Annotated in this window: 50 protein-coding genes and 1 pseudogene (1 of these 51 running past the window's edge); 21 read left to right on the top strand and 30 right to left on the bottom strand. The window is 55.0% G+C overall.

Translation table 11 applies throughout. The features are described 5' to 3' along the window. A protein-coding gene (ilvB, locus tag NZ823_12715; GenBank protein ID MCS6805985.1) for a biosynthetic-type acetolactate synthase large subunit crosses the window boundary here: on the bottom strand, positions 1-564 show its 5' end (the start). It extends 1161 nt beyond the left edge of the window; 564 of the gene's 1725 nt are visible here — the first part of the coding sequence; it begins with the start codon at positions 562-564; its stop codon lies beyond the left edge, outside the window. Positions 565-708: 144 nt separating this feature from the next. On the opposite strand from ilvB, the gene NZ823_12710 reads away from it, so the two are divergent. Together NZ823_12710 and NZ823_12705 are read left to right on the top strand one after the other, a co-directional pair. Further along, positions 709-909: a hypothetical protein gene (locus NZ823_12710; GenBank protein ID MCS6805984.1), complete on the top strand. Its 201-nt coding sequence runs from the start codon at positions 709-711 to the stop codon at positions 907-909. Between the two features lie 317 nt (positions 910-1226). Beyond that, complete coding sequence (locus NZ823_12705; protein MCS6805983.1) at positions 1227-1541, top strand: hypothetical protein; 315 nt, start codon at positions 1227-1229, stop codon at positions 1539-1541. On the opposite strand, the gene NZ823_12700 is transcribed toward NZ823_12705, so the two are convergent. From NZ823_12700 to NZ823_12685, 4 genes are all read right to left on the bottom strand, one after another. Then, positions 1529-2356, bottom strand: coding sequence for a DUF4058 family protein (locus NZ823_12700; GenBank protein MCS6805982.1), 828 nt, complete (start codon positions 2354-2356; stop codon positions 1529-1531). The genes NZ823_12705 and NZ823_12700 overlap by 13 nt on opposite strands. 182 nt (positions 2357-2538) lie before the next feature. Continuing rightward, a complete protein-coding gene (locus NZ823_12695; GenBank protein MCS6805981.1) occupies positions 2539-2697 on the bottom strand; it encodes a hypothetical protein in 159 nt (52 codons plus the stop codon). 378 nt (positions 2698-3075) lie between these two features. After that, on the bottom strand, positions 3076-5478 hold the full coding sequence (lon, locus tag NZ823_12690; GenBank protein MCS6805980.1) for an endopeptidase La: 2403 nt from the start codon (positions 5476-5478) through the stop codon (positions 3076-3078). A gap of 318 nt (positions 5479-5796) precedes the next feature. Further along, positions 5797-6270, bottom strand: a complete 474-nt coding sequence (locus NZ823_12685) for an Hsp20/alpha crystallin family protein (GenBank protein MCS6805979.1) — start codon at positions 6268-6270, stop codon at positions 5797-5799. Between the two features lie 379 nt (positions 6271-6649). Here NZ823_12685 and htpX point away from each other — a divergent pair, with 379 nt between their 5' ends. From htpX to murA, 11 genes are all read left to right on the top strand, one after another. Beyond that, positions 6650-7513 carry a zinc metalloprotease HtpX gene (gene htpX, locus NZ823_12680; GenBank protein MCS6805978.1) on the top strand — a complete coding sequence of 288 codons (864 nt, stop codon included), beginning with the start codon at positions 6650-6652 and terminating at the stop codon, positions 7511-7513. A gap of 342 nt (positions 7514-7855) precedes the next feature. Further along, positions 7856-8110: a zf-TFIIB domain-containing protein gene (locus NZ823_12675; protein ID MCS6805977.1), complete on the top strand. Its 255-nt coding sequence runs from the start codon at positions 7856-7858 to the stop codon at positions 8108-8110. Positions 8111-8157: 47 nt separating this feature from the next. Then, positions 8158-9213, top strand: coding sequence for a TerC family protein (locus tag NZ823_12670; GenBank protein ID MCS6805976.1), 1056 nt, complete (start codon positions 8158-8160; stop codon positions 9211-9213). 335 nt (positions 9214-9548) lie between these two features. Further along, complete coding sequence (locus tag NZ823_12665; protein ID MCS6805975.1) at positions 9549-11399, top strand: hypothetical protein; 1851 nt, start codon at positions 9549-9551, stop codon at positions 11397-11399. Positions 11400-11402: 3 nt separating this feature from the next. Continuing rightward, entirely contained in the window at positions 11403-12398 is a 996-nt protein-coding gene (locus NZ823_12660) for a M20/M25/M40 family metallo-hydrolase (GenBank protein MCS6805974.1), read from the top strand. A 212-nt stretch (positions 12399-12610) separates the two neighbouring features. Then, positions 12611-13972, top strand: coding sequence for an aspartate kinase (locus NZ823_12655; GenBank protein ID MCS6805973.1), 1362 nt, complete (start codon positions 12611-12613; stop codon positions 13970-13972). Between the two features lie 28 nt (positions 13973-14000). Next, a complete protein-coding gene (locus tag NZ823_12650; GenBank protein MCS6805972.1) occupies positions 14001-14696 on the top strand; it encodes a dihydrodipicolinate reductase in 696 nt (231 codons plus the stop codon). Positions 14697-14740: 44 nt separating this feature from the next. Further along, positions 14741-15661, top strand: a complete 921-nt coding sequence (gene dapA / locus NZ823_12645; protein MCS6805971.1) for a 4-hydroxy-tetrahydrodipicolinate synthase — start codon at positions 14741-14743, stop codon at positions 15659-15661. 4 nt (positions 15662-15665) lie between these two features. After that, the gene (locus tag NZ823_12640) at positions 15666-16499 is read left to right on the top strand and encodes a 2,3,4,5-tetrahydropyridine-2,6-dicarboxylate N-succinyltransferase (protein MCS6805970.1); all 834 of its coding nucleotides are present in this window, start codon (positions 15666-15668) and stop codon (positions 16497-16499) included. Then, the gene (gene murB / locus NZ823_12635; GenBank protein ID MCS6805969.1) at positions 16496-17410 is read left to right on the top strand and encodes a UDP-N-acetylmuramate dehydrogenase; all 915 of its coding nucleotides are present in this window, start codon (positions 16496-16498) and stop codon (positions 17408-17410) included. The genes NZ823_12640 and murB overlap by 4 nt, the downstream gene beginning before the upstream one ends. Continuing rightward, positions 17407-18732 carry a UDP-N-acetylglucosamine 1-carboxyvinyltransferase gene (murA, locus tag NZ823_12630; protein MCS6805968.1) on the top strand — a complete coding sequence of 442 codons (1326 nt, stop codon included), beginning with the start codon at positions 17407-17409 and terminating at the stop codon, positions 18730-18732. The genes murB and murA overlap by 4 nt, the downstream gene beginning before the upstream one ends. Positions 18733-19377: 645 nt before the next feature. On the opposite strand, the gene NZ823_12625 is transcribed toward murA, so the two are convergent. The 7 genes from NZ823_12625 to NZ823_12595 all read right to left on the bottom strand — a co-directional run bounded on the left by NZ823_12625 (position 19378) and on the right by NZ823_12595 (position 29262). Next, a complete protein-coding gene (locus tag NZ823_12625) occupies positions 19378-22176 on the bottom strand; it encodes a vitamin B12-dependent ribonucleotide reductase (protein MCS6805967.1) in 2799 nt (932 codons plus the stop codon). Between the two features lie 623 nt (positions 22177-22799). Further along, entirely contained in the window at positions 22800-23261 is a 462-nt protein-coding gene (locus NZ823_12620) for a reverse transcriptase-like protein (GenBank protein ID MCS6805966.1), read from the bottom strand. 203 nt (positions 23262-23464) lie between these two features. Beyond that, positions 23465-25804 carry a M14 family zinc carboxypeptidase gene (locus tag NZ823_12615; GenBank protein ID MCS6805965.1) on the bottom strand — a complete coding sequence of 780 codons (2340 nt, stop codon included), beginning with the start codon at positions 25802-25804 and terminating at the stop codon, positions 23465-23467. Between the two features lie 309 nt (positions 25805-26113). Continuing rightward, positions 26114-26923 (bottom strand): UDP-2,3-diacylglucosamine diphosphatase LpxI, encoded by an 810-nt coding sequence (gene lpxI, locus NZ823_12610; protein MCS6805964.1) that lies wholly within the window; start codon positions 26921-26923, stop codon positions 26114-26116. A gap of 198 nt (positions 26924-27121) precedes the next feature. Further along, positions 27122-27898: an acyl-ACP--UDP-N-acetylglucosamine O-acyltransferase gene (gene lpxA / locus NZ823_12605; GenBank protein MCS6805963.1), complete on the bottom strand. Its 777-nt coding sequence runs from the start codon at positions 27896-27898 to the stop codon at positions 27122-27124. Beyond that, positions 27895-28398, bottom strand: coding sequence for a 3-hydroxyacyl-ACP dehydratase FabZ (gene fabZ, locus NZ823_12600; GenBank protein ID MCS6805962.1), 504 nt, complete (start codon positions 28396-28398; stop codon positions 27895-27897). Before fabZ ends, lpxA begins: the two co-directional genes overlap by 4 nt. Before the next feature lie 231 nt (positions 28399-28629). After that, positions 28630-29262: an OmpH family outer membrane protein gene (locus NZ823_12595; GenBank protein MCS6805961.1), complete on the bottom strand. Its 633-nt coding sequence runs from the start codon at positions 29260-29262 to the stop codon at positions 28630-28632. Between the two features lie 163 nt (positions 29263-29425). Between NZ823_12595 and ffh the strand changes: the two genes are divergently transcribed. The 7 genes and pseudogenes from ffh to NZ823_12560 all read left to right on the top strand — a co-directional run bounded on the left by ffh (position 29426) and on the right by NZ823_12560 (position 33901). Further along, a complete protein-coding gene (ffh, locus tag NZ823_12590) occupies positions 29426-30817 on the top strand; it encodes a signal recognition particle protein (GenBank protein MCS6805960.1) in 1392 nt (463 codons plus the stop codon). Positions 30818-30880: 63 nt separating this feature from the next. Next, a complete protein-coding gene (gene rpsP / locus NZ823_12585; protein ID MCS6805959.1) occupies positions 30881-31126 on the top strand; it encodes a 30S ribosomal protein S16 in 246 nt (81 codons plus the stop codon). A gap of 148 nt (positions 31127-31274) precedes the next feature. Continuing rightward, positions 31275-31505, top strand: coding sequence for a KH domain-containing protein (locus tag NZ823_12580; protein MCS6805958.1), 231 nt, complete (start codon positions 31275-31277; stop codon positions 31503-31505). A 6-nt stretch (positions 31506-31511) separates the two neighbouring features. Beyond that, positions 31512-32081 (top strand): ribosome maturation factor RimM, encoded by a 570-nt coding sequence (gene rimM, locus NZ823_12575; GenBank protein ID MCS6805957.1) that lies wholly within the window; start codon positions 31512-31514, stop codon positions 32079-32081. A gap of 130 nt (positions 32082-32211) precedes the next feature. Then, positions 32212-32946 (top strand): annotated as a pseudogene (gene trmD, locus NZ823_12570) (tRNA (guanosine(37)-N1)-methyltransferase TrmD). A 284-nt stretch (positions 32947-33230) separates the two neighbouring features. Next, positions 33231-33419: a hypothetical protein gene (locus NZ823_12565; GenBank protein ID MCS6805956.1), complete on the top strand. Its 189-nt coding sequence runs from the start codon at positions 33231-33233 to the stop codon at positions 33417-33419. Positions 33420-33433: 14 nt separating this feature from the next. After that, positions 33434-33901: a DUF4440 domain-containing protein gene (locus NZ823_12560; protein MCS6805955.1), complete on the top strand. Its 468-nt coding sequence runs from the start codon at positions 33434-33436 to the stop codon at positions 33899-33901. On the opposite strand, the gene NZ823_12555 is transcribed toward NZ823_12560, so the two are convergent. Genes NZ823_12555 through NZ823_12545 form a run of 3 tightly spaced genes read right to left on the bottom strand, consistent with a single transcriptional unit; the run spans position 33873 to position 35874 of the window. Continuing rightward, positions 33873-34421 (bottom strand): peptidylprolyl isomerase, encoded by a 549-nt coding sequence (locus NZ823_12555; protein ID MCS6805954.1) that lies wholly within the window; start codon positions 34419-34421, stop codon positions 33873-33875. The two genes, NZ823_12560 and NZ823_12555, sit on opposite strands and share 29 nt — an antisense overlap. 14 nt (positions 34422-34435) lie before the next feature. Next, complete coding sequence (locus NZ823_12550; protein ID MCS6805953.1) at positions 34436-35116, bottom strand: peptidylprolyl isomerase; 681 nt, start codon at positions 35114-35116, stop codon at positions 34436-34438. Continuing rightward, positions 35113-35874, bottom strand: a complete 762-nt coding sequence (locus NZ823_12545; GenBank protein MCS6805952.1) for a peptidylprolyl isomerase — start codon at positions 35872-35874, stop codon at positions 35113-35115. The genes NZ823_12550 and NZ823_12545 overlap by 4 nt, the downstream gene beginning before the upstream one ends. Positions 35875-36063: 189 nt before the next feature. On the opposite strand from NZ823_12545, the gene NZ823_12540 reads away from it, so the two are divergent. Next, positions 36064-37320 (top strand): sigma-54 dependent transcriptional regulator, encoded by a 1257-nt coding sequence (locus NZ823_12540; GenBank protein MCS6805951.1) that lies wholly within the window; start codon positions 36064-36066, stop codon positions 37318-37320. 219 nt (positions 37321-37539) lie between these two features. Here NZ823_12540 and NZ823_12535 read toward each other — a convergent pair whose 3' ends face one another. From NZ823_12535 to NZ823_12465, 15 genes are all read right to left on the bottom strand, one after another. Beyond that, positions 37540-38001, bottom strand: coding sequence for a hypothetical protein (locus NZ823_12535; protein ID MCS6805950.1), 462 nt, complete (start codon positions 37999-38001; stop codon positions 37540-37542). A 3-nt stretch (positions 38002-38004) separates the two neighbouring features. Beyond that, positions 38005-39345 carry a DUF3696 domain-containing protein gene (locus tag NZ823_12530; protein ID MCS6805949.1) on the bottom strand — a complete coding sequence of 447 codons (1341 nt, stop codon included), beginning with the start codon at positions 39343-39345 and terminating at the stop codon, positions 38005-38007. A 543-nt stretch (positions 39346-39888) separates the two neighbouring features. Continuing rightward, entirely contained in the window at positions 39889-40188 is a 300-nt protein-coding gene (locus NZ823_12525; protein ID MCS6805948.1) for a hypothetical protein, read from the bottom strand. Between the two features lie 284 nt (positions 40189-40472). Then, complete coding sequence (locus NZ823_12520; GenBank protein MCS6805947.1) at positions 40473-42524, bottom strand: DUF87 domain-containing protein; 2052 nt, start codon at positions 42522-42524, stop codon at positions 40473-40475. After that, positions 42525-43688: a hypothetical protein gene (locus NZ823_12515; protein MCS6805946.1), complete on the bottom strand. Its 1164-nt coding sequence runs from the start codon at positions 43686-43688 to the stop codon at positions 42525-42527. It lies immediately after the preceding gene. A 1-nt stretch (position 43689) separates the two neighbouring features. After that, complete coding sequence (locus NZ823_12510) at positions 43690-44913, bottom strand: DUF4338 domain-containing protein (GenBank protein MCS6805945.1); 1224 nt, start codon at positions 44911-44913, stop codon at positions 43690-43692. Between the two features lie 409 nt (positions 44914-45322). Then, the gene (locus NZ823_12505; GenBank protein ID MCS6805944.1) at positions 45323-45586 is read right to left on the bottom strand and encodes a hypothetical protein; all 264 of its coding nucleotides are present in this window, start codon (positions 45584-45586) and stop codon (positions 45323-45325) included. Positions 45587-45813: 227 nt separating this feature from the next. Beyond that, positions 45814-47370, bottom strand: coding sequence for a hypothetical protein (locus NZ823_12500; GenBank protein MCS6805943.1), 1557 nt, complete (start codon positions 47368-47370; stop codon positions 45814-45816). Positions 47371-47391: 21 nt separating this feature from the next. Then, on the bottom strand, positions 47392-48081 hold the full coding sequence (locus NZ823_12495) for an alpha/beta fold hydrolase (protein ID MCS6805942.1): 690 nt from the start codon (positions 48079-48081) through the stop codon (positions 47392-47394). Continuing rightward, positions 48078-49649, bottom strand: a complete 1572-nt coding sequence (locus NZ823_12490) for an Hsp70 family protein (GenBank protein MCS6805941.1) — start codon at positions 49647-49649, stop codon at positions 48078-48080. The genes NZ823_12495 and NZ823_12490 overlap by 4 nt, the downstream gene beginning before the upstream one ends. 110 nt (positions 49650-49759) lie before the next feature. Further along, complete coding sequence (gene trxA / locus NZ823_12485) at positions 49760-50623, bottom strand: thioredoxin (GenBank protein MCS6805940.1); 864 nt, start codon at positions 50621-50623, stop codon at positions 49760-49762. Positions 50624-51272: 649 nt separating this feature from the next. Beyond that, a complete protein-coding gene (locus NZ823_12480) occupies positions 51273-52427 on the bottom strand; it encodes a DNA topoisomerase IV subunit A (GenBank protein MCS6805939.1) in 1155 nt (384 codons plus the stop codon). Further along, the gene (locus NZ823_12475; GenBank protein ID MCS6805938.1) at positions 52424-54148 is read right to left on the bottom strand and encodes a DNA topoisomerase VI subunit B; all 1725 of its coding nucleotides are present in this window, start codon (positions 54146-54148) and stop codon (positions 52424-52426) included. Before NZ823_12475 ends, NZ823_12480 begins: the two co-directional genes overlap by 4 nt. Positions 54149-56024: 1876 nt before the next feature. Continuing rightward, positions 56025-56927 carry a tetratricopeptide repeat protein gene (locus tag NZ823_12470; GenBank protein MCS6805937.1) on the bottom strand — a complete coding sequence of 301 codons (903 nt, stop codon included), beginning with the start codon at positions 56925-56927 and terminating at the stop codon, positions 56025-56027. Positions 56928-56986: 59 nt separating this feature from the next. After that, on the bottom strand, positions 56987-57671 hold a 685-nt coding region (locus NZ823_12465; GenBank protein MCS6805936.1), incomplete at its 5' end, for a hypothetical protein.

Genomic DNA, 57671 nt, shown 5'->3' with positions numbered 1-57671 from the left:
CGCCCAGTCGCCTTCCGATGGCGGATGATAGCCGCGCAGATTGACTGTCTTGGGATAGTCAAACTCGGTCTCGGCCAGCAACACATCTTTCGGCATGTCCACGAGCACCGGACCAGGACGGCCCGTGGCGGCCACATAGAAGGCCTCTTTAATCGTGCGCGCCAGGTCTTCAACGCGACGCACCAAATAACTATGCTTGGTGCATGGCCGCGTGATACCGACGATGTCCGCTTCCTGAAACGCATCGCTGCCGATCAGGTGGGTCGGCACATTCCCAGTGAATACAACAATCGGAATCGAATCCATCTGCGCCGTCGCGATGCCTGTGACTAAATTGGTCGCCCCAGGACCCGACGTCCCGATGCAGACACCGACTTTGCCCGACGCGCGCGCATAGCCATCAGCCGCATGCGCAGCGGCTTGCTCATGCCGCATCAAGATATGCCGAATCGGAGCATCGTAGAGGCAATCATAAATCGAAAGCACAACGCCACCCGGATGACCAAAGATGACCTCGACGTTCTCCTGCAATAAACATTGGACAAATATCTCAGCTCCTTTCATAACCTGTTCTCATCTCCGTTCAACATCTATGACCCATCGCGTGTTTCCTTTGGCTCCATTCAATAAAAAAGGCCATCATCCACTTTGTTCGGATCATGGCCTCCTGTCAGATACTGATCCAGGATGCGCCATCATCCGCTGTTGATGAGGCCTACAATAATTACGGCTAGCCCGTTAATCTTCATCGAGCATGCGCTAGCAATCCACCACCAGATTGATCGGAGCGGCTGGTTCGATCTTGGACGACAGACGTGCCAACTGCGTGTCACCGACGGCTCCGTCTTGTTCAATCGCTTGCACATTTCGCTAGCAGTGTACCAAGAACGCATGAGTTTGTACAATTGATTGTTTTTTGCCTCCAATTAGTTCCGTTTATTATCGAGGATGCCGACCGCCTGAGCGAAAGAGCGTCAACTCTCAGCCAAGGCCGCCTCTGGCCGATGACTCGTCCGTCCCGCAGTTGCCCTATTCAAAACAAGGCTGCCCTATTAAGATGGCCGACCGTTCATTCGCATTTGATCTGCTAAGTAGGTTGACAAAAGTTCCGGGACATTTTGAGGGGACGGGTTGGGGGGACGGGACGTTTTGGAGTGCGGTGACGTGTCACCGCTTTCCGGCCAAACCTGCGACAAGTCGCAACACTCCAAAAACGCCACGAACTTTTGTCACGTTACATTGGAGGCAAGGCGGGCGAACCAGCCGGCAGCCCCTCCAATCCGCGCGGATTGCCCGCTGGTGAGAATCTGGCGGAGATTGCCTTTGATGTTTACCGCATGCTAGAAACGCAAAAGGACGCGCCGCAAGAGTCGCCTGTGTATGTCAAGCTCTTTCAGGAAGCGTTCCCGGAAGAAGCCGCACGATTCGCTCGGTCGGGCAATCTTGATGATCTGATCAACGACGACACGATTGGGCGCGCGGCGGCCACATTCTTACGGACGGTGGTGACCCACAACACGCTCTGTGGTTACGAGGTCTGACGTTCGGCAGGGCGCTGGGGCGACCTGAAGGCGCGAACCCGCTCGGCTACCCACGCGGCCTCTTCATCACTAAGCGGCGGGGGTGGAGGCGGAGCCGAGTAATCCAACAGGCGTTCGTACCCGACCAGATCGAAACAGGCCGTGACCGCCTGTTGCAAATCCAGTGGAACGTCCGGATCGGGCGGCAACAGCGGAACAGGCACAGCGGGCAACGGCTCACGCAGCGACAGCGGCCAGACCTGCGTCCAAGGCCGACGCTGCCATCGAGTCAGAAAAACGTAATACGGGGCCGGCGGCAACTGGCCCAACAAGGGCAACCGCTGGCCCTGCCGCAGCAAATCTATTTCCAGCAGGTGCGTCTTCGTTTGCAGCACTTCCGTGCGCCGATCCACATACTCGCGCCAGCCCTCCCCGCGCTTGTTCACCGGCGAGAGGATTTCGATGAGCGTGACTAACCGACGCTGGGCGACGTCGCGAATCTCGATGCTCAGCAAGGGGACTTCTTCCATCATGGGACTGGCCAATTCCACGGCCGGCTCAGCTACCGCCACACCCGCGCGGCTCGCCAGTGGCATCGTGGCTGTGCTCGGCGGTGCAGCCACATGAACATCGGGATAAATCACGCGCTCCGGCGGTAATCCAACAATACCGATGTCGGCTCGGTCCAGCACAAAACGTTTGGCCAGCAGAGCCACATACTTGGGCGTCAAGAGCGGTAGCAGTTGAGCGCGAATGGCACCGGCTAGCGTTTCATGAAATTCCTGCCACATCTCGCCTTCAAGATAAGGGTCCATGCCGGGAAACGGTGATGGCATCGTCTCCTCCTTTCACACCGAATTGTTCCGCAACTCGCTTCATGGCTTGATACTACTATGCTCGGTAGGTTGGGGCAAGAGCGAACCGGAATGATGAACGATGAATGATGAATGCGGAACAATAGATGCAAAGGTCCACAGTGTCGTGACCAGTTCATCATTCATCATTCTACCTTCATCGTTCACTTCATCGGCGCCCGCAGCGTCACGCTCGTCCCCTGGCCATCAGGTGAGCGGATGTCCAACCCGCCGCCGAGTTTCTTGGCCCGTTGGCGCATGCTGAGTAGACCTTGACGCTCACACTCGTGGGTCAGGTCAAGCCCCTTCCCATTGTCACTCATCTTCAACACCAACCGGTCACTCTCGATCCGAAACTCAATCTCGGCCTCCTACCAATTAGCCCGCGAAAGGGCGCACTTCACGAAGGACAGAAAACGGTAGGACATGAACTTACCGGGGCCATCCGCGGTTTCCAATCCGCAATTGGTATAACATGAATAAAACCGCCAAGAATGCCACGATCAATGACACTCGTGGTCATTCTTGGTCGGCTGAGGATTTGTCAGCAATGGCATTAAGTTGTGGGGTTGGATGGAACGCCGATGAGACGGATGCGGCCGATTTTTTTCACGGATTAATCCGTGTTGATCAGCCGAATCCGTGTCATCCGCGTTCCATGAGCTTCTTAATTAAATGCCATTGTGATTTGTGGGGGGCCGTTACGCCAGCGGTCTGGTGTGCGACGTGTCCGGCCCTTCGGGAAGATGGGTCAACGGGCGTCGTTCCAATCCTGGAATCGCGACTGCCAGGACGTCTTCGATTCGTTCAACAAAAATGAATTCCATCTCTTGACGCACTTCATCGGGCAAGTCGCGCATGTCTTTCTCATTTTCTTTCGGCAGGATGACGCGGCTGATGCCGGCACGCCGGGCAGCTAAGACTTTCTCTTTCACGCCGCCAACCGGCAACACCAAGCCGGTGAGCGTGATTTCGCCGGTCATCGCAATATCACTCCGCGCCGGGCACTTCGTATAAAGCGAGGCCAACGCCGTCGCCATCGTGATGCCGGCTGATGGCCCATCCTTGGGGATAGCGCCTGCTGGAACGTGAATATGGACGCCCGACTTCCGGAAGACCTGACGGTCAATGCCAAATTCGTCAGCGTGCGACCAGATGTAACTTTGCGCTGCCTGAGCCGATTCCTTCATCACATCGCCAAGTTGTCCCGTCAGCGTCAAGCCGCGACCATCGGGCAGTTGCGTCGCCTCAACGTACAATACATCACCGCCTGTTTCCGTCCAAGCTAAGCCCGTAGCAACGCCGGGCGGCAACTGCTTGCGCATCTGTTCAGGCGAAAATCGCGCCGGGCCCAGCATCTCGGCCAAATCAGAGACGTGAACGACAACCGGCTCCGTTGCGCCCTCGGCAAAACGCAACGCTACTTTGCGCATCAATCGGCCAATCATACGCTCCAGTTGTCGCACGCCCGCTTCGCGCGTGTAACGCGAAATCACATAGCGTAACGCATCACGCTCGATTGAACATTGCTGATCGCTTAATCCGGCTTGCTTCAATTGTCGAGGAATCAAGTACCGTGTGGCAATTTCGATCTTCTCTTCCTCGCTATAGCCCGATAACTGGATGATCTCCATTCGATCGAGCAACGGTTGAGGAATCGTGCTGAGCGTGTTCGCCGTCGTGATGAAAAACACCTTGGATAAATCAAACGGGAGGTCCAGATAATTGTCGCGAAATTCCTTGTTCTGTTCAGGGTCTAGAATCTCCAACAGCGCTGCCGCCGGATCGCCGCGGAAATCGCGACCGATTTTATCAACCTCGTCGAGCATGAGCACCGGATTGTTGACACCGGCGCGACGCAACGCTTGAATTAACCGTCCGGGCATAGCGCCAATGTAGGTGCGACGATGCCCGCGCAGCTCCGCCTCATCGTGCATGCCACCCAGACTTGATCGTTCAAACTTGCGTCCGAGCGCCCGCGCGATGGATTGACCAAGCGATGTCTTTCCTACACCGGGCGGCCCAACGAAACAGAGAATGGGGGCTTTGGCATCGGGATTGAGCTTGAGCACGCCCAGATGTTCCAGAATCCGCTCCTTGACCTCTTTCAATCCGAAATGGTCTTCGTCTAACACCTGTCGCGCGCGCGCAATGTCAATCAGCTCATCCGTCCCCCTGCGCCAGGGAAGCTCCACCACCAAGTCTAAATAGGTGCGAATCACACTGTATTCGGGGGAGGCCATCGGCAATTTTTCCAGCCGCTTCAGCTCCCGCTCAGCCTCCTTGCGAACTTCGTCAGGAAGATCGGTCTCCGCGATGCGCTGGCGCAGCATTTCGATCTCTGCCTGTTCGGAATCTTTCTCGCCCAATTCTTCCTGAATAGCGCGCAGTTGTTGGCGAAGCATGTACTCGCGCTGTTGTTTGCTGATTTCGCTCTGCGCTTGATTGGTAATTTGCTGGCGCAGTTCGAGTACCTGCACCTCATGAGCGAGGTAAGAATGCACCAGACGCAGCGCCTCGGCTCGTGTTGGGGCTTCCAGGATGCGTTGCTCCTTATCCAAATCCAGATTCAGAATCGAGCCGATGAAATAAACAAGTTGCAATGGGTCCTTTGTCGTGGCCAGCACCTGAGCCAGATCAAACGGTACCTGCGGCTGGATCAACCCCAAAGCTTGATTGACCAAATCAAGAACGGCACGATAAAGCGCCTCTACCTCTGGGCTGCTGTCTGTTGGTAACGGCAGTGGTTGAATACGCGCCTGCAAATAAGGTTCGGTTTGGACAACTCGTAAGACGACCACTCGTTCGATTCCCTGGGCAATCACTTGCACAAGGTTCTCTGCTGAGCGAGAGAACCGTTTGATGATCGCCTTTGTGCCAATTGTGTAGAGGTCGTCCTGCGTCGGCGTTTCGATGGATGCATCACGCTGCGCCACCACGACGATTTCTTTCTCTTCACTTTGTAGCGCCGCTTCGACCGCCGCCAGCGAGGCCGGCCGACCCACAGCAAGCGGAAGGCCTAAATACGGGAAAAGCACCGTATTTTTCACCGGCAGCACAGGCAGAACTTCTAGTTGCTCTTGCAGAGATTCCGAATCGTTCATGATCTCTCCTTGGACACGAATGAACGAAGAACGAGATTGACCGTGGGCATGGCCTGATCCGTTGAGCGAACTTGTCCGTGTCCATCCATGTCCATTATTGGCTTGCCCATCTGTTCACAAACAACTAGTGCGTCAAACCGATTGCTGAGTACTCGATACGGATGCGGAATGGGGAACAACTGCTGAGTCAAACCGCATGCCAGCCAGCAGCTCTCCCCTCGATTAACCATTCAACCTCATCTATTATCCTGGGCGAGCACAGCGCCAACCACCACGACGGCACGAGGGTCGCTGTGCTCGCTTCCAGGCCGCTGTGTTTCAACCGACCTTGACTTCGATCTCTCGCGGTTTGGCCTCTTCCCGCTTGGGCAACACAATGTGTAGGACGCCATCCTTGAACTCAGCATTGATCTTTTCTGTGTCAACATTGGTGGGAAGCGTGAAGCTGCGCACAAATGAGCCATACGCCCGCTCAATACGATGATAGTTCTCACGCTTGTCTTCGTGAGCCAGCTTCCGCTCACCTTGGATTGTCAGCGTATTATTCTCCAGCTTCACCGAGACATCCTGCTTGCTCAGGCCGGGAAGCTCCGCTTCAATGACCAACGCTTCCGGCTGCTCATAAATATCAACCGACGGCGACCATGTGTGCATCTTCAATCCAGACGGTTCAGCCGACGGGAAGATTTCATCAAACATGCGATTGATCCTCTGTTGCAACGTGACCAAATCGCGAAATGGATCGAATGTGGTCAGTTCTCGAATCGGATCATATCGTCGTGCCAGAATCATTGTCTTATCCTCCTACATTACTAGATTTCTGACCCGACCGAGTTGTTCCTCTATCGAGTCAGGCAATTTTTTATTGCGACAATATAATAAAATCTTAGTATGAGTTTGTCAAGTTTTCTTCAAAAATTTTTTCATAAATAAAAATCCACCCGTATAAACTGTTGACACCAGCCAACTACATTCATAAAATGACTGTTCTTAAAAACGCAGAAAAGGGGAGTAGATCACCCCGAGGGGTTTGGTTAGATCGTCAACACGGTTGCTTGACATAGGGCAACCCGGTCAACCAACCAAGCTCGAATGAGCTAAGGGATCAAGACCTTTTGTGGCAGAAGCTACAAAAGGTCTTTTTTATGGCTATCAATGAAGGAGCTTGACTATGAACAGATTCAAAACTGTAGCTTTGCTAGCGACCCTCACAGCCTTGTTGTTGTGGGGTGGTCAGGCGTTGGGTGGACAAAGCGGGCTGATGATTGCCCTGGGGCTGGCACTGGTCATGAACTTCAGCGCCTACTGGTTTTCCGATAAGATTGTGCTACGCATGTACGGCGCGCAGCCGGTCACCGAAGCAGACGCACCAGAGTTATACGCGATCGTGCGGGAGCTTGCCATTCGTGGCGGGCTGCCTATGCCAAAGGTTTATATCATCCCAGAAGCCACGCCCAATGCATTTGCTACGGGACGCAACCCACAGCACGCAGCGGTGGCTGTCACAGAAGGGCTGTTGCAGTTGCTCAATCGGGATGAGTTAGCTGGCGTCCTTGCTCACGAATTGGGACATGTTAAAAACCGCGATACACTGGTGATGACGGTTGCTGCCACCATTGCGGGCGCGTTGAGCATGCTGGCGGAGATGGCTATGTGGCGCTCTCTTTTGGGTGGCTCATCCAGCGACGAAGAGGAGAGCCATCCGGCAGCCGGCTTGTTAGGCGTGATCGTAGCGCCGATCGCAGCAGTACTGATTCAGGCAGCCATCTCTCGTTCACGCGAGTTTATGGCAGATGAAGCGGGCGCCCGGCTGACAGGTCGTCCTCTGGCGCTGGCTAGTGCCTTACGCAAGATTGAAGCATGGAGCCGACAAGTGCCCATGACCAGCGGCACGCCAGCCACTGCGCACATGTTCATCATCAATCCGTTTTCTGGTGGAGGCATGCTGCGGCTGTTCAGCACGCATCCGGCCACCGAGGAACGGATCAGACGATTGGAAGCCATGGCTCGCACAGGGATGGCGGCCAGCTTCTGAAGCAAGACGATGTGACGAAGTAAGACGATGTGATGGTTGAGCGAGATTCGCCAACGAGGAGTTTTTCGCTTTGAAAACGATGCACCACCTCGGAGGCGACCGGACCGGCTGCGAGGATTCATCAATGAGTTTTTGGGTCTAATGGCGACGGAGGTGACTGGCGCTTTGATGCGGCCTCAAAGAACGCTACTGGCTGTGAGGACCATAAGGCCAGTGTGAGCCGATCACCCAGTCCCTCCCGTTCGTTATGCGTGGCGATGTCGCGGGGCGTGATCGGTAGCTAGCATCGTGGATGCTGATGAGTCAATAGCGGCCGGGTCTAACTAATATGGAGGTGAGCTGATGAATTGTCCGGTATGTCAACATGTAGAACTGAGAATGTCCGAACGGCAGGGCGTAGAGATTGACTACTGTCCTCAATGTCGCGGTGTGTGGTTGGACCGCGGTGAACTGGATAAGATTCTGGAGCGCGCAGCAGCCGAACAACAGGCGCTGGTGGAGCGGTGGTCAGCGCCGTCAAACTACGAGCCACCGCGCGGGTATGAGCCCTACAAGTACAAACGCCGCAAATCATTCCTCGAAGAGCTGTTCGACTGAGAGGTCATCACACTAGCCTGCACCATCGCTTTCAAAGCATGCCCGGCATGGCGACCATTTACCTTTTTCCATTTGCAGAGTATTGGTGGTTTTATGCTGCCTTCACTGGCTTCGTATTATTTCTATTGGCGCTTGACCTAGGTGTCTTTCATCGTCATGCACATGTTGTCTCGTTCCGTGAGGCTGCCGCATGGAGCGCCGTCTGGGTAACGCTGGCGCTCGTCTTTAATTACGCGCTCTATCGCTTCGCGCTCTGGAAGTTCCCTCGTGATCCGCGCCTGAGCGCGATTGCCGGGTTTGATCCAGCAGCAGCAGCTCAACAGGTTGGATTAGAGTTCTTAGCAGGCTACCTCGTCGAGAAATCACTGGCTGTTGACAACATTTTCGTCTTTGTAGTGGTCTTCAACTATTTTGCCGTTCCAGCGATCTATCAACATCGCGTTTTGTACTACGGCATCCTAGGTGCGCTCGTCTTCCGAGCTATTTTCATCACCATGGGTGCAGCGTTGATGCGGTACCATTGGGTGTTGCTCTTCTTCGGCGCATTTTTGATATTCACTGGCATTAAGATGATCTTTGCGCCAGAAACGAAAGTGGAACCGGAGAAGAACAGCTTGATTCGATTATTCCGGCGCTATGTGCCGGTCACACCTCAATTGCACGGCCAACGATTCTTTGTCCGCGTCAATGGTCTGTGGCAGGCGACGCCGTTGTTGGTAGCACTGTTGTTCATCGAGATGTCGGACATTGCTTTTGCGATTGATTCCGTGCCGGCCATCTTTGCGTTGACTCATGAGCCAATGATTGTTTTCACCTCAAACATTCTTGCCATTCTTGGTCTGCGTGCTATGTACTTTATGCTGGCGGGCGCGGTGGACAAGTTTCACATGCTCAAGTACGGATTGGCGCTCGTGTTAATATTCGTCGGATTAAAGATGGTATGGCTCAACGATCTATACGGCGGCAAGTTTCCTATTGGGCTATCACTCGGCATTATTGCGACTGTGATTACTGTTTCGATCACTCTCTCGTTGGTATTTCCTAAGAAACGACCATCAACTGAGTCTCCACATGCAGCGACTCATCCGGCTGATGTTCCATAAGCTTCTCTGTGGGCAGTGCACTCTGCTCGTATCAACGTGGGGGCGGGCGTGGATGGTGACGCGAAGTCCTCTAGCGCGGATCACCGAGCTGCGGCGCGATAAAACCCGATAGCATCCGGCCACAAACGGGCATCTATCCAAGCGCACGTGGCGCGATCAATCCGGGCGGCAACGTGGGCGCTATGCTGCCAGCAAGCAGACAAAGAAGCGCCGTTGCGCGCCATCCGCGCGAGGACATTTTTCTTCCGCTTTTTACATCTTTCCTACGGATGTTTTACATGCACGAGTGGCTAGGCTAATATCTATGCCCCAGGTTTGCCGGAGGTGATGATGTCATGAGGAGTTTAGTATGTCGTCTGGTTCACATAGGAATTTTCTTGCTCGCATGGGCCTTAGGTGTGGCGGCTCTGGGCGCTGCCTCATTCCACGCGCAGATTAAGGTTGAAGAGTATCGCTATCAGCGTCGGCTCACTTCGGATGAACAGCAATGGATTGACGAGCGCTTCAAGAAGATGCGCTTGGAAGAAAAAGTCGGGCAGATGTTCATGATCAGCGTGCCGACGAGTTTTTTGAACATAGAGAGTGAGGGGTTCAAAGAGCTGCGCCAGCGCGTGCTAGAGCAGCGCGTTGGCGGGATTATCTTGCAGCCTGGCGAAGTGTACGAAGCGGCGGTGTTGGTGGACCGCCTGCAAGAGTTGTCCCGCTATCCGCTGTTTGTGGCCGCCGAAGTTGAAGCGGGAACGGGCATGGTGCTGCGTGGTGCAACGAACTTTCCTTGGAACATGGCCGTTGGCGCGACAGGAGACCCAATACTGGCTCAACAGCAAGCGGAAGCCGTGGCGCAGGAAGCGCGCGTGCTGGGCGTCAACATGTTGCTGGCTCCGGTGGCCGAGGCCGTCCACTATGAGCCTACTGACTCCATCAATGTGCGTTCGTATGGCGACGATCCGGCGCAGGTCGCTCAGTATGTTGCCGCTTTCGTTCGTGGCGCACAGAGGTATGGCGTGATGGCAGTGGCCAAATTCTTTCCCGGTTATGCGCGTGCGAGCGTGCCGACCAGCGGCGGATTCATGACGTTGGGAGCGGCCCGCGATCAACTGGAGGCGGCCGAATTTGTGCCGTTTCGTTCTGCCATTGCTGAAGGCGTTGGTGGCGTCATGGTGGGTCATATTGCTGTTCCTAGCGTTGACCCGACGCCGTTGTCAGCAGGCTCGACTGCCGGTTCATTGCCGGCTTCGCTCTCCGCCGTTGTGGTGTCGGATGTGTTGCGCCGCGGCATGAAGTTTGATGGATTGCTCCTGACCGATTCACTTCAGCATGGCAGCCTCGCTTCTTTCAAAGGAGCGAGCGCGGTCATTCAAGCGATCAAGGCTGGCGTTGATGTGATTGTAATGCCGGTCAACACGGATGAGGCCATCCGCGCTGTTATGGATGCCGTTCGTCAGGGTGAAATCAAACAGGAACAGATTGACCAATCGGTGCGCCGGATTCTGACAGCCAAAATGCGTTTGGGATTACCCTATCAGCGATTCGCTGGCATTGACATATTGGACAGTTTCATTGCCCGCAGTGAATTGCAGCAAATCGCTCACACTATCGCCCGCAAATCCATTACACTGGTGCGCAACGATCGCGGCTTAGTCCCGCTGCAAGCGGCGACACTACGTTCTATTTTTCACATCGTGGTCACAAACACGGACACCAACGCGTCAGAGCGCCAGAGCATTGGACGCATGCTCACTGCCGAATTACAGAGGAAGATCAGGCAGGTGGATCGCATTGTGCTGGACACCACGACACCCGTCGAGCGTGTGCCGACGATTGTCAATGTTGCGCGCGGGGCTGAGCTGGTGATTGTCTCGCTCTTCATTCGTCCGCAACTGGATGGGGCGACGGCGACGTTGCCGGCGGTCGGCGCCACGCTGTTGCGCCAGCTTGCAGAGAGCGAACGCCCCCTGATTGTCATTTCGTTTGGCAGTCCTTATCTCTTGCTCGATGCTCCCACCATTCCTACTTACTTGTGTGCGTTTGGCGACGCGAGAGAGTCTATTTACTCACAGGTGGCTGTCGCGCGAGCCTTATTCAGAGAAATTCCGATTAGCGGTAAGTTGCCAGTGGCTCTGCCCGGCCTCTATCCGCGCGGCCACGGCCTGGTCATTGAATTTCAAGGAACGCGGAAAGACTGACCGATGCGTATGGACCTGTTTCATTTGACGCGACACTTGATTGACATTGAATCTGTAACAGGCCATGAGCTGGCCATCGGCGTATTTTTGGAAGCCTATCTGGCGGAACATGGCTACCGCGTGAGGCGGCAAGAAGTCCAACTTGACCGGTTCAATGTCTATGCTTTTGTGCAGTCGCCGCGGTTGATTTTTTCCACTCACCTTGACACCGTGCCGCCGTTCATAGCGTCTCATGAAGATGACGTGAACATTTATGGTCGTGGAGCGTGCGACGCCAAAGGCATCATCGCTGCGCAGATTCATGCAGCGGCAGAATTGCGCCAACAGGGCATTGAAGACATCGGGCTGCTCTTTGTCGTCGGCGAAGAAGGCGACAGCGACGGAGCCAAGCTGGCTAATCAACTTGAGCTTGGCAGCGCCTTCCTGATCAACGGCGAGCCGACCGGCAATAAACTGGCTATCGCCTCCAAAGGCTCGATGCGCGTGCAGATTACGACACGTGGACGGGCGGCGCATTCTGCCTATCCGCAGATGGGCGAGTCGGCGATTGAGAAGCTGCTCGATGTGTTGAATGACATACGTCGTATGCCGCTGCCGCGCCATGATCTGCTTGGCGAGACGAATTTCAACATCGGTATGATAGCCGGCGGCATCGCGCCGAATGTGATTGCTGACGAGGCTCATGCTTGGTTGATGTTTCGTTTGGTCGAGGATGCGGCGGCGCTCAAAGCTGAGCTGCTCGCTGTTGTGCAAGGTCGGGCTGATGTGCAGATTCGCTCCGAAACGCCGCCGGTGTTTCTCAGGAGTGCCGACGAGTTTGAGACATGTGTCGTCTCGTTTACAACCGATGTGCCGTGGCTCACCAATCTGGGGCAGCCCTACTTACTCGGCCCCGGCTCGATCCTGGATGCGCATACTGATCACGAAAAGGTCTCCAAGCAAGAACTGACCGAAGCCGTTGCTCTTTATGTGCGACTGGCGAAGGGGTTGTTACAATGAAGGAAAATCCCAAGCCCCTGCGAGGAAATCCGAAGCACGAAATCCGAAATCCGAAACAAATTCCAATGACCAAACTCTCCAATGTGAAACAAGGAGTGGCAGTGTTTGGAACATTGAGATTTTGACGTTTCAGCTTGTTTCGGATTTCGGTATTCGGATTTGGAATTTCCATCAAAGAGGGCTTCGGAGTTGGTTCTGACCGGAGGAACGCTATGATCGTGATGAAATTTGGTGGCAGTTCTGTTGCCGATGCACCATCAATTGAGCGCGTCGTGAACATTATTCGTGGCTATCTACCGCAGCATCCCGTCATCGTCGTGTCGGCAATGAGCAAGACAACGAGGAAGCTTCTGCGGGCTGCTGAGCTGGCTGCTGGCGGCGATCTGGCGGCAGGCACAACACAACTGGAAGAGCTGAAGGCATACCACATGGAAGTTATTCGCGGGCTGCGGGCAACGGCGGTGGAATCAGAGGTAGACGGCTACTTCAACGAGATTGAGCGGCTGCTCAGTGGGCTGGCCATTCTACGTGAGTTCACTCCGCGCGGGCGCGACCGCATTGCTGCTTATGGTGAACTGATCTCGTCAAAAATCCTGGTCGAAGCGCTGCGGCGCGCCGGTGTTAATGCTCGATGGCTCGATGCGCGTCAGTTCATCATTACCGACGACGACCACACGCGGGCGCGACCACTCTTTGACATGGCGAATCCGAAAATCGTTCACGCGCTGCGACCATGTCTGGAAGCCGGGCAGATTCCCGTGACGCAAGGTTACATTGGCTCAACCATTGACGGCATCACCACCACGCTCGGTTTTGAAGGATCCGATTATACGGCAGCGATTATTGGCGCAGCGCTCGATGCGCAAGACATTCAAATCTGGACGGACGTCAACGGCATCATGACAGCCGATCCGGCCTTGCTGCCCGAAGCGCGCACAGTCAAAATCCTTTCGTTTGCCGAGGCCAAAGAACTGACCCACTTTGGCGCCAAGGTGCTTCATCCCAAGACGCTTTTCCCTGCTCACGAGAAAGCCATTCCCGTGCACATCTACAATTCCAAGCAGCCCGACGCGCCCGGCACTGTCATTGCGTTGGAAGCGCCACCGGCACGAACGCCCGTCAAATCGCTCGCCTACAAAAAGCCGATCTCGCTCGTGACGATCATCTCCAACGGTTCGCTACCGCGGCTGCGGTTCTTCAAGTTGGTGTTTGACGCGCTGGAACGCGCAGGGCTTTTTGCCTACATCGCTGCGATCTCTGAGCTGCGTGTGGCGCTGGCTGTTGATTCCTCAGAGATGACGCAAGCATTGATTAACCAGCTACGGCATGCAGCTCAAACAATGGTGACACACAATCACGCCATTGTCTGTTTGGTTGGCGAGCGCCTCAAGCAGCGGCCGGGGATTGTTGCCGACGTATTCCAGGCTCTCAACGACATGCGCTTCGATCTGATCTCGCAGGGCGCGTCTGAGCATAGCTTGGCGCTGATTGTGCACGAAGCAAACCTCGAAACAGCATTGAAGCGATTACACGAGTTGTTGTTTCAGAACCCAGACCCAGCATTGTTTTATTGAAGAAGACCAGCAGCAGAAGGAGAGGGAAATGAACATCGCGCTTCTCGGCTACGGTAGGATGGGCAAGCTCATTGAGCAACGAGCGATCAGTCAAGCGATCACGGTTTCGCTCGTTCTGGATGCAACTAACAACGATCAGTTCCAAGGGGTGACGCCGGAGAACCTGTCGGGCGTGGATGTGGCTATTGATTTTTCTACGCCTGGTGCCGTGGTGGAGAACATACGGCGTGTGGCTGCTGCGGGAGTCAACATGGTCGTCGGCACAACTGGCTGGTACGAGCATTTGGACGAAGTGAAGCAGATCGTCTGCACGCATGGCATTGGATTGGTGTACGGACCGAACTTCTCGATTGGCATGAATCTCTTTTTCAAGCTGATCGAGCAGGCTGGTCGTTTATTTCACCGATTTGGCGGGTTTGATCCGTTCATTGAAGAAGCGCACCACAAATTTAAGAAAGACGCTCCTTCGGGAACTGCCGTGACGCTTGGGCGGCTGCTTGAAGCGTGGTATCCGGGGCGGTCAGTGCCCATCACCAGCGTCAGAGCTGGCTACATACCGGGCACTCACGCGGTCAGTTTTGATTCAGAGGTCGAGACGATCATGCTGAGACATGTGGCGCGCACTCGAGAAGGTTTTGCCGATGGGGCGCTCCTGGCTGCTCGGTGGATCGTCGGAAAGAAAGGCTTCTATGAATTCAGTCACATCGTGGAAGAACTGCAATGAATCATTTATAATGTCGGCCAGTCAGCAACGATTGGGAGGCAATGATGAAAGACCTTCGTTCGATGACCGGGTGCGGGACGGCGCTCGTCACGCCATTCACATCAGATGGTGGCATTGACGAACCGGCTCTGAAGCGGTTGGTTGAGTATCAGATTAGCCACGGAATTGATTTCCTTGTGCCCTGCGGCAGCACTGGCGAAGCAGCCACGCTATCGGCTGAAGAACATTGGCGCGTGGTTCAAATCGTTGTGCAACAGGCTGCCGGGCGTGTGCCGGTCATAGCCGGCGCTGGTGGCAACAACACGCAGCGCGTCATCGAGCTGGCCAAAGGCTGCGAACAACTTGGCGTAGATGGATTGCTCTCTGTGTCGCCGTACTACAACAAGCCGACGCCCGATGGACTGGTTGCACATTATCGCGCCATCGCGGATGCCGTCGCTTTGCCGATCATTGTGTATAACGTCCCCGGTCGCACGGGCAGCAATATCGAACCGAACACGTTGGCGCGGCTCGCCGGTATTGCCAACATCATCGGCGTGAAAGAGGCTTCGGGTAACGTGCTACAAATTGCCGAAATCCTGAACCGACTCCCTCACGACTTCAAAGTGTTCTCCGGTGATGATGCGCTGACGCTGCCGATTGTGGCACTAGGCGGCGTTGGCGTCATTTCGGTTGCGTCCAACGAAGCGCCGGCCGAGATGACCAAGCTCACTCGCCTGTGCCTGGAAGGCCGATTTGAAGAAGCCAGGCAGTTGAATCGGCGATTGTGGGCGCTGATGCAGGTGAATTTCATCGAGTCGAATCCGATACCAGTCAAAGCGGCGCTCAGCATGATGGGCTTGATCGAAGAACATTACCGGCTGCCCCTTGTGCCACTGAAGCCGGAAAACAGAGAGAGAGTGCGGCAGGTGTTGTTGGCCACCGGCTTACTACAGGCCACTGGGCAACCTTCAGCAACCGGGTAGACTGATGATGGACTTACAGCAACGCATCGAAGAGCTATTCGCTGCCGAGCCGGATCAGTATGGTCAGGAGTATTTCGACGTTTTCGATGAGTTGAAACGGAACCTCAATGAGGGTACTGTCCGCGCCGCCGTCAAGCAGGGCGACCGGTGGGTTGTAAACCAGTGGGTGAAGAAAGGCATCCTGCTCGGCTTTCGCATCGGTGTCATTCAGGACGTCTCCGTTAATGACAAGTTTCCGTTCTTCGACAAGAGCACCTATCCGCTGAAGCGAATTCGTATCGAAGATGGCGTCCGCATTGTGCCGGGCGGGTCGGCCATCCGCGATGGTTGTTATGTCGGACGCGGCGTGGTTTGCATGCCGCCGATGTATATCAACGTCGGCGCGTATGTGGACGACGGCACGATGATTGACTCGCACGCGCTGGTCGGCTCGTGCGCGCAAATTGGCAAGCGGGTACACCTGAGCGCCGGCGCGCAAATCGGCGGTGTGTTGGAGCCGGTTGGTTCAATGCCTGTCATCATCGAAGATGATGTGCTGATCGGCGGCAATTGCGGCGTCTATGAAGGCGCGATTGTGCGCCAGGGCGCGATTCTCGGTGCCGGCACGATCTTGACAGGTTCCACGCCGGTGTATGACATGGTCCGTGAGGCCGTCTATCGCAAAACGGACGAGGCGCCACTGGAAATCCCTGCTAACGCCGTTGTGGTGCCGGGCTCGCGTGCCATCAGCAAAGGGCGCGGGCGCGAGTGGGGATTGTCGCTCTACACGCCGGTCATCATCAAATACCGCGACGCGAAAACGGCTGGCTCGATTCAGTTGGAAGAGTTGCTCAGATGACGCCCGCTCTGTCAGCGCTTCGGCAGGAACTGGCCAACCGGTTCGGCCCAGATCGTATCCGCGTTCATGAACCGTTAGCCCGACACTGCAATTGGAAAACGGGCGGCCCAGCCGATCTATTCGTGGTTGCCCGAACAACGGGTGAGCTGGTTGGAGCGTTGCGGTTGGCATACGCGCATCATCAACCGGTAACGGTGATCGGCTTTGGCGCTAATGCGCTCGTTGCTGACAAAGGCATTCGAGGACTGGTCATCGTGAATCGGGCTGAGCGCATCGTGTTTCATGCGGGCTGTCTTGTTGAAACCGATTCGGGTACGAATCTGGCGGTGCTGGCCAGGCGCGCGGCTGAGCAACAGGTTGGAGGACTCGAATTCCTGATCGGCATTCCAGGAACGGTTGGCGCGGCCGTAGCCGGCAACGCCGGCACACGTCAGTGCTGGATCGAAACTGTGCTAGAAAGAGTTCGCGTGCTGGGAACCGATGGACAAGAATATGAGCTGGCCCCCTCTGACTTAGCATTTTCCTATCGCCATAGCCGCTTGAAGGAGTCAGGCGAGATTGTGCTTACGGCCTGGCTGCGAGGCCGACCTGATGAGCGAGCCAATATCGAACGCACCATGAATGAGCTGCTGGTTCAGCGCAAAAACCAACCGCCCGGAGCGAGCGCTGGGTCAGTGTTTAAGAATCCGCCGGGCGATTTCGCCGGACGATTGATCGAGCAATGCGGATTGAAAGGGCACCAGATCGGCAGGGCGAAAATTTCAGAGATGCACGCCAATTTCATCGTCAATCTGGGCGGCGCCCGGGCAGCCGACATCAAAGCGCTGATTGATCTAGCTAAAGCTGAAGTTGAACGTCGCTTCGGCATCACGCTGGAAGAAGAGATCCGTTATCTGGGAGAGTGGTCGTGAACCGGTGGATCATCCAAGGCGGGCAGCCGCTGCGGGGCCGCGTGACAATCAGCGGCGCTAAGAACGTGGCCTTTAAGCTCATGATTGCCGCGCTGCTCGGACGGCAACAAACGACGCTAAGCAATGTGCCAGATGTTGGTGACGTCCATCTGGCGGCGACGATGATCGAGTTGCTGGGAGGTCGCGTCGAGCGTCTTGATCGTCACACGCTTCGCATTGATCCTCGCGGCCTCACACATTGTACGATCCCATCGGAACTGGCCAAACAGTCGCGCGCCTCTTTCATGTTCATCGGACCGCTCATTGCTCGTTGTGAACATGTGACGCTGCCGTTGCCGGGCGGCGATCCAATCGGCAAACGTCCTCTGGATCGTCATCTTGCCGGCCTGCTGGCAATGGGCGCAGAGATTGATCAGCATCGCAACCAGATCACGGTGCGCGGCGGCCACCTGAAAGCAGCGCGCTATCGGTTTCCGAAAAACACACACACCGGCACTGAGACGCTGATTTTGGTCGCCGTCAGGGTGCCAGGCCAAACGATCCTTGAGAATGCTGCACAGGAACCGGAGGTTGATGATCTGATCGCCATGCTCAACAAAATGGGCGCTCAGATTCGTCGCGCCGAGCCTAGAACCATCGTGATTGATGGGGTTGATGAGCTGCAAGGGGCGGATCACCAAGTGATGTCAGATCGCAACGAGGTTGTCTCGTTCGCTTGCATGACGCTGGCCACTCAAGGCGATGTGTGGATTGATCGCGTGCAACCTGAATATCTGGGAGCCTTCCTCGAACAACTGGAGCGAATCGGTGCAGGAATGGACGTAGGGCGTTCATCGTTGCATGTCTGGTATCAAGGCCCGCTCCGCCCGACCAATGTGGTGACTGCTCCCTATCCGGGTTTCATGACCGATTGGCAGCCGCTGCTGACCACATTGATGACGCAAGCTCACGGCACAAGCGTGATCCATGAAACGGTGTTCGAGCAGCGATTCGGCTATGTTCAAGAGCTTCGAGAAATGGGTGCGAATATCGAGTTGTTCAACCCGCCGGTCGAGCAACCAGAGGCATTTTACAACTTCAACTGGGAAGATAATCGCCCGGACTATCAACACGCTGCGCGCATTCACGGGCCGACGCTACTGCACGGCATTCGAGCGGAAGTAAAAGACGTCCGCGCCGGAGCCACGCTGGTGCAAGCGGCGCTGACAGCGCAAGGAGAAACCATCCTCTCCGGCGTTGAGCATATCGAGCGTGGCTATGAGGACCTTGATGAACGCTTGAGAAAGCTGGGCGCTTTGATCACGTCAATGCGCAGCAAATAAATTGATCACATCAGTACGCAGCAAATAAAAGACGACGGGGCATTGGTTAGTCTCAGAAAGCTGGGCGCTTTGATTACGCCGGCGCGCCGATGACCAGCCACTCAGCGCAACTGCCTGAGCAACCGGTCACCGACTGCCGCTTGCCCTCGTCCCTCACCTGAAAATCACTTTGCAATCCCGCGCAGCCTGGCAGCTCAATGGCAAGCCCGCGCAACTACTCAGATGGCAAGCCACTTTGCATGAAGCCCACACCAGAATCGGCGTTCAGCAACACCAGCTAGTGCCAGATTCATGTGCGTTGAACCGACAGGCGCAGCCTCTGCCTGTTCAATCCTGTTCAATCTGAGCACTGAGACACGCTAGCACACAAAACCCACTGGAGTGCACAGAGTGAGCGGCGATCCAGATGCGTCCAATCTGTGAGCACTGAGATACGCCATCGGTCAAACGGGCGAGCAAACCGCTCTGAAGCTACTCTACAACCGCTCTAAAGCCGGCTTAAAACCAGCCGAACGCCGCTCTACAACCGCTCCAAACCGGCTCTAGAGCGATTTCAATTGCCTTTAGCTGGGGGCCGCCACATCTTGCGGGCTCTTGCACGCTGCGGGCGGTGCACGCCCAGAGTAAACTCATTCACGATCCGCTCTAAGAACAGCCGCTCGTGCTGCCGCAGTTGTGACACCTATAGCATGACCCATTGCGCACCATGATCTGCCCGCAATCAGGACATGGCGGCGCGTCCGCTTGACTGATGAATGTTGTCTTCGGCGCTACAGCAGCCGAGGCCAACGGTTCTGTTGGTGGTGGGTGACCATTCGACTCTTGGCTCAGTTTCGCGCGCACAGCCGCCGTCATGACGCCGAGCTGCTCTTGTGATTGCACGTCAAGGAACTGCGAAGCGAGCCAGCGAAAGATGTAATCAACCAGCGATTTGGCAACACGCACTTCTGGATTCGTCGTGACCCCTGATGGCTCAAACCGCATGTGACTGAATTTTTTCACCAAGGCTTCCAGCGGCACGCCGTATTGCAACGCAATAGAAATGGCCGTGGCAAACGCATCCATCAAACCCGAAATGGTGCTGCCTTCTTTAGCCACCGTGACGAAGATTTCGCCGGGAGAACCATCTTCGTACATGCCAACGGTGATGTATCCGTCATGGGTGGAGCCATCCTGACTGTGAATGGTGAAGTGATGGGTGATCGCGCGCCGCGTATCCGGCAAGCGGCGGCGAACCGGCTCGGCCACCTTGGCGGGCATCGTTGCCAACCGCTCCGCATCAGCCGCCGGCGTTGCTGCCTCTGCTTGCTTCTGACTGGTTTTCTCCTTGCTCGTAGTCAACGGCTGAATCCGCTTGGAACCGTCCCGATAGATCGCCAGCGCTTTGAGGCCGTGCTTCCAGCCTTCGATGTAGACTTCGGCGACTTGCTCCGGTGTGATGTCGTGAGGCAAGTTACAGGTCTTGGAGATGGCGCCGCTAATAAACGGCTGCACGGCGCCCATCATGCGAATATGACCCATGTAATGAATGGAGCGCGTCCCATTGGCCGGGCGAAACGCGCAATCGAACACGGGCAAGTGCTCCGGTCGCAAGTGTGGCGCGCCTTCGATCGTGCCGTGTTCATCGAGGTAGGCCATGATCTCCGCGATCTGCTCTTCGCTATAGGCAAGCCGGCGCAGCGCCACAGGCACAGTGTGGTTAATCATCTTGATCTGACCGCCGCCAACCAATTTCTTATACTTGACCAGTGCAATATCAGGTTCGATGCCTGTCGTATCGCAATCCATGAGAAACGCGATGGTGCCCGTCGGCGCTAACACACTGGCTTGCGCATTGCGATAACCGAACAGCTCGCCGCGCATGAGCGCCTCATCCCATGCTTGGCGGGCAGCCTGCAACAGTTCATCCGGCACCAGCTTGTTGTCAATTTTCTCCACGCTCTCGCGGTGCTTGCGGATGACGCGCAGCATCGGTTCACGATTGATGGCATAGCCGGCAAATGGGCCGATCTTCTCAGCGATTCGCGCCGACATGGCATAAGCTTCGCCGGTCAGCAATGCTGTAATCGTCGCCGCATAGGCGCGGCCCTCATCGGAATCATACGGCAGGCCTCGCGCCATCAGCAGCGCGCCCAGATTGGCATAGCCGATGCCTAATTGACGATAGGCTTTGGCATTCATCGTGATTCGTTCCGTCGGATAGCTGGAATTGCCCACGATGATTTCTTGCGCAGTGATGATGATGTCCACTGCATGTCGGAACGCAGCGATGTCAAACTGGCCTGTGGCCGTGTCATAAAACTTCATCAAGTTCAAGCTCGCCAGATTGCACGCTGAATTATCCAGGTGCATGTATTCGGAACACGGATTGCTCGCATTGATGCGCCCGCTATTGGGGCAGGTATGCCACTCGTTGATTGTCGTATCGTATTGCATGCCTGGATCGCCGCATTCCCAGGCCGCTTCGGCGATTTGTCGCATCAGCTCACGCGCCTTGTGCGTAGCAACGATCTCACCGGTGGTCACCGCCCGTAAGTGCCAATCTCTGTCCTCGAGCACCGCCCGCATGAATTCATCGCTGACGCGCACTGAGTTGTTGGCATTCTGATACTGGATCGAAATCCAGGCATCCGAATCCAACGAGGACATATCATAGCCAGCCTCGCCCAATGCGTATGCTTTGCGCTCTTCCTTGGCCTTGCACCAGATGAATTCAAGGATGTCAGGATGATCTACGTTGAGGACTACCATCTTAGCAGCCCGTCTTGTTTTTCCTCCAGACTTAATCGTGCCGGCAATGGCATCAGCCCCGCGCATGAACGAGACCGGCCCCGACGCTTTGCCGCCTTTGGAGAGCTGCTCCTGAGATGAGCGCAGATTGGATAGGTTGATGCCCGAACCTGATCCGCCGCGAAAGATCATCCCTTCGTTGCGATACCACTCCAGGATTGATTCCATGTTATCTTCAATCGAAAGGATGAAACACGCTGAGCACTGCGGCTTTTCTTCAAACCCGACATTGAACCAAACGGGGCTGTTGAAAGCAGCCATCTGATGCAATAACAAATAGGTCAATTCCGCTCGAAACGCGGCGGCATCGTCAGGCGAATCAAAATAGCCATCACCGATGCCCCAACGGGTGATGGTATCGGCCACCCGACCAATCATCTGACGGACGCTCCATTCACGCTCAGGACTGCCGAGCTTCCCGCGAAAATACTTCTGCGCAACAATGTCCGTGGCTCGCTGAGACCAAAACTTCGGGAACTCAACATCCGGCTGCTCAAATACGACCGCGCCTCCGCTTCCCATAATACGGGCGGTGCGCCGTTCCCACTCAACTTGCTCGAATGGATCAATCCCCGGAATGGTAAAGTAGCGTTCCACCTGAATACCACCCGCCATCACCTCTGCATTCTGCTGCAGCTCCTTGATTCGTTCCATATCCGCTTCGTCTCCCCTTGTGAGTTTTGTTTGCGTCAAAGCCCTCTCACCTCACCACGTTGAATTTTCGCCCCGGGCTTCACTCACGGTTGTCCGCGCCAGAAACCTCGCCCCTCTCTCACCGCCTGATGATTGCTCCTTGTTGTTCAACGTTTTGTTTTTCCTCAGCAGTTTCGACTGCCGGGTGCCCCGCTTTTCTCTAAACGGTGGCCTCAGTGTATACCACAACATGATGAATTGTCAACAAGAAAAATCACTACATATTGTGGTTTTGAGGCTAAGTGAATCAGGGCAAACGAAATAAAATTTTTTCCACACCTCATCCACAGCTTTTTAACAACTTTTCCACAGAAGAGAGCCAATCCGTTGTCAGAAAGTGGGTTGCGCTCGCTTGAGATTGTGGCATAGGCATTCCTGCCCGTGCTCCGCTTTGATGCTTTGTGGTGTGTGGTAACACATGGAGCGATTCTTTTGAAAAAAGTGAAGCGCTATTGTAGCCTGTTTGAGCACCCGTCCCGGATCAGCACAGCCGATCGGCAGGCGGGCGCGTCGGTCATCCGTTTTCAAGAATCTGTTGTAACTGGAGAAGTCTGTGCTCCACAGGAGCGAGCGAGGCGGGTCGCTCATCCGTTTTCAAGAATCTGTTGTAACTGGTCAGGATCAACGCGGCCGGTAGCAGCAATGAGGCGGGCTGCTCGGTCGCATTTCTCTTGCAGCTCATGACCGGCATGGCCGCGCGTCCAAGTCCAGGTTACCCGGTGTGGCGCTGCCGCTCGGTCTAGTCGCAACCAATACTCGTGATTGCTTCTGCGTTTGTACTTACCGTTCATGGTGTGAATGAGATACTCGGAATCCGAAATGACCGTCACCTGACATGGTTGTTTGAGAGCTTCCAGCCCCAGACAGGCGGCCACAATTTCTGCCTGCTGATTGGTTTTCGCTCCCAGGTATTCTCCTAGGATTTTGCGTTTGCCCTGATAATCGAGAATCGCCACCGCTGCGGCGCGCCGTTGACTTTCCGTTTGATTGCCGAGGCTGCTGCCGTCGCAGACGATCACCACCTGCTTAAGTTTGCTGGGCTTCATTTAGGTTGACGCGCCAAACTTGAAAACGACCCACAAACTCCGACGCAATCCCGAAATGCCAGATCGAAATAGATTCAGCCACTGCTGATGAACCGTTTTGAATCGCGCGTTCTGATTATTTCAGATCGCGTCGGATTGTTGCGGCATATATCGGCCAGGCCTCACCTTCTTACGTGTTGCAGCATGCACCCGGTCTCACCGTGTTATTCAGCCAGCGCGTTGAATAACAGCGGGAATGTGGCGACGCTGTGTCCCCGATATTGCGGACGAAACCCAAACAGAATGACGTGTCCGCGCCCGACACTGATCTGGATGACTGCCGCTTTGTTGGCCAGGCGCTCATGTCCCAGAATCCAACCAGATAACAATGGATTGTCAGCGCCGTAGCGGCCAACAACTTGCACGCTGGCCTGCTGCTCCGGCGCTACCTCAAATGCGCCGCCATATTCAAACCAGGCGATGGACTGAGCCGGCATACCCCGAGCCAGCGGATGACTCGTCTCTAACTGCATTCGCAAAATGGAGCCGGGACAATAAAACTGGCTACTGGTCAGTCCTCGTAACACGTTCCTCACTGGTAGCCCCAGATACTCAATCGCGAAATCGGATGCGCGATTCAGCGCGACGAGCCGACCACCTGCCTGAACAAATTGTTTGAGCGCATCCACGCCGGCGGCTGACAATCCACCGACATATTCCGGGGGATAACGACCTTCTGGCAGACCTCGGGCAATGGCATCGGGAGAGCCGTCAGGAATGATAATGACATCGCAGCGAGTCCGTAGATTCCCCCGGCGAATATCACCATCACGAAGCACCGTGTAAGGAATTTGAAACTGATCGAGCACCCACCGCGTCCATCCTTCGTCCATCGAAGCCGTATAGCTTTGGTAGATGCCCAACCGGGCCGTTTTTGCCGGCACTAACGCGCGATGATTGATTCGGAGCGGTTGACCGACCTCTATGAAATCTCCGGTGATTCGCTCGCCGAGCGTGGTCACAGGCGCGCCCATTAGCAATGGCAGCGTGTGAGCTGTGACATCATACGGCGGTATTGGTGGCCCGCCGGGATACTGGCGCAAATCAGGGTACTGCTGGGACTCCATCAACGTCTTGGCAAATGCGCTGTAGGGCTGGTTGAGAAATACGAACAGCGAACCGGGTGGAAAACGTCTTCCGTTCTCCGTAAGCTCTATGGCCTGCCAAATTTCTACGCCGCCGCGCAGCAATGTATTGACCATCCAGGCGCGGCCAACCGCGCTGGTAGGCGTCTCCGGCTGAATGACAAAGGCAAATGGCTTGTCTTGACGCGGTTCAATAGCTCGCTTGCCGATCAAGTAAAAATGGCGCAGCCAGTGCTGACGATACCGCGCTGCGTTGCGCAACAGGGCCACTGCGCCGGCTTCCATGTAGCGCGTGATGTCATGCAACCGCCACTGGCCGCCAGGCCACGGCATGGGAAAATTCCACGACGAGCGTAGCGGATCATAGTTGCGCCCTGGCCGCAGTTGCTGAGGCGTTATCGTGATGGGTGTAGCCAGCCGAGCGCTGGCCGTTTCCGACAAAATGCGAAGACCGCCATGATAATGTGAATAGGCGCGGGCTGGCGCCCATGCGTCGAAGATCGCGTTGAATACAACGCCGGGCAATCTTTGTGCAGTCAGCTCCCACGCTACCGATGTGCCAAGAAAGTTGACACCTTGTACGATCAACGGATCAACATTCGGCTCGATTGGATCAAGATATGGAGGCACGAACATGCGCGCGCCCGTCGTTCCCATTTGGTGCACATCATGGACGATCTGGGGATGCCAGACGTTGTGCAATTTATCAACTGTCAGTTGCGTCTCAACCTGCGTGAATGCGTACCAATCGCGGTTATTATCGTGGCCGACGTAGTGATGATAGAGTTGAGGCGGCGATGTGCCTTCGTAGGGCGTGTTGAGCGTCCGGTCGTACCATTGCTTGACGATGTCCACGCCGTCAGGATTGAGCGATGGAACCAGCAGGATGATGCAACCGTCAAGAATCTCTCGCATCTCCGGCGAGTCTTCGCTCACCAGCCGATAAGCGAGATTGAGCGAGGAGAGCGTCGAGCCGACCTCTGTTGAGTGAATGCCGAATGTGATCAGCACAATCGTCCGGCCTTCGGCAATGAGTTGGTCTACTTCAGCCCCATTGGCGATCAGGCGAGGATCAGCGAGCCGCCGCTGAATCTGACGAAAGCGGTCGAGTCGTTGCATGTTCTGCGGAGACGAAATCGTCGCCGCGATGAATGGACGGCCAAGCGTCGAACGGCCCAATTCTTCAACGAGGATGCGATTGCTGGAGGCGTCCAGCCTGCGAAAATACTGAACGACTTGATCCCAACTGGCCAGCTTGCGATCCTCACCCGGCTCAAATCCGATGACGGTGGCCGGCGTCGGCACAATTGCTGACGTCTTGGTTGGGAAGCGAGCGCTGACGAGCGCGACAAGTCCAAGGCCGAGCACCATCAGCCAGACGAATCGCCACGAGATCAACCGCACCGATCGAGCGGTCAAAGACCGGCCGTTGTTTTGGCCTCGGTTCTGCCTTGACGGCCCACGTTGATTCGACTTGATCCCAATCACGCGGGGCAGTATGGCACACTGAGCCTGTCGGGAGCAACGATGAAGCTGATGCACAGCCGTCGCGCAGCCCAGCGCATCGTGAGTTGCCTTGTTTGGTGAAATCACTAACCCATGCAGCAGCCGCGTGTCGGCACGCTGTGCCAAACATGCGTGTGCGCAGTGTTTCTCAGAAGCCTACGAACGTTCTCGGATCGCGCAGCAGTGTGCCGAGCATGCATGTGGCGGCCGCAGTGTTTATACTCAAACAGCCGGTGTGCCAACGATGGCGATGCTGTGTTGATTGGCCAATTCCACCAATTCAGTGCGACCCAGCAGGACGGTCTTGCCAGAGGTGATAGACAAGGCTGTCGCGCCAGCGCGGATCATCGTCTCGATCGTGGCCACGCCGATGACAGGCACATCAAATCGCATATCTTGATTGGGCTTGGCCACTTTGACGACCGTGAGCGGCTTGCCTTGAGCTAATTGGCCAGCGCGCAGAATCGTTGCATCCGTGCCTTCCATCGCCTCGATTGCGACGACCGCTTGGTCTTTAACAACGATTGTTTGACCCAGATCAAGCCGGGCAATCTCACGGGCGACGGCCAACCCATAGGCGATGTCCTTCTGCTCATTGGCCGAGGGAGCACGTCGCGTCAACGGTCCTGCCGGCGCGAGCAATGGTTCAATGAACTGGGTTGAGTCAACCACAGTGAAGCCCTCGTTCTCCAGCTCTTGCACCACAGCGCCGATCAAACTATCGGTGTTTTTGTGTCGCAGTTTGGCCAGCATTTTAATCATTCTCAAATCAGGCAATGCCGAGCCGAAAATTTGAACGTGTTTGACCTGCCCAGCAAGGATGACATGGGTCACACCTTGACGATGAAAAAATTGAATCAATCGGCCAAGATGGCCGACGCTGATCCATTCAATGCAGGCCGCCTTGTCGTTGATAGCCGGGTCAGTTTCTTCGTTGATGGCCGCGACCACCATCTGGATGCCGTGTTGCCGCGCGCCGTCCAGCACGAGGAAAGGGAACTGCCCGTTGCCCGCAATCAACCCGTAGCGCATACCAGACTCCAGCGGTCACAGATCAGCGGTGGGGCTTGAAACTGATACCAAATGCCCAGCGAAGATCGCACACCCCTGCTCAGTCAGTTCAGGTTGTGCCATGCTTTGTGGCTCCATGAACGTAGTCTTTGCCTGCGCAGTTGGCATGCCCCCGTTATTGTCTCGCTGGTGCAATGGCTGAGCCATCAGCTTTTCTGCTCATTTTGCCACGCCGCGCGTAGATGATTCGATGAATTCGAGCAAATAATCTATTTCGGGTTGGCCTCCCAGCTCGGCGCGAATGGCCTCCACGGCCTGCGACGTGTTGAGCTTGGATTGCAGCAGCAGCCGGAACGCGCGGTGAATCAGATGAATTTGCTCGCGGGAGAATCCACGGCGGCGCAACCCAACCACATTGGGGCCATAGCAGCGAGCATGATTTCCCCAGGTGGTAGCATACGGGAGCGCATCTTTGACCAGCACGGCGTAAGCGCCCACGAAGGCATAACGACCAATCCGACAGAACTGATGCACGCCGACGTGAGCGCCTAAGGTCGCGTAATCGCCGATGGTGACGTGTCCGCCCAGCGAAGCGACATTGGCCAGGATGATGTGGTTGCCCAGTTGGCAATCATGGGCGACATGAGCTGCGACCATCAGCAGGTTGTCATGGCCGATGCGGGTGATACCGCCACCCTGCTCGGTGCCGCGATGAATCGTCACATGCTCGCGAATAGTGTTCCGCTGGCCGATCTCCAGAACAGTTCGCTCGCCGCGATATTTCAAGTCTTGCGGCGCCAACCCAATTGAGGCGAAGGGGAAGATGGTGCAATCGGCGCCGATGACCGTCGGGCCTTCAATCGTCACGTGAGAGATGATCCGAACACCATCATGAATGACGACGTCATCGCCGATCACGCTGTAGGGGCCAACCGTGACATCCTGACCAAGCTCCGCTTTGGGGCTCACAATCGCGGTGGGATGAATCGTGGTCATGACGTTGGTAATGTCAAGTTCGGTCGTTGAGCGACGGCGTGATTCGCTTTACGAGCCGAATGTTTATCAACCAAGGCCGAGGTGATTTCGGCTTCAGCGACCAGTTGACCATCCACAAACGCTTCGCCCCGCAATTTGAAGAAGCGCGCTTTCATTCGCATGACGGTCAACTCCATCCGTAGGGTATCACCGGGAAACACAGGTTGGCGCCAGCGAACTTTGTCCAATCCGGTGAAGAACATCAGTTTGGTGGCATGATCGGTCACTTCTTGATACATCAGAATGCCAGCCACTTGCGCCATCGCCTCCAAAACAAGAACGCCGGGCATGACCGGCGCGCCAGGAAAATGCCCCTGAAAGAACGGCTCGTTGATGCTGACGTTTTTGATGGCCACAATGCGCTGCCGCGGCTGATACTCGATGACCCGATCAACCAGGAGGAACGGGTATCGGTGGGGCAAAATGTTCATGATCTCGGTAATATCAAGCATCGTCTCCATAGAGTGACCCTAGCCCTGTTGGCAAACCAGCCATGACTTCTCCTATCATCCGGCTCAACTGCCGCCAACCGCTGTTGCATAGCCCCGTTGGGCAAAATAACCATGACGTCTTCCTAATGAGAATGTGGCGCAGGCGTTCCCGCCTGTGCGCCATTTTTCATGCTTCGTGGCGAGCGCGGAGCTCATGAGCGATCCCTGGGTAGAACAACAAAAACCGGTTCAACGAATTGATCAACGATTCGTTCCTGGCCTGGGAGAGCCTGGCGTGACCGGATGGGCGGCATTATATGCCTCAATGAACATCCTGGTGATGTCCAGGCCCGGATCAACATAGGCCAAGCCACGCACTTGATAGAGCACGCCCGCCTCCAGGACCAATGTGATGTTGTTTTCTTTAGCATATTTGGTCAAAAAATCGTTGATCCGTCCGACCACCGGATCGGTCGCATCTCGCAGCACTTTGGTGTAATCCTTCTCGAAGTCTTCTTTCTTGCGCTGGATGTCTAACTGAAGGTTCTCCAGCTCCTCTTGTTTCGCTTCCAGAGCCGCTGCCGTCAGGTTTGAACCTTGCACCTGGAGTTCCCGCTGGAGCGCATCAGCGCGTTGCTGTAGAGCAACCAACTCCGCTTTGCGGTCTTTGAACATCTCTTCGACGCGATCAATTTGTTGTTTCAATTGTTCAATACCGTTTTGGCCAGTAAACGCGCCCGTATTGATGACGGCGAAGCGTCCGGTGGGTAAATTTATCGGCGAAGCGCTGCTCACCGGCGTCGTTGACTGTGAAGCCGTGACTCCTTGCGCTAAGGCGACGGTCGGCCAGAGGGCCAACGCCACACCAATCATGATCCATGACAAGTACTTCATCGCATACCTCTTTGCAAAAGATAAGGGTAACTCAAAGCGTGGGATTGTATCATTAGGGTTGGAAGAGGCACAAGCAACTTTTATCGCATCCGGCGCGTTGCTTGACAATCACCGGTTCGGCAGATACCTTTGCTGCTTTGGCTTTGCAGCCGAATGCGCGAATATGTTTGAGGCACTCTCAGAAAAACTCAAGCGCGTCATCCGCGACCTGCGAGGGCAATCACGGCTCTCCGCTGAGCAGATCGAGGCGGCAATGCGCGAGATTCGTATTGCTCTACTGGAAGCTGACGTCCATTTCAAGGTCGTCAAGCAGTTCACTGAGACCATTAAGCAAAAAGCCCTTGGTCAGGACGTTCTCGGTTCACTTTCACCAGCCCAGCAGGTCGTCAAAATCGTCTACGACGAGCTGGTAGAGATGCTCGGCAGCACGTCCACGCATCTGATGTTCACGCCACGTCTTCCCAACGTGATTATGATCGTTGGACTGCAAGGATCGGGCAAGACAACGACCGCCGGAAAATTGGCTCATTACCTGTATAAACAGAATCGCAATCCGCTGCTGCTGTCAACCGACGTGTACCGTCCGGCGGCACGGCAGCAACTGGCCATTATCGCTCGCCAGCTCAATCGCCCAGTGTATGATGATCCGGCAATCAATGATCCCCTGGCATTAGCCCGTCAGGCGCGACAGCACGCCGAATTGAGAGGATTTGATACGTTGCTCGTTGACACGGCTGGCCGGCTGCATATTGACGAAGAGCTGATGGTGGAATTGCAAGAATTGAAGCGGGAGCTGCGCCCGATTGAGATTCTGTTCGTGGCCGACGCCATGACCGGCCAGGATGCTGTCAAAAGCGCCGAAGCTTTCCACAACCGTCTTGGGTTATCAGGGGTCATCTTGACCAAAATGGACGGGGATACACGCGGCGGCGCTGCTCTTTCGATCAAGGCGGTCATTGGTCAGCCGATCAAGTTCATCGGTGTCGGTGAAAAATATGATGCGCTGGAGCTGTTCTATCCGGATCGAGTGGCCTCGCGCATTCTGGGGATGGGCGACGTGCTCTCGATGATCGAGAAGGTGCAAGCCGAAGTGGATCAGTCGGAGGCTTTACGCCTGGAAGAGAAGCTACGGCGAAATCAGTTCACGCTGGAGGACTTTCGCGACCAGCTCAAGATGGCCAAGCGGATTGGTTCGCTCGGCAAGCTCCTGGACTTCCTACCAGCCGATTTACTCCGAATGGTTGGTATAGACAAGTTGACCCCTGAGCACATGGCCATGATTGATAAGCAGTTGAAGAAAACTGAGGCGATCATCAACTCGATGACGCCCAAGGAGCGAGCCAACGACAAGATCATTGACGGCAGCCGTCGCAAACGCATTGCCCGCGGCAGCGGCACATCGGTTGAGGACGTCAACCAACTGCTCATGGAGTACAGACAGATGCGTGCCATGATGAGAGACCTGGCCACGGGTCAGATACCTCAGTTGCGTGCGGCAGCCCATGGCGGTTCGCGCAAAGCGCGACGACGCCGTAAGAATCGCCGCAAGCGTTGAGCCGGCGAAAAAAGTTATTGGAATTTTTTTACGATCAGCATATAATCTAGGAGGTTTAAGGCATTGTTAGCAATAAGATTGACAAGGATGGGAGCAAAAAAGCGACCGTTTTATCGTATTGTTGTTGCGGAAAAGCGGTCTCGGCGGGACGGGAGATTCGTTGACACAGTTGGTTACTACGACCCGGTGAAGCAGCCGGCGGAAATTCAAATTGACCGAGAGCGGGTTGAGTATTGGCTGCGGCATGGCGCTCAGCCAACAGATACAGTCCGTCGGTTATTGAAGCGGCAGCCGGCGACAACCGGTTAATTTCTCCTCATCAACTGGGCAGGCTTTCTCCCCCCGCACAGGATCGAGCGATGGTGTGAAGTGCGCGAAGCAGATAGCGAGAGTTCGACCGGTCTGCACGAACGCTTACGACAAGATGCATGATGATAACTTAAGGGGGGCCAGAGCTATGAAAGAGCTGCTCGAGATGATGGCGAAAGCCTTGGTGGATTATCCGGAGCAAGTTGAGGTGAGAGAGGTCGAGGGTCAGGCCACAACGGTGTTAGAGTTGCGCGTCGCACAGAAAGACCTTGGCAAAGTCATTGGCAAACAGGGGCGCACCGCCCGAGCCATCCGTACCATTTTGAACGCGGCGGGGATGAAGCTGAAAAAGCGGCTGTTGTTGGAAATTATTGAGTAGTCCCACATGAAACCTCAACAGGATCGCGCTGGCACCAACATGTCAACAACGTGTCAGGGCCAGTTGATCAGCGTCGCTCGCATCACCAAGACGCGCGGCTTGCGAGGAGAGCTTAAGGCCGAGCTGTTGACCGATTTTCCTGATCGGTTCACGCACCTGCTTGACCTGTGGGTGCAACGGCCTGATGGAGAGCGTCTGATGGTTCGTCTGGAGAACCACTGGTTCCACCAAGGCCGGATCATCTTGAAGTTCACCGGCTATGACACCATTGAGCAGGCTGCTCCATTGGTGGGAAGCCTTGTCATGGTCAGCGAGAATGAGCTTGTCGCTCTACCGGAAGACACATTTTTTCAGTTTCATCTGATCGGCTGTCAGGTGAAATTGGCCGACGGCGCCACGCTCGGACGTGTCGTAGAGGTCATCGAAACGGGTGGAACACCGCTGCTGATGGTTCGACATGACTCGGACAGAGAGTATCTCATCCCGTTTGCCAGCGATATTTGCCCACATGTGGATGTGGCTGCTCAGCAGATCATCGTAGACCCTCCTGAAGGATTACTCGAGTTGAATCAATGATTGGCCACTCAACGGTTGAATCAATGATTGGCCACTCAACGAGCGCACTGGCTTCACGGCGTCACCAAGCTCGTTGACACAACGATGGTATTGACCAGAATCAATGATCCCATGAGCTGCAACCATTGCCATGCTGTTCGATATTTTGACAATCTTTCCTGAGATGTTCCGTGGCCCGCTCGATTTCAGCATTCTCAAGCGGGCGCAGGAACACGGCATTATCCAGATTCGCATTCACGATCTGCGCGCCTTCACAACCGACAAGCACCACATGGTTGATGATCGTCCATTCGGCGGCGGCGCCGGCATGGTGTTCAAGCCGGAGCCGATTTTTCAGGCTGTGGAGAAGTTGTGCCAAGATCGCCCGGAAACTGAAGCGCGCGCCATCATCTTGCTTTCGCCGCAGGGACGAACGTTCAACCAACAAGAGGCTCAACGACTCGCCCGGATGGAGCATCTTGTGCTGATTTGTGGACGCTATGAGGGGGTTGATGAACGGGTGGTCGAGCATCTGATCACTGACGAAATTTCCATTGGCGATTATATTCTGACCGGCGGAGAGCTCCCAGCGATGGTGGTGGTTGATGCCGTGACGCGACTATTACCTGGCGCGCTGGGACATGATCAATCCGCCTCTCACGACTCGTTCACTCAGGGCATTTTCGATTGTCCTCACTACACCCGTCCGGCCGAGTATCGCGGCATGCGTGTTCCCGACGTCCTCTTGAATGGAAACCACAAGGAGATTGAACGCTGGCGGCGACGTCAGGCGCTGCAAAAGACGTGGCGCGTTCGACCTGATTTGCTCGCTCAAGCTGATTTGACCCCTGCTGACCGCGCCTTGCTCGAAGAGATCAAGCAGCAGGCCTCAAACACCGAGATTCAGTCCTCGGATTTCAGCCCTCAGACTTCAGGCCTCAAACCTCGGACCTCAGACCTTACGCCAAACAAGTGAACGCAAAGTGCACTCAACGCTTGTGGGAGGGTTGCTTAATACCGAACTCGGACGCCGCAAGCAAGCAAGTGAGCGCAAAATGGCTCAACGCTTGTACAGGCTGGTGCGCCTGCTGATCTGATCAAGGCCGTCTATGCTATGATTCTCCTCTACGCAAGGCACGCATCGAAGGACACACATCGGAGGTGAGGCAGATGGCCAAGCTGAAAATCGAGCTACAAAAGCTTCATCAGTTATTGCATCCCATCCTCGTTGAAGTCGAGATGGCGATTGATACGCAGACATATCCTGACTGGAGTGTCGTCAAATCGAACATGCTGGAGGCGCTGGAAATCGTGCGCAAACTTGAACGAGAGCAGGTCTGGCAGTCGTTCAAAAAATAGCTGAGGAGCTGAGCATGAAGCAGCAGACACACAGGACTAGCTTGGTGGCGATACTGGTTGTGACGCTCAGCGCAGCGACGACCGCTCACGGACAACGGATCACCGGCAAAGGGGAAGTTGCTGCCATTCGCGCCCTGCTCAACGCGCAAGTAGAAGCTTGGAATCGCGGCGATTTAGAGGGCTTCATGGACGGTTACTGGGCGTCTGAGCAGTTGACATTTTTCTCCGGCGGTTCCAAGACACGTGGCTGGCAGGCGACGTTGGACCGGTATCGAAAATCCTATCAAAGTGAAGGCGCCGAGATGGGTCACTTGGAATTCGTTGATCTGGATATTCAGCTACTAGGACCAAACAGCGCATTGGTGCGAGGCGGCTGGCAACTGCGCACCTTGACAGGAGAGCAAGGCGGCTTATTCACCTTGGTGCTGCGCAAGACCGGTCGCGGCTGGAAGATCATTCACGATCACACGAGTCGTCGGTGAAGACGCGCTCGATGGTGACTTTCTCAATCACCACCGGATCAAGCGGACGATCCTGTGCCGTCGTCTCCGCGCTCGCGATGGCATTGACCACATCCTGCCCTTCGACAACCTGGCCGAAGATCGTATGGCGGTTATCAAGCCACGGCGTGGCGACCTGGGTGATGAAAAATTGGCTACCATTTGTATTGGGCCCTGAATTGGCCATTGCCAATCGCCCCGGCCGATCAAATCGCAAGTCCTGATGGAACTCGTCCTCGAATTGATAGCCCGGCCCGCCGAACCCTGTACCCAACGGGCAGCCGCCCTGGATCATAAAATCAGCAATCACCCGATGGAAGATCAGACCGTCATAAAACGGCTCTCGTGTCTTGAGTCGTGTGCGCGGATGTGTCCATTCGGTTTCGCCTTGGGCGAGCCCGATAAAATTAGCCACCGTCTTAGGCGCATACTGGGGGAACAGTTGACAAACGATGCGCCCGCGACTGGTCTGAAAAATGGCATAGATTTTTGCTTCGCTCATCAGCTCTCCGTTTTTTATTGAATGCTCACGCGGTTGATCGTCACCGGCGAGAGCGGCTTATCATTGCCATCGCGGGGGACATTGGCGATTTTTTCAGCGACGTCCTGCCCTTCAACGACCTGACCGAAAATTGTGTGACGATTGTTCAGATGCGTCGGCGTTCCAACGGTGATAAAAAATTGACTGCCGTTGGTATTCGGCCCAGAATTGGCCATAGCGAGTCGGCCAACCTGATCGAAGCGCAATGAGGGATCGAACTCATCCTTGAACTTATAACCCGGATCACCCGTGCCATTGCCCAGTGGACAGCCGCCTTGGATCATGAATCCTGGAATGACGCGGTGAAATGTGAGCCCATCATAAAAGGGTCGTTTAACCTTCTGGCCAGTTTTTGGGTCTGTCCACTCCTTGGTGCCCTGAGCCAGGCCGACGAAGTTGGCCACGGTCTCCGGCGCTTTATCCCAGAAGAGTTGACACTTGATCGTGCCCATACTGGTTTCGATCAGAGCGTATTGAGGACGACGAGTGAGAACATAGGCAGCGACAATGCCGCCGATCAGCAGCACTCCGACGAATATCCACAAAAGTGGACCTCGATACCAACGGCGCAGCGTGCTTTTGGTTGTGCTCTCAGCCGGCCGTGAGCGCGCGGATCGTCCGCCGCGGCTCCCTGATCGGCGTCGTGCTTTGCTCATGGCCTGCCACCTCCTGTGGGCTTGGTTTTATCCGCGACTGGTGGCTTGCCGGCAGGTTTGGCCGACACGCGTTCAATCGTGACCTTTTGCATCGTCACCGGCGTGACAGGCCGGTCGCGTGAGTCCCGTGTCACGTTAGCGATCTTGTTCACCACGTCCATACCTTCGACGACCTCGCCGAAAATCGTGTGGCGATTGTTTAAGTGGGGGGTGGGCGCCACCGTGATGAAGAATTGACTGCCGTTGGTGTTCGGCCCACGATTGGCCATCGCCAGCAGGCCCGGCTTGGTGAATTTCAAATCGGGAGAAAATTCATCCTCGAACTGATAGCCCGGATCGCCCGTGCCCGTGCCCAACGGGCAGCCGCCTTGAATCATGAATCCTGGTATAACCCGATGAAAGATCAATCCGTCATAGTATGGTCGTTTGACGAGTTGGTTGGTTTGCGGGTCTCTCCATTCTTTCGTGCCTTCGGCCAAGCCAACGAAGTTGGCCACTGTCTTAGGCGCTTTGTCTGGAAACAGGCGGAGCTTGATGGTGCCGAGGTTAGTTTTAATCACCGCGTATTGCTCGGTTATTTGGTCGCTCGTTGTAGATGGCGTGGCCGGTTGTTTGGCAGGTTGCTCGGCGCTGGCGGCTGGCGTGGCTGTGCCGGGCGTTGCGCTGTCGGCTTTATTAGATGACTCATGGCTCGCAGTGGACGTCGCCGTTTGTTGTTTGGAGACCTCGCTGCCGCAGCCGATAAGGAGGCTGAGCATCGAGCTCAACGCGAGAACTACCCCGGCATATTTTCTGAGCATTTGAACCTCCGCGATATATTTTGGAATTCTTGCTAGGGCGGCTCATCATAGCGCATTGGGCGTGAATGTGTCCAGAAAGTAGCGTGACAGCGCAGGCTTGCGCTACACTAGCAAAGACCTGGTCAGTTGACGGGAGCGTGCAAGAGGATGGCGACCGACCCGATACGTATCTTAGTCGTTGACGATGATGCCGCCATACGCGAAGTCTTGCAGATGCGTTTGCAGGCATGGGGCTTCGATGCGTGTGTCGCTGCCGATGGTTTGCAGGCGCGCCTTCTGGTTGAATCGTATGATCCGGACATCATCATCTCAGATGTAGTCATGCCGCACTTATCAGGGCTGGAACTGCTTCATTGTCTCAAGGCGGGACGACCACGCTCTGTGATTTTAATCACAGCCTACGCCAACGTGGAGCTGGCCGTCCAAGCTATGAAGCAAGGAGCGCAGGATTTCATGACCAAGCCATTGGATTATGCCAAGCTGAAAGTCATCCTGGACAATGCGCGTAACCAGATTGAACAACGTCGGCGGATGCGCAACGTGATTTCACGACCAACCACGCGGGCCAGATTCGGTGAGTTTCTCGGTGTGAGCCGGGTCATGCGAGAGGTGTACGATCTGATCGAAGTGGCGGCAGGCAGCGATGCTCCTGTGTTGATCACCGGCGAGAGCGGCACGGGCAAGGCGCTTGTCGCGCGGACGATCCATGACCTGAGCCGACGCGCGCAGGAACCGTTCATCTCGCTCAACATCTCAGGCATCGCTGACCACCTGATGGAAAGCGAAATCTTTGGTCACGAGTCAGGCGCATTGACCGGCGCAGCAACAGCTCGTGCAGGCTGCTTTGAGCTAGCCGACGGCGGCACGCTGTTACTGGCTGAGATCACGCAACTGCCATTGGCGCTGCAATCGAAACTGCTGCGAGTGTTGGAGGAGAGATGCATTCGCCGACTAGGCGGCCACTGTGACCGAGTCGTTGATGTGCGGGTGATAGCCACGACCTCTCAAGACCCGCGGGCTGCCGTCAACATCGGTCGGTTGCGCGAGGACCTTTACTATAGCCTCAATGTCTTTACGATCACCTTGCCACCGTTGCGTGGCCGTCATGAAGACATTCTCCTACTGGCGCAGCACTTCATTAGTGAGTTCAATCACCGATATGGCCTGAGCATAGACACGCTAGAGGACGAGGCGCTCCAGATTTTGAAGGATTACTCATGGCCGGGCAACGTGCGTGAACTGAAGAACGCCATCGAGCGAGCCGTGCTGTTGGCCAAGACGGGTCATATCAAGAGCGTTCATCTGCCTCCCTACATTCAAGACCGGCGCAGCCATGTTCGTGGCATGCCGGGTTTATCTACTGAGCTAATCGCAGCAGAAGCCAGGAAACAAGTGATCGTGTGATGCCGAGGGCGCAATGCAAATTCGGGATGCCCTTGAGAATGTGGCACAGACATTCCTGCCTGTGCTTCATTTTTCTGACTTCGTAGCGTGCCATAGCATAAGGATGATTCCTCCGCGGTCGGCATAAATCGGCTTTGGCTGAAAACACGTGGTCAAGAAGCTGCTGGCCAAACCCACGCTATTAACAAGCTGATCGCGCATTGGAATGGTGAGAAGGCTTCATTGCGCAGATTCTTCCTCTGCCTCAGCAATTGTTAAGACGCGGATACCCATCTTCTGAACGAGGTAGTCCTTTATTGCATCCGTATAATCGGAGTCTTCGCTGACGAGCAGCCTCGATGTTGTTCGCCGACACACGGCCACGAAGGGCAAGTCATCATCGTCAAATCCAAGCTCGCGAAGTGCCTTTTCGTGCTTCACAGGAAGTTTCCCACTATGAAAGATTCTAGCCTTCTTAGCGACAACGTCTGCGAACCATCTCTTGATCAGTTCTGAGCCTGGCTTGTTTTGCGTTTGCGTGGTTTCGATGCAGGTGCGGTACTCGATTTCGATATGCGCTTCAAGGTCAAAGGCTACCTTATGTCGCTTGCGCACGTTACCAAGAAACATAATGGCGGACCACTCAACGTCGGCGGCTTTATAAAGCACATAGGTATCAATCGTCCACTCTTTTTCCTCCACAAGCTAGCGGCTCTCCTTTTTAATCTTGTTGCGCATGGCCTGGAGGTGGGCAAAAGCCTCCTCAAAATCCTCCTCGAAGAATCCCTCGGGAAAGTCTTCGTACTGACCATACTTATTGAGCATGATTTCCCGAACCTGAGAGCCTCTTGGAGTTGGTTGAAAATAGTAAATGGCTACGTCTTCTCGTCCGATCTTCCCCTCCGCGATGCGACGGCGCACTCGTGCTAGGATGTGTTCGCTGTGCGTTTCAATGATTACTCGCCGGTCTTTTTGCTGTGTTGCCTCTATGAATAAGTCTCCCAATTGGGCTTGGGCTTTGGGATGTAGGTGAATCTCAGGTTGCTCGATGAGCAAAAGACAACCTAACGGTGCATAGAGGCAGCCTACGATAATGGGCACGAGTTGCGATGCTCCAAAACCGACGTCGCTTAAGTTCACCTCAAGTCCGGTGTTCGGATCAATGAGCACCACCGTGTAATGATTTGTCTTGCCGAGTCGGTTGAGTTTAAGCCCCGAGGCGATACCGAACTCTTTAACCCAGTCCTGAACTCGTCTAAGCAGCTGGCTCAGTCGTTCAGTCCGATGGGCTGCCCACAACACTTCTACGGCTCTTTCACCTCTGGTACCAACATGTTGAGGAACCTGTCCGCTCGTTACGTAAACCCGTTGGGGATACTCTCGTAGAGGACCGATATACAAAAGGTTTTGCAGTTCATTCTGGAGCGCCAGAGAGAGTATCTGGGAGTAGAGAAGTCCAAGCATCCCTTCTTGTACCTGCTGTGGCGATACAGCAAAACCATAAAACTTGATTGGTTGTACGGTCTCGAATCTCCATTCCTTCTCGTCTCCATCTTGTGGCCATTTGAGCTGGCATTCATAGTGCGCTTCGGGGACATCCTGAAGCCTAACCCGTTGAGAAAACTGAGCGGGCCGCGCCACACTCAGTTCGCCTTCGGCTAACTTCACTTGTGTGGTTTGGGGGTCGTAGTGAAATGCGACTCTAAGCCGGAAATCTGATTGTGATGTGACACGCCATGTGGGAAACAGTTTTTGTAGCTCCTCGGGTAGAAGCCAGAAAAAGTCCAAATAGAATTCAAGTCTTCGGTTCGTTTCGTGTCGGTGAACGAAGTCGGAATATCCCCCTAACTTGACCCAGCCATCATTAGCAGCCAGTGGATTTTCAATATCGGCGCTATCCACCGTTTGACGCAACGCCAAGAGCGCCTGAAAAAGGCTACTCTTACCGGACGAATTCGGTCCAACCAGAAACGTCAGTGGGCGAATCTCAAGCTCCCCAGTATCGGCTAAACACTTAAAGTTGACAATTCGTAGTTTGGTCAGCATATCTTTTCACCTCCCCTACATTGTGCGAGCAACCGAAAATCTTTGGCAAGCTTTTGTAGGATGTAGTCATTTCCAGGCAGTCCCTGCCCATTAGGACTTGAAAGGTTACACGACTTGGAAGGTTCATCAGCTTCACGCAGGCATGAGCACCTCCAAGACGTGATCAGCGGAGCGGCCCTCAGCAAACAGGCACTCTCGCTCGGTGCAGCAGCGCGCGTAACACTTCGCGAGCCATTGTGCGGCATCGTTGTCCCAAGGTTGGCTCTCCCTTGCCAACTGGAATCTTTCCGATGTCGAACCAGAGGCCGGCGCCCGTTCAATCAACGACGGCGTTCCACAGCTCAACCGGAAGTGGCGTCTGACCGCTTCCTCCGTGCTTCCTTGCGCCGCTTCCAACCCATTCACCTGCTTGCCGAACTCCTGAAAAGTCTCCGACGCGAGACCGAAACTGCCACGTCTCCATTACTCGCCCGCTCTCCCAATGCAGCGCATCCGTCAGCAAAAACCGCCGCCAATCGCTCAAATCCGGCTCCTCATGTACGATCACCAACCGCTTCCGTCCATACCGTTCAACCGCACCTCACCCCATAAATCTGCGGCCTCCGCTGCTGATGCGCCAGCGCGAGAGTCTAAGCTGATCACCTCGCGCCCTCGCCCTCTATCATCCTCAGCCACTCGCGCCCGATGCTGCACCATCAACTCCTCATCATCCCACCCCGCCTCAAAGATCACCTCATGCATCGCTCGCCGACTTGGCTTTCCCCACTCGTCAACCTGCTGATCGTAGATGCCTTGTACCGTCTTGTTAGGACTCACCACCAATCCCGCCACATACTGGCTCATAGGCTCAAACCATTCGTCTCGACAAGACACCCCACGATACCTCTCCATCCCTCGCCGGATCATCTGGGGGCACTTCCCCTATCGGCAGCATCTCGTCTCTCCTGCTGGCTCATTTCTGTTTGGCCCCCTCATCTTCCTTCACCCCCCTCCTCCACATTAACCTTCCAAGTCGGTGTATTCAATTGCTAAACTCCAAGAGTGGGGTTCCTCGCCTATAATGCCTCCTCCGAGATGACTCCCGTTCTTATTGGCTGTGCTCCGGTATACCTTGCTGACAGGTCCGCTCAGCGAACTTTGGGTTTTTGTCCCAGCACTCTCTCCCATTCCTGCGCCGATGCACAGAAGTAATCTTTGTTCGTGCCCGGGTCCTTGGCTATGACATAGTTTCCCTCGCCGAAGATTCGATTGAAGAGCAGCACCTTTAATTCATCTTCTGGCGTTGCGTCTGCCGTCGTTTTGATTTCGCGGATAAGATAATACAACTGGCCGGAACCGACCCCGATACCGGTCGCTCCACCAGAAAGTACGCCTGGGAGCTCAACGTACGCTACGATGGGCTGTTTCAGTTTTTCAATTAGCGCCTCGGCAAGCCTTCCTTCAGCTTGACTCACCAATTCCACAATGTCCTTGGCCATGGTTTTCTTCAAAGGCGGCGTCCCTGGATCTTTGTTCACTTTCTCACGATAAAGGTCTTCAAAGTTGCGGATTCGAACGGGTAGCACAAAGGGCTGATCAGGTGCGCTCCACATGTAGCAGTTCCCGCTTATGGGCTCTCCGATTAGGTGCGCAAGGATGTCATCTGAATAGTGGCTATTGTATTTTCCCAAAGTGCCCGCGTCTCCGTCAGACAGGAGATGAAAGCAGAACCAATTGTCCGCTTGACTTAGCAGTTCCGGAGCCATTGAACCAGGTTGTTGCGTAACCAGAATTGCCCCCAGGTCATACTTCCGCCCTTCCTTGACCCATTCCACGAATGGACTCCCCTCTTCCAGATTTCGGCCAAGCACGCTTTGCGCTTCTTCGAGAACCATTATTGTTGGAAGGACGCGAAGTCCGCCCGTAAAGTATTCTTGATTGTGAGAGAAGATTCGCCGCAACACGAGGCCCGCCAGCATGTTTCCTGCTCCTGTACTCAAGAGGCTAATGTCCAGTACGACAATACCACCGCGTTCCAGAGCCGCAAGGGTTCCAGCGAGCACGCGGCTATTGGGGTCATGAAGCGTTCTGACCACTGCAAACATGTTGCTTCTGGCTGCCGCGATTTCTGCCGTACTATTACGAATCTGCTCTGGCGAATAGCCTAGCAAATCACCCACATCATTGTCAGACGCTTGAAGCCCCTGAGTGTGGATCAGATCAACAAGCCCACGCCAATCACTCGATGACAGGGCTTTCAACTTTAGAACATTTTGCTGCGCTTGTCGCTCTGGAGAAACTGCGATGCTGATGACATCACGGGCAGGCAAATCACGAATATCCAGTTTAACTTCGCCAGCTTTCCAGCTTCCGTAGTAAGGATTGGGTGCTGGGCGATTGGTGAAAACTACAAGCTTCTCTTGCAAGTGGGGCACGTCACATAACCCTGGACGCCCCTTTACAGTGTCAGGCCAGAAGTACTCGCCATCAGGGTCAAATATCAAGGTTCCCACATCTCGTCCGTTCTCAGTTTTGGGAGGCATGCGGTACAGTTCGGAGATGAGGAATTTGATGAGGTTGGATTTTCCGTAACCGGCTCTAGCGAAGACAACCGACCGGCGGGAAACTAGGTTGTGAATGTCAAACATGACAGGCAGTTTCGGATCGAGCGCCCGGAAGAAGACAGGCGCTTTGGGAATATTTTTGCTACCGCAATAGACAAACTCGCCCAGGACGTAATCGCCTAGCTCTGTTTGCCCTCCACTCAGTTTGCAAAGCGCGCCGAGAACCTTCTCACTTGGGAGCGCAACTCTTGCACCAAGGTGTGGCAATCGCCTCTGTGAAGGCACATACATCACCTCATCGCCATTCATTCGCACAGCGCCGAGCAGCTTGATTTGCACGCGGTATTTCAAACGTTGCTGCTTCAAGTCCTCGGGAACAGGCTGTTGGCGGCGCTGCATGGTATTGATGTAATCTTCACCCTCCGGTGTTGTGAGCAAACCAGTAGGAACAAATCGCGTAATTCGCCCCAGCGCCGCCTCTTCGGGTGAGCCAAGCTCAACGAGTAAGAATTGACCAAGCTGAGGACGTTCCAGCATCGAGGCATTGTAGGGAGCGACGATCTCGGCAGCAAATTCTAGTCCCTTCTCGTTGAATCCCTTAAAAGTACCGAACACCTCCGAATCGGCAAATAACATTCATCCCTCCTTGTATCGAATCGCCGCTAGGGATTTTCCCAGATGCTTCATCCTAAGCAGCTTTTCTGTCTCCTTGTCGGTCAGTTTCTGACTCATCTCCTGAACGAGGATGTCTTGCAGCACTTCCACCTCCAAGCCAGTCAGCTTAGCAAAACCATGCGCTCGCTGGATGCACATTGGATAATCTGGAATGGGGAAACCCTGCTGTGCATCGACAGTGAGTTGCCCCAGAATTTTCTCAACATTACCCACCTGCCATTCAGCAATGTCAACCGGCCACACGGGGTCATAAGGGCGGTCTCCGAATTTAACGAGGAAGAGCTTGCCCATTGACTGATATAATTTCCTTCCATCCTCATCCGCCTCGGTCGTTTCATAAGTGTCGAGCCAAGTCCTGTCGAAATTGTAGCAATCTGCTTCAATGTCCTCGTCAACCCGCGCGTAACAGGGAAATGGCTTGTGAAAAGTTTCTTCCAACTCTAGGGCTACAGCGAGCCGGCTCAGCACAGCACTTTGTTTCGCAACGCCAACAAGAGATAGGGTGACGTTTCGCTTTGTATGCGCGTCAACCCCTTTTCGTAATTTTTGATCAATGAGGGGGAAGACCTCACGAGTGAACGATTTCGTTCGCAGCAGCCCGTCCCGGACAAGGATCGTATCAGATCCCCATTGGATACTCGGATTGGCAACTAGATCGTAAAGAACGGCCCATTCGACTATGTCCCTATAACAGCGAATAGCTCCAGTGCTCTTGCCTGGTTGTCCGAGCCCACGAATCAAATATGACATCTCCTCTAGGCTTTTACCCAAATCTCGACAGAGGCGTGACAGTGGTGCGACAGAATTAGTATTTCCATCAACGGCACGCTGCTCCATTTCCGCGAGACTTACCGTGCTCGGAATGACATCCAAAGCACACTGATTTCCCCGAGAATCAACAACTCGAACTAGCTCTACGATTGCTGGGTTGAAGATCAAGCGGTTGTCACCACCGTCTGCTGAAACGAATGAAACAGCATTTACAGCATAGGTTTTCAATGGCCTGACGGCTTCCCGCAACCTGCGAGCATAACTACGAAACTTATGCAAAACTGGATCATCGGCCATGTATGCAGCGCGTACCTTCTCGCGCAGATCGTCCAAGTCAAAATTTGCCAAAGCCATTTCATGCCCTCCGAGGCTTGATTCTATCCGCTCCATTCCGAGATGACCAGCCAAGTTGCGGATGTAGCAACCTTTCAGTGTCGCTCCGACGCCACGCTTGGAACTCTGGACGGCGCTCTGCCCTTGGAATAACCCAGCGGGCAAGAGCTGCCTTGGCCACTTCATTGCTCGTCTTCAGGTCGGGGAAGCAGGGATGCTCTACCTTTCCTGTTAGGAATTCGCGCGCATTGGAAGCAAGCGGACACACGAAAACTTCGCGCAAGATTCCATGTCGCAAGAGGTCTGGGTCCATTCCAATCCTGCTCAACACCTTTCGAGTTGCACGCAATTTCCAGTTCGGCCCTTCACCAAATCCATAGTTACGGGCGTATCTGTCATCTATTCTGCTCAGGTATTCCCGCATCTTGGCAAACAAGGCGTCGGGAATGTGAAAATGACCCCACCCAGAGGTGTACCCGATTGAGATAAATATCCTGTTCCCATCGAGTGATAGGCGATTGTATAAAGATGAGCGCCCAAGCGCAGAACTGGTTGTAATCAAACACAGGTCCGCGCGCTTCCTCTTTCCAGAAATAATGCCACATGTATCACGATAGCGTTCTGTAAAAATTTCCCTAACGTCCCTTGTGCGCGCAAGGCAAGCGATTAGTTTACCGCCAAGCATCATGTTATATGGTGGAACGGCGCCAAGGACGTATGCATCCAGCACGTTCACCAAGCGTTCTTCACGCTGTTTGACATTCCAGCCTATCCACTCATCGCGGACACGGAGGTTGAAGACAGGATCACCCAAGGCAAGCAGACCAATCAACCTCTCGTTATAGTCATCCCAGACAAGGAACCGCATCCGCCGACCATATCCCTGGGAGACAGGTACACTCCATGTCAGTGCGGCAAGGCGAAACAACTCGGATTGCCAAGTGCCCCCTTGAATGAGTTCAAGTCTTGGAGAGATGTGTGAGGGCTGCACTTCACATCCATCCGCAAAATAACAGGACAGTGACGGCCAGGCGCGGGCTATAAATCCAGTTTCTCTGGCGAGGCGCTCGTCCCGGTGAGAAGCGTGCAGTGCCTTAAAGCACTCCTTTGTCAACTCAGGCGGGCAGAGCAGTCCGCTTCCATCTTTGCTAAATCCCAACCATTTCAAGTGACGCTGTAAGTCCCTTTTGATCTCGGCTTCCAAGCTCAGTATGCCAGTTGAGCGTTTAGGCTTAAATTGCCGCATGTACACTTGCGCTTTAACGGTGGAATTTAGCAGATGCTCTTACCCGCAGCAAGTTCTACCGCGACCTCAAAGGTACCCGCGCAAACTATAAAGTCATTTTGCCTATGCTTGGTCGAAGATGTGGCCACCTGGTCAAGAAAGCAACGCAGGCTCAGTTGTCACTCAAGCGCCTGCATCGTGAAGCACGACACGAGCATGCCGGGACATTGGCCTGAACATCGAACTCCCATCAGTTTTCTTTGCCTCACTTATAGTGCTGCTTCTGTGAAAATCGCTGGAAGTGTACGCCTGCGGTCGTGCCGGGGCCAGCAAGATGCGGGCGCTCCCACGTTATCATCCTTCGTGGCGTGCTGTTGCACATGGGCGATTCCATGCTTATTGGGTTCCTTCGTCAATAATTTTGATCGCCTCATCCGTCAATATAGATCATACACCGATCGGCCAATCTGCCGGTCGGTGGCGTCAATTTGGCGCTGAATGCCTTCATTTGATTTCCTAACGACAATTTGGATGGCTCCCGCGTGACTGCCGTCACCAGCGTCTTCAAAGCTCTCTCGATCGCCTCTTCTTCGTTCGCACACGCCCCGCCGGCAATCAATTTGTCCGGCATGGCGCGTACCTCGGGACGCGCTAAAAGATCGTAAGCCCATCGCTCGGCGCGTCGCCGTTCCAACGCCGCCCTCAACGAAGCCACCTCCCCATGCACGTCCTCCGCTGACAACAACACAGCGCTGGATTCAGGAAATGTCTTCCCCGTGGCTCACCTCCCATAAGTGTGAGCTATGGTCCCAATCAATGTATCAGTGTAATGCGTGCCCTGCTGCTTGGGTAGCTCGACATGGACGTGCGGTGATATGGGATTTGGGAATGAATGAAGGTCCAAAGATAATCCTTGCGGCATCATTGGTCTGTCTCAATTCGGCCATCTGTGTCACCTGTCACGTTGGTGTCGAGCCACTGATACCAGATTCGATAGGCGCGGCCTTGAAAGTAAAAAGCTGACGTTGTCTGCGCATCGAGGAATGCCTTCAGTCGGCGCGCCAGCTCGCCACTGAATTCTCGCTCGCCCCAGAGCCATCCTAATTCGGTCTCTGCGCTCGCGATCTCCGCCACATCTACATCATCATAGGGCCACGGCTGCATCAGCTCATCCTGGCGTGGCCAATCCGAAAGCACCATGAGCCGGAGTCGGCTTTCTGCCAACGCGTGCCGCTGGCGCGAGTACTCAACCATCGCATAGCCAAACGGCACAGCCAGCAATACAGCTAGTTGCCACAGCGTTGTGTGAATGTAATAAGCAGACCGGGCCGCATAGACCACAGCGCCCCACACGATGCCTGACATCATAACCCATCGCAACGAATGCCAATGGCGGCGACCGACAAGCCATGCTGCCAACATCAACACGCTGACCAGCAGAATCAGGCGCCGTTGGAATCGCTCTTTCTCTTGACGCCAGATGACTGCCGCGCCGACCAGCGCCGTATGGTTGGCCAGATTCAACACGGACACCAGGGCATGGTCGGCCGATTTCTGTTCGAGCGCCGCGCGCGCAAAAGCGTAGGTGCGCTGCGGTCCATACCGCTCGTGAAGGAATCGAAACAGTTGTCGGAATCCCTTGTATTCGTCCGAAGAATCAAAGTCACGAATGATCACACCGCCCGGCCCTTCGATCACAGTACGGACGTGTCGTTCGCCACTCATATAGAGCGCCAGGCCTTCCATAAACCAACGTGGTAACAGAGCGGCATCGCGCCATCCCAGTTGCATGAAACAAAAGCTATGAACCAATTCGTGAGCAACCGTCTGTTGAAATTCTGCGCCGATCACGTAGTGCTGTGATTCTCCCACAAGCGGTGGTTGCACAGGCAGCGCCACGGCAATATACCGACAGGGAAAAGCTACGCCAACCGTTTCCGGCCCCAACTGAAATTCCTGCGCCATGCGCTCTCGCTGGTCATACACCTTGATAAAAACGAAGCCCTGCGGGCGCTCCAGCTTGAGGTCGGCATGCCATCTTCGGCTGACGGCCTCGTAGGCTGCTTGAACATGCTCGAGGATGTGTTGTCTGGTTGTTTGATCGAATCCTGAAGGAAGCTGTATGACCAGGCGCTGATCAACGAATATCCGTTCCCAGCCGGGCGCAGGTTTTGCGAACGCTAAAAATCGCTGGATCGCTTTGGCTGCCGATTGATCCACAGCGGGCGACCCGACCGTCAGTTGCAGCGTAGACGCGAGCTGGGAGTATTGCTCGATCTGTCGGGCGAGTTGTTCGGGCGATGTCACGCGCGGATTGGCTGCTGCTTCAGCAATCGAAGACGATCCAACATCCTGAGCCGGACAGGTCAAAGCGCCAAGCATCAGGCTCCAGCCGCATACTCCAATGATGCCGCATACTCCAATGAGGTAGCCGCTCCATCGTCGCATCTTCCCGGTGGAGATCAGAAAGTTTGGCATAGGGCGTCGCCGATCGCCGACTCACACCTGTTTGAGCCACGTTGCGGTCACACGGACAATCTCTTGCCAGACGTCTTTGGTCGTTCGGCCAAGTTGCTTGGGCACGACAAATGAATGATCAGCGCCTTCGACCACATGGAGCGTCGCCGACGTGCTGAGCTCTTTAAGAATTTGCTCCAGTAACGTCAATTGACAAAACGCATCGCGCGTGCCGGAGATGAACAACATCGGACAGGCGATCTCTTTGAGATGAACGGAGCGCAGTTGCGTTGGCCGCGATGGTGGGTGAAGCGGGTAGCCAAGCAGCACCAGTCCGGCGACGTCTTCTCCTTGCGCGGCCAGATGTGAAGCGATGCGTCCGCCCATTGATTTGCCGCCGATAAACACACGGCGCGGCTTGAGCCGGCTTTGTCGCGCGATGATCAACACGGCCTTAAACGCCCGCTCCAGTTTGGCCGGAGGATCAGGCGCCGCCTTGCCCTGCTCTTTGTAGGGAAAATTGAATTTGATCGTCAACCAGCCTTCCGCTGCCAGCGACTCATGCACAAAGCTCAGAAACGGGTTGGTCATATCATTGCCAGCGCCATGCGCCAGGATTAGCGCATCGGTCAAGCCGGGCTGAAAGTGAGCGGGCACGGCCCAGACCGATGAGATCGTCGTGTACTCGTCAACCACAATCCGTCGCCTTAGTCTTTTCACGTTCTGCTTCATTGACCGACTCGTTTTTGCTTGCCACGGCGCCGTTCTGGCAGCTCGCGCAAGCGATACGTTCGTTGAAATCCGGCTGTATGGTGGGCAATGGTCACTTCAATGACGCCGTGGCTATGGCAGACGTAACGCTCTTGAATCAGCGGTGCCACGTCGTTCTCAGACCGAGTCACAGCAATGCGATGAAGATTCGTTTCGTGTTGCAACGCCGGATCAAAGGGGAAGAAGATTTCATCCCACGGCGTGACTTCACCACTGGGTTGGTGATCCTCGTTCACCTGACTGCATTCCAGATAGCGAAAGTGGCCGATGTTATGAACCGGTTGATAAGCGCGTGTGAAGATCAGCGGCGGCTCGCCAGCGGCTGGCAGCGGCGTATCTTTGAAAAAGATCGGATCAAACACGATGCGTCGTCCGCTATCGGCCTCGCGCCACACGCCGAAGTAGCGGGTGAATCGCTCCTGAAGTTTATAGCCGGACGCGGCGTCGGCGGCGATGGCTAATCCGATGGCGGTTGCCGCATACGGGTAGGGGGAACGCCGAACGCGGCGACCATACCGCTCCCGCAATAATCGGCTGACCAATGGCAGATCGCTCGATCCACCCACCAAATAGATACCGGCCACGCCAGCCCATTCCAGCGCCTCGCCGCGCAGCGAGTTGCTCATGGCCAACTCCATCGTCTCGATAGTGCGCTCCACCAGCGGGCGGCATCGTTCATAGAACTCATCGGTCGTCACCATGACCTCGCCAGCGCCAGGTATGGCACGGCCCAGATCAATCACCATCTTGCGCGTATTGGGATGCAATCCCTCTTTCTGTTCACGACAAATCTCTAACAGGTGATGGCGAACCGTTGCCGAGAGTTCTCCTATGTGCGACGCGCGCTGCAATGCCAGCTCTAACAGCAGCTCGTCAAAATCATCGCCCCCTAAGCGCCCGATTCCTTCTGCCGTCAGGACTTCATGATGCCGGTCTTTCATGCTGATAACCGAAGCATCAAAGGTCCCTCCACCGAGATCATAAATGACCAGGTATTCCTTGCGGCCTGTTTTCCCTTTGGCGGCGTCACGATGCGCATACTCGATGCCGGCTGCCGACGGTTCATTAACCAATCCCAGCACGCGGAAACCCGCCTGACGAAACCCTTCCAACGTGATGAAGCGTTGGTTGCTATTGGCGTTGGCCGGCACGGCAACTAACGCTTCGAGCGGCTCATGAGCCGACACGCCGATATTGGAGCGCATGCACAGGTCAATGCGCAGTTGCGTCAAGTACCGGCTCACCCATTCCAACGCGCCGAGTTCAACCTCTCCCACCCGAATCAGTGACTCAGGGCCGGCATCGGCCAGCAGACGTTTGAGCGAACGCAAGAAAGACCAACCTGATTCTTGCGGCTTCGCCTGAGCATCGAGGCCAAAGAAACACTGCTCACCACGGGTAGCGATCAACGACGGATACCACGGCTGCACGTCGCCTGACTCCAAATGAAAACTCACCACCGGATAATTACCCCGGTCGGCCGCCGCTACGACAGTCCGTGTTGTCCCAAAATCAATTCCAAAACGCATTCAACCTCCTTGTGTGAAGAGAGCAGAGAACCGAGGAGCGGAAAGTATCTCCGCTCTTCGTCTCCCGACGGATTGACCGTTCGTGACACGCAGCAGCATACGAGCGATGGCTAATACAATGTCCAGGCAAGTCGCTTGCGATATTCTTCGGCAAGTTCGCTTCGTTCGCCTACCAGGCTGAAAATGGTCAGCATCGCTTTGCGCGCCGCTTCATCGCGATAATGTTTGTCTTTGGCGACAATCGCCAGAAACTCTTCCAGCGCGTCCGCATATTTGCCTGCTGCCGCCAAACAAGAAGCCAGCCCAAACCGCGCATCCAGATCGTTGGGATTCTCGCTCAATCGTTGACGACACACCTGCTCTCCACCGGCTGCGCGGCACTCTCGGTGAAACGCCATCGCTTCGCGCAACCGCTGGGCGGCGTCGAACTCCGGCGCCAATGGCGGAATCATAGCCACATGTTGCTCGACTTGATCTTCCTGTCCACGCGCAAAAGCCAGCCAGGCCAAACCCAGGTGCGCGCCCGCGTGTGTCGCATCGAGCGTCAGCGCGCGCTCGAACGCTTCGGCGGCCGCGTCAGCCTGACCCTGTTCACGAAAGCGATTTCCTATGGCCACCAACCGATCCGCTTCGCTCGGACAGTACGGACGGAGCCATTGCCGGATTTGCGCTTCTGGCCATACGCCGATGAATTGGTCTACCACCTGACCATTTTGAAACATCATCACATTGGGGATACTTTGGATCCCGAACTCTCTGGCCAGGTTCGGATTTTCATCCGTGTTGACACGCGCCAAAATGAAGGCGCCCTGAAACTCTTCGGCTAACTGTTCCAACACCGGCCCCAGCGCGCGACATGGCCCGCACCACGGCGCCCAGAAATCAACCACTACCGGCTGCTCGCGCGACCGTTGCACGACGGCGTCGGCAAACTCTGCCTCTGAAACATCAATCACAAATTCTGAGTTACTCATCTTCGTATCTCTCCCCCGTCAAGTTACCGCAGTATTACCGGCATGAGCAAGAGACGAACCAACTCAGGCAGCCGAGCCAAGACACCTGCCTGCAAGCTCACTCATCATCAACAGTTGGTCATCATAGTAGTTCGTATCAAGGTGAGGTTCAGCTCCTCACCGGTTGGAAGCGGACCGTGGCCATGAGCGCAGAGTGCGCGGAATAATACCGATTGTGGAGAAAAAGATCACGTTCTTTGTAGGGCGCCGCTGTGTGAGCGCCCGCTGGACCCCAGCGGCGATAGCCGCTCACCAGAGGGTAGGCAGACGTGCAACGTCTGGAATCGCTCACCAATGATGCACCGCGCCTTGGCGAGGCGCCACCTCGTTCATCCACCGGCTCGTTCATGCTGCTTGGTCGCTGGCCACGCATGCGCACACTCGGCGCGTCGCCAACGCGCCACGATTGTTTGAGCTGCTGTTGCAGATGTTGCACGTTTGGTAACGTTGTCACCGGCCGCTTCGCGGCCTCCAGAGGGCGACCCGCCATCGTGAGGATGTCATCATAAAATGCGCATAGAAAATCGTAGAGTGCCGCTTGGGCTGTTCTGCTAGCTGTGTCGCTTCTCAAAATGGTTTTTCTGCGGACCATTGGCGTCAGACCAAACGGTCACGGCAAAAACTTTTTGGGATTCTTGAGCTTGTTCGGCAAGTATTCTTCGATGACGTAATTCAAGCCCCACTTGGCCAATGCCTGCTGCTCTGCCCGCACACCCATTTTGAGCAGTTGCTTGATGGCTCTGTCCCATTCACGGTGCTGTTGGAAGAATGGATCGTTCTTGAGCGCGTCTCTGGCGCGTTTGATGTCTACCTCTTTCAGCGGGTGGGTCGGCAGTTTGTAGTCAATGATGTCTTGCGGCGTGACGCCGAGGAACGTCGCCTGTGGCACACAGAAGAATTGATTCAAGTGCGCGGCGTTGCCGGAGCCAACTTTCAGTGTGCGATAGATGTTCGAAATGCCATACGGATCACAATCCACGAAGGCGTAGACCGGAATGCCGGCAGCATCGCTCAGCCGTCGCACAAAGCGGCGCGTCGCGCGCGTGGGCACGCCGCCCATCTCCACAAGAATACAATGGGCCTTCTTCCAGAACTTTTGGTTTTGTAGCCGCTGGTACATGCCGCCCGTTTCAATCACCAGGATAAATTTGGCGCTGGTCTTGAACTGCAGATGCTCAACCGAATGAGGAATCGAGTAGGAGCCGGTGCCGAAGCGCGTGCAATCAATTTCGATACGCGCCCCGGTTTCCGGGTCACGATCAATCACGATCAGCTCGCCAGCCACCGCGCCGCCGTGCTCTTCTGGGTAGAAGCGCAATTGCTCGCGATTGATGTTGTAGAGAGAGAATAACGCCTCAATGTCATCCATGACAGCGTCCGATTCTTCCTGGGCATCAAATCGCGCTTCATTCCAATTCTTCGACTGATAGTAAGCGTCTCGCTTAGTGGCGAAATCGTCCGTCTCGATCAGCTCTTTGGACAGTTCCATCAACTTGAGCGTTTGCGCGAACGTTTTGATCGTCGTGACGGTCAACGTGCGTTCTTTCTTCTGGCGGCCGATCTCGAAGTAGCCCTTTGCCGGACTATAGCGAACATTGGACAATGCGCGCACCGGAAACTTCAATTCCGGTTTCCGACCGCTCAGGATCATACTGTGGACGTGGCCGGCCGTCTCCCTGATCTTCTCCACGGTCAGCCGATCAATCTCGTCGCGTCCGTTCTTTGTTGTCTGTCGTGTTGTCTTAGTGGTCGTTTGCCTGCTCATAGCTTGCGGCTCCGCTCCAAAATATCTTCCAGTTGGATGAGCGCAGCGTCGCGCTGCTGATCGCTCAAGTCGAGGATGTTTTGTAACGCTTCACCGATGACCGGCAAATAGCGCTCGATATACGACCGCTTGCGGTGCTCATCAGCCAACCGACGACCGCGCTTGATGTGCATGGAGAGCCGACGCCCGCATTCTTGCAAGGCCAGGCGAATCTCACGCAGGATTTCCGGATATGAGGCAATCGCTTCCTTGGACTCCGAGGTGAACGGCACCCAAGCCGAGGCCATGTGAACAAAGAGCGCGCATGGGCCGGTGGGCAATGCGCCTTTCGATTGCGAGAGTCCATAGCTGCGCCAATCCACGCTGAGCGCCGCTTTGAACGTCGCGCAGGCCGACTGCTGATACAGGAGCGGCACACGATTGGCAAAGCGCATCAATTCCACCAACTGATCGGATGGCAGTTGACCACCGTAAGCTAAGCCCACCTCGATCTGAAATGGATTGCCGCGATAGACGGCCGGCGCGCGCGTCAACGCCGTGTAAAACTCGGCGTTCAGGTGTTTGAGCCCGGCCAGAATTTGTTGCTCACCAATCGGCGAGAGACAATTGGTCGGCGGAGCCATGATCTTGACGCGAGGAATCGCCCGAAACAACTGCTCGATCTCTTGCGGCGTCATCAACGATGGCCGACGTGATGGCTCCAGTCCCGCTTGCTGACAAATCTCTTCGGCCACTTTCGCCGAGACGCGCGAAAAATCGCTCTGCAAGGCGGACTTCAGATTACGCGCTTTCGTTTCGCGCAATAGCTTAATGAGCGCGCCCAGCTCCACGCCATACGGATGCGGCTTGATCTCGATCGGTTCAGCCGGCAGCTCGTTGACGGCTCGTTCGTAAATGATCTGATCATCTTTCGGCGGCTTGTAAATGATCCGCGCATGTGGATTGGCCATCGCTGTCTGCGCCACGTATTGATCCACTGAACGCGCGCCCTTGCGATAGATGCCCTCCAATTCAATTTCGACCCGGGTGCCATGTGGCGCATCCCACCCCACCGTCGTATCCACCAACACTTTCGGCTCGTTCTTCGCCGTGTCCATCATGATCTCGAAGTGATGGGCATCCTTGCGTCCAGCAACGCGAGACGTAATGACCACCGGCTTGCCTGTGGTCAACTGGCCGTACATACCGGCGGCGCTGATGCCAATGCCCTGTTGGCCACGCTGCTGCAACAGCGTATGAAATTTTGAGCCGTAAAGGAGTTTGCCAAACACCTTAGGAATTTGCGCGCGCACGATGCCCGGACCATTGTCTTGCACAGCCACACGGAATCGCTCTTCCCCAAGTTGCGTGATCTCGATGGCAATCTCCGGCAGAATGCCGGCTCGTTCGCAGGCGTCCAGGCTGTTGTCAACAGCTTCCTTGACCGCCGTCAATAGCGCCTTTTGCGGATTATCGAAACCGAGCAGATGCCGGTTCTTCAGAAAAAATTCAGAGACCGAAATCTCGCGCTGCTTCTGCGCCAGTGTCTGAGCCGTTTCGCGACGTCGCGCGCTCGCGGTTTTCTCACGCGCTGGCGGCGACGCCGGCAACACCGATACCGCTTGTTCAATGACCGATTCAGGCGCCGGTTCCTTCTCCGCGGGTTGCATGAAGTCGAACAGAGGAGCCGTGGCCGCTTTCCTCGCTTGCGCGCGGCGCATGGTTACGTTGGCTTGTTTCATAGCACTCAGTTCTTTGCTTTCACCCAATGAGCACCTGTAAGCGGCAGCTTAGCATAAGACGAATAGTCGAAACAAGTGACGTGTGTGACACCGTGTTTCGCCTGGCGAGCGCAGTCTGCCTAGTGGGCGATCGTTGTATCGGAACAGAGCTGGCCGCAGTCCATCGGCCCTTGCACAAACAGGCGCACCGTCCGTGTGCAGTTCATCAGACCAATGCTGCCGTGTTGGAACAGGGCTGGCCGCAGTCCATCAGCCCTTGCACAAACAGGCGCACCGTCCGCGTGCCGTTCATCAAACTAGAGCGATTTCCAACTGCATTTAGCCTGGGGCTTCGCTGATGGACGCTGGAAGTGTGCCCTCCCATCGTAACCCCATTCACAAACCGCTCTAATAGTCCGTAGAAAGGCCATGTTTGAGAAGCGACATGGAGAGCGCAGCAGTAAGTCCTATGGGATTGCTCATGCTACTGAGTCGCCCGATGGATTCAGCAGCATAATCCGCAAGCAGCAGAACGTCCTAAGCGGCAGCCTCCGATTTTCCGTGCACATTTGTATGACATTGTTGTGATGGTGGGTCACCCTCCGGCGACCCGCTCTGTTCGAGCCGTCTTCAAGTGGGAATTCATGACATTGTCATGATGGTGGCTCACCCTTCGGAGGCCGCGCAAGCGGCTGGTGACAACGTTGTCACACGTGCAACATCTGGAACAGAACGAAGCTCAACGTGGGCCGGAGGTGCAAACAGCAGGTCGCCTGCCGTGCAACATCTGGAGAGATGAAGTTTGGATGTGGCCGCGCAAGCGGCCTCAGAGCAGGTCGCCAGACGTGCAACGTCTGGAACAGCAGGCCACACGATCGTAGCGCGTTGGAGACGCGCCAAGAGATGGGTGTTCGCGGCGAGCGGCTCACCAGCATGAACGACCCCATGGGAGAGCTGCTGGCGCCCCTTCAGGGCGCGGAGGATTTGGGAAGACACTCACTGCCAGCACGCGAAATCGGCCCTTTGTCATTTGCCCGTAGTGCGTGGTCAAGGTTCGTAGTCAGGCAATTGATCGCCACCGCTGACGCGCCATCAGTGGCGCGACTACCAACAACGGCAACGAACCACCGAGCATAGCCAACATCACAGCACGGTTAGTCCCTACGGGCGGGGGTTGAAAGGACGCGCATCAATCAGCCAATGACCATTAAGGCGGACGTAGTGCAGGAGGCCTTTGACAGACCAATTCCGAATCGTACCTTCACTCTTCGCCACCAACACGGCCACATCTTTTACACTGGCCACGTTCCTCCGCCCCTCCGGCTCACTCATGTTGAGATACTCAGAGATCAACTCCGGCGGCCAAGCGTCTCACAGTTTGTCTGGCCCTGTGACCGGCTCTCTGAGTTCTTTGGCTTTCTGCGTAGAGGCTTTGCTACCACCATTTCTCCCCTATTGATTCATCTCTCCCCCACTTTTTCCTCACACAAAAAGGTGCTTCATACTAGCCAATACCGATTTTCAAACAGCCATTGACTGGCGGTCAACCGTTAATTGTATGGTTTCAAGAGCCCGTACCAACCTTCGTTAAAACCGGCCAGATTCCAGGTCAGTTTCAGGAGTAAGTAATGGCAAAATGCGCGTAGGAAAGAAATGTTTCAACCCTGCCAGAGGCTTCGTGAAGCACATCCAAGGAGGATTTCGGGACGAATGGCGTGATCGGCCAGAAATCACTAAAGGGGTTCTGTGGACGACTTGATTTTGAGGTTGATTGGATGTTGTGGTGAAGATGTTGGGGAGACTCCTGAGCGGAGAGAACCGCTTGCACTTCTATTTTTACTTTTTCACCTGTTGAATCGCCAATGGCTTCAGATCAGCGACGCTCTTTGAAACATGCTTATCGGCGCTGAAGCCGTTCCCTCGACGCTTGGATTCTCCCTTTAAGAAATCCAGTTAAATGATCTTTATTATGGTCAGCCGCTCTAAACCTCAGCCTAATCACATCAGCACCCGATTCAAGCAACTCTATAGCCTTTTCATCATGCTTGATAGCTTGCAAGTAGTCGCCTTTCTCAAAACTGATGTTCCCAAGCAAAGTATAAGCAGCGGAACTGTTCGGATAGACGGCGAGCAACTGCTTTACCTTCGCTATTGCTTCTTCATAGTTCTTACTGAGATAGTGGAGCACTGCGGCTCTATGCATGATCTCCAATTGATCTTCAACAGTAGTCGGTTTCCTAAACTCGAATCTGAAACTTTGCTCGTGTACCACTATCCTCTGGCCTAACCGCCGTAGCTGTTGCTCAATCTCCGGGGGAACGACATACGTTACCTTGATCTCATATTCGCCTGGGACTAAAACTGACATATTCCTCGCAGGGAACGTCCCTTCAGTTGTAATCATCTCTCTTGGCCCTAGTTTAATCACATTCTCAATCTCGGCTGAGGGTTGGATATCCCCGCCTTTGTACACTTTCCCTAGCTGGAGACTGGGGCGGGCTCGCAACCGCTTGTCAGGCACTTCAACCCACTCAATAGCAAAATGCTGCGTGATCTTGGTCTCTGGTAAATTCACCCATACTTCCTCTTCCATGTGATTATACAGGCTAATCCGAACCCTGATTTCTTCCCCTGGATAAAAAATTTTGCGAACTTGGCCGCGCGGCATGACAAACTCCTCAGCCACACCAGTACCTGCCGAGAAGCTCAACTCAAGGTGCTTCCACGCATCTTGATTACTAACAACGGGTGAAAATAGACTCAAAATCGCATAAACTGCAACCCACTTACTTCCTACCATAACTCACCTCCACATTTTAGTCACCATCATAAACATTGACATCATGAACCTCTGAGCCGTTACTTCAGCCGCAGATGCGGTATGACATCGTTATGGGGCATGTTGGTCCACCGTTGCATATCGCTCTCCACGTTAAACCCCGGCGTGAGATAGTCAATTATCATAACAGACAGCGGTGAAATAGGAGCGCGATGAGGGATATTGATCCCATGCCCCACCTCGTGACCCTGGGTGTGTTTGATCCCCTCATCGTCAAGTGGCTCCGGAATGTCAGGGTGATAAGTCGGCGGGCTCGCCCAACGATGGTTCCTAATATATATTTCGAGGCGATCCATCCCGTTAGGTGGTCGAGGGGCTCCGTCAGGGAAGCCTTGTCCAAAACATACGTCGCGGAATTCCATATCATCCTTGACCACGACTAAGCACCGCCGATCAGTACCAGGTATGGGGCCACCATAGCCAGAATTGTTACGATTAAAGTTAATTCTACGGTTTGCATCCTTTGCAGCGTTCGTGACCCTATGCTTCGGAAAGGGGAGATTGGTGGCGTCATAAACGTTATCAGAAAACACATCACTCCAAATGAACAGGTCTTTATTACTTGGGTTTGTTCTTCTGTGCCTGTCAATACCTCCAGACAGGACGACGAAACCGCGGTATTCCTCATAAGCGGATAAATTATCGCCGTCAATCCCGTTGGTCGTCGAAGGATATGGATCATCATCAGAGGCCGGCAGAATGCCT

This window comes from Blastocatellia bacterium (assembly GCA_025054955.1).
GTDB lineage: Bacteria > Acidobacteriota > Blastocatellia > HR10 > J050 > JANWZE01.
The sequence above is the reverse complement of the archived record's forward strand: the minus strand, read 5'-3'. Positions and strand labels throughout refer to the sequence as shown.

Coding starts and splice junctions, on each gene's coding strand:
- NZ823_12710 (MCS6805984.1), top strand. CDS start 709: ATGAGGCCTACAATAATTACGGCTAGCCCGTTAATCTTCATCGAGCAT.
- NZ823_12700 (MCS6805982.1), bottom strand. CDS start 2,356: ATGCCATCACCGTTTCCCGGCATGGACCCTTATCTTGAAGGCGAGATG.
- NZ823_12695 (MCS6805981.1), bottom strand. CDS start 2,697: ATGAGTGACAATGGGAAGGGGCTTGACCTGACCCACGAGTGTGAGCGT.
- lon (MCS6805980.1), bottom strand. CDS start 5,478: ATGAACGATTCGGAATCTCTGCAAGAGCAACTAGAAGTTCTGCCTGTG.
- NZ823_12685 (MCS6805979.1), bottom strand. CDS start 6,270: ATGATTCTGGCACGACGATATGATCCGATTCGAGAACTGACCACATTC.
- htpX (MCS6805978.1), top strand. CDS start 6,650: ATGAACAGATTCAAAACTGTAGCTTTGCTAGCGACCCTCACAGCCTTG.
- NZ823_12675 (MCS6805977.1), top strand. CDS start 7,856: ATGAATTGTCCGGTATGTCAACATGTAGAACTGAGAATGTCCGAACGG.
- NZ823_12670 (MCS6805976.1), top strand. CDS start 8,158: ATGGCGACCATTTACCTTTTTCCATTTGCAGAGTATTGGTGGTTTTAT.
- NZ823_12665 (MCS6805975.1), top strand. CDS start 9,549: ATGAGGAGTTTAGTATGTCGTCTGGTTCACATAGGAATTTTCTTGCTC.
- NZ823_12660 (MCS6805974.1), top strand. CDS start 11,403: ATGCGTATGGACCTGTTTCATTTGACGCGACACTTGATTGACATTGAA.
- NZ823_12655 (MCS6805973.1), top strand. CDS start 12,611: ATGATCGTGATGAAATTTGGTGGCAGTTCTGTTGCCGATGCACCATCA.
- NZ823_12650 (MCS6805972.1), top strand. CDS start 14,001: ATGAACATCGCGCTTCTCGGCTACGGTAGGATGGGCAAGCTCATTGAG.
- dapA (MCS6805971.1), top strand. CDS start 14,741: ATGAAAGACCTTCGTTCGATGACCGGGTGCGGGACGGCGCTCGTCACG.
- NZ823_12640 (MCS6805970.1), top strand. CDS start 15,666: ATGATGGACTTACAGCAACGCATCGAAGAGCTATTCGCTGCCGAGCCG.
- murB (MCS6805969.1), top strand. CDS start 16,496: ATGACGCCCGCTCTGTCAGCGCTTCGGCAGGAACTGGCCAACCGGTTC.
- NZ823_12625 (MCS6805967.1), bottom strand. CDS start 22,176: ATGGAACGAATCAAGGAGCTGCAGCAGAATGCAGAGGTGATGGCGGGT.
- NZ823_12620 (MCS6805966.1), bottom strand. CDS start 23,261: ATGAAGCCCAGCAAACTTAAGCAGGTGGTGATCGTCTGCGACGGCAGC.
- lpxI (MCS6805964.1), bottom strand. CDS start 26,923: ATGCGCTACGGGTTGATTGCGGGCAACGGGCAGTTCCCTTTCCTCGTG.
- lpxA (MCS6805963.1), bottom strand. CDS start 27,898: ATGACCACGATTCATCCCACCGCGATTGTGAGCCCCAAAGCGGAGCTT.
- fabZ (MCS6805962.1), bottom strand. CDS start 28,398: ATGGAGACGATGCTTGATATTACCGAGATCATGAACATTTTGCCCCAC.
- NZ823_12595 (MCS6805961.1), bottom strand. CDS start 29,262: ATGAAGTACTTGTCATGGATCATGATTGGTGTGGCGTTGGCCCTCTGG.
- ffh (MCS6805960.1), top strand. CDS start 29,426: ATGTTTGAGGCACTCTCAGAAAAACTCAAGCGCGTCATCCGCGACCTG.
- NZ823_12580 (MCS6805958.1), top strand. CDS start 31,275: ATGAAAGAGCTGCTCGAGATGATGGCGAAAGCCTTGGTGGATTATCCG.
- rimM (MCS6805957.1), top strand. CDS start 31,512: ATGAAACCTCAACAGGATCGCGCTGGCACCAACATGTCAACAACGTGT.
- NZ823_12565 (MCS6805956.1), top strand. CDS start 33,231: ATGGCCAAGCTGAAAATCGAGCTACAAAAGCTTCATCAGTTATTGCAT.
- NZ823_12560 (MCS6805955.1), top strand. CDS start 33,434: ATGAAGCAGCAGACACACAGGACTAGCTTGGTGGCGATACTGGTTGTG.
- NZ823_12555 (MCS6805954.1), bottom strand. CDS start 34,421: ATGAGCGAAGCAAAAATCTATGCCATTTTTCAGACCAGTCGCGGGCGC.
- NZ823_12550 (MCS6805953.1), bottom strand. CDS start 35,116: ATGAGCAAAGCACGACGCCGATCAGGGAGCCGCGGCGGACGATCCGCG.
- NZ823_12545 (MCS6805952.1), bottom strand. CDS start 35,874: ATGCTCAGCCTCCTTATCGGCTGCGGCAGCGAGGTCTCCAAACAACAA.
- NZ823_12540 (MCS6805951.1), top strand. CDS start 36,064: ATGGCGACCGACCCGATACGTATCTTAGTCGTTGACGATGATGCCGCC.
- NZ823_12530 (MCS6805949.1), bottom strand. CDS start 39,345: ATGCTGACCAAACTACGAATTGTCAACTTTAAGTGTTTAGCCGATACT.
- NZ823_12525 (MCS6805948.1), bottom strand. CDS start 40,188: ATGAGCCAGTATGTGGCGGGATTGGTGGTGAGTCCTAACAAGACGGTA.
- NZ823_12520 (MCS6805947.1), bottom strand. CDS start 42,524: ATGTTATTTGCCGATTCGGAGGTGTTCGGTACTTTTAAGGGATTCAAC.
- NZ823_12515 (MCS6805946.1), bottom strand. CDS start 43,688: ATGGCTTTGGCAAATTTTGACTTGGACGATCTGCGCGAGAAGGTACGC.
- NZ823_12510 (MCS6805945.1), bottom strand. CDS start 44,913: ATGCGGCAATTTAAGCCTAAACGCTCAACTGGCATACTGAGCTTGGAA.
- NZ823_12500 (MCS6805943.1), bottom strand. CDS start 47,370: ATGCCAAACTTTCTGATCTCCACCGGGAAGATGCGACGATGGAGCGGC.
- NZ823_12495 (MCS6805942.1), bottom strand. CDS start 48,081: ATGAAGCAGAACGTGAAAAGACTAAGGCGACGGATTGTGGTTGACGAG.
- NZ823_12490 (MCS6805941.1), bottom strand. CDS start 49,649: ATGCGTTTTGGAATTGATTTTGGGACAACACGGACTGTCGTAGCGGCG.
- trxA (MCS6805940.1), bottom strand. CDS start 50,623: ATGAGTAACTCAGAATTTGTGATTGATGTTTCAGAGGCAGAGTTTGCC.
- NZ823_12480 (MCS6805939.1), bottom strand. CDS start 52,427: ATGAGCAGGCAAACGACCACTAAGACAACACGACAGACAACAAAGAAC.
- NZ823_12475 (MCS6805938.1), bottom strand. CDS start 54,148: ATGAAACAAGCCAACGTAACCATGCGCCGCGCGCAAGCGAGGAAAGCG.
- NZ823_12470 (MCS6805937.1), bottom strand. CDS start 56,927: ATGGTAGGAAGTAAGTGGGTTGCAGTTTATGCGATTTTGAGTCTATTT.